Below are 57,671 nucleotides of genomic sequence, written 5' to 3'. Positions count from 1 at the left end.
CGGTTGCGGGCTTGGCGGGCGATTTGCTCTAGCAATGTGGGGTCGTTGACCCGCTCCGCTGCGGCCAGGCGCACATCCGCGTGCAGGTTGTGCGCGGCGATTTCAGCCAGTGTTGCTTCCGGTTCGATACAGTCCAGCGCGGCCAACCGCAGTTCAGATTCGACAGCCTGTTGGAGCAGATAATCGATCAGCTCACTATCGAGGTCGGCGCGCAGCAGTTCGAGCCGGTCAGCGAGTGATGGACTTCCAGCCGTTTTACCGGCTAACAGGGACCGATAGCGTTCCTGGGCGGTGGCTCGTACAGCCGCTTCGGTATCGGTTTTGCCGATAGTTTGCAGCGTATTCAAGTCAGTGAGCCGTTCCAGCGCCGCTTGTCGAACGCTCGAATCAGGATCTTGCCGGGCCATCTCGAGCAGAGTTGGAGCGGCGCTGTCCAACGTTTGCAACGCATTTTTGCGGGTGGCAGGGTCGTTACGCTGCCACTTGGGCTTGAGAAAGCGGCTTAGGATCATAGGACAATCGGTAAGGGTCTGTAAGAGGTAATGGACTGAACGGCGAGAGTTTGGCCGAACTTAAGAGAATTGCGAATTACTTTATCATAACCCTCTCATACGGGTGGGATACATCCGGCGTCCTTCGGGATCGTCAGGCAAGAAGATAGCCAAAAGAAGTTCTGCTTTCGCTGTCGATTGGCTGGGGAGGCCGGCGAAGAGTACTTTCAGGTAGAATCCGCGCGTTTTCTACTTTGCTTCCAAACCGAGCACCACTTTTTGATTGACTGATGACCACTTTTATCGACGAACTCAACCGGCGGCGGACCTTCGCCATCATTTCCCATCCCGATGCCGGCAAGACCACACTCACCGAAAAACTGCTGCTGTTTGGTGGCGCGATCCAATTGGCCGGTACGGTCAAAGGCCGCAAAGCCACTCGCCACGCCACCAGTGATTGGATGGAACTGGAACAGCAACGCGGGATTTCGGTCACCTCCTCGGTGATGCAGTTTCCCTACCGCGAGCGCATCATCAACCTGCTCGACACCCCCGGCCATGAGGATTTTTCCGAGGACACCTACCGCACCCTGACGGCGGTGGATTCGGCGCTGATGGTGATTGACTGTGCGCGCGGCGTCGAGGAACGCACGATTAAGTTGATGGAAGTCTGCCGATTGCGCGATACCCCGATTTTTACGTTCATCAATAAGCTGGACCGCGATGGTCGGGAACCCATTGAGTTGCTGGATGAAGTCGAGGACATTCTAAAAATCCGTTGCGCGCCGATCACTTGGCCCATCGGCATGGGTCGAGAGTTGAAGGGCGTCTATCATCTTGAGCAGGATTTTATTCACCTTTACGATCCATCACGCAATGGCCGTATCAACACCGGCCGCACCATCCAGGGCTTGGACAGTGCCGAAGCTGAACAGGCGTTGGGTGCCGAGCGGGTGGCGACGCTGCGCGAGGAAATCGAACTGGTGCGCGGTGCCAGCCATGCCTTTGATCTGGACGGCTATCTGGCTGGCCGCCTAACCCCAGTGTATTTTGGCTCAGCGCTGACCAATTTTGGGGTGCAGGAAATGCTCGATGGCTTCATCGAAAATGCACCGCCGCCACGCGCCTGCACCGCCGCCAGCCGGGACGTGGCACCAGAAGAAGAAGCCTTCAGCGGCTTCGTGTTCAAAATTCAGGCGAATATGGACCCACAGCACCGCGACCGCATCGCCTTTTTACGGATTTGTTCCGGGAGTTACCAACCCGGTATGAAAGCTCGGCACGTTCGGCTGGGTCGTGACATCAAAATCCCTGACGCATTGACCTTCATGGCCGCCGAGCGTGAGCACGCCGAGGCGGCTTATCCTGGCGACATCATCGGCCTGCACAATCACGGCACCATCCGCATCGGCGATACCTTCACGCAGGGCGAGGAACTGCGCTTCACTGGCGTGCCGGATTTTGCCCCGGAACTGTTCCGGCGTGCCCGACTGCGCGATCCCTTAAAAATGAAAGCCCTGCAAAAGGGTTTGGAGCAGTTGTGTGAGGAAGGCGCAACCCAACTGTTTCGGCCGCTCAATAGCAATGATTTGATTCTGGGCGCGGTTGGCATTTTGCAGTTTGACGTGGCGAGTTTCCGACTGCGTGGCGAATACGGTGTCGAGTGCGGTTTCGAGACTGTGAACGTCACCACGGCCCGTTGGGTGAGTTGCGCCGACGCCAAGCGGTTTGAGGAGTTCAAGACCAAGCTGCGCGACAATCTGGCGCTCGATCATCACGGCGAACTGGTTTACATCGCCTCCAGCCGGGTCAACCTGCAATTGACCCAGGAGCGCTGGCCTGAGGTGCGCTTTGCCGCCACCCGCGAACACGGGTTGCACTGACTTATGCACCGTCGGCTGCAATGGGGCGCTCGCTGGTTGTTTCGCTGGTTGTTTCGTTGGCTGTTCCGGGTGGAACTGCGTGGCTGGGAGCAGTATCCGCATAACGAACCCCGGCTGCTGATCGTCGCCAATCACGTCTCCTATCTGGATGGCGCGCTACTGGCCGCCTTCCTGCCGGAGATGCCGATTTTCGTAGTCAACACCCACATGGCCCGGCACTGGTGGATCAAGCCGTTCATCGCTATTACCCGCCATATCAGCATCGATCCGACCAACTCCCATTATCTGAAAACCTTGATCCAGCACCTCAAGGCTGGCGAACGGGTGGCGGTGTTTCCCGAAGGGCGGCTCAGCGTGACCGGCGCGCTGATGAAGATTTACGAAGGTCCGGCGCTGGCCGCTGACAAGGCTGATGCCGCCGTATTGCCGGTGTACATCGAAGGCGCGCAATACAGCCTGCTGTCGCGGCTGGGCGGCGTTGTCCGGCGGCGGTTGCTGCCCCGTATTTATCTGACCCTGCTGCCGCCGCGTCGGTTGATCGCTGATGCGGACAATCATCGGCTCCGCCGCCAGCAGCTTGCACGGCAATTGGATGAGTTGATGATCGAGCTGGCCTACGCCGGTATGAACATCGACCAGCCGTTGCCTTTAGCCATGCTGGAAGCGTGGGAGCGGCACGGTGGTCGCCGGGTAGTGCTCGAAGATGCCCAGGGCCAGCGAGCAGGCTGGCGAATGTTGTTTGTCCGCGCCTTTGCGCTCGCCGAATTGCTGGAAACCCGGATCGCCGGCCAGAACCCTGTGGGCGTATTACTGCCTAACGCCAATGCTGCCGTCATCGCTTTACTGGCCTTGCAATTGCGAAATCGGGTGCCGGTTTTTCTCAATTTCACCATGGGTAGTGATGGCTTGCTGGGTGCCTGTCGTACCGCACGGATTCGGACGATTTGCACCGCTCGCGCCTTTATTGCGACTGCCGGTCTGGATGCGTTGCTTGCCACCTTGAGTCAGCAGGTAACGATTTTATATCTGGAGGATTTGCAACCGCATGTGACGCTCATCCTTCGGCTGCGTGCATTGCGGCAATCCCTGTGGCCGGCCCGCAGTTACCGAAACCTGGCCGGCCCCGTTCGCGCCACCGATCCGGCGATCATTTTGTTTACCTCCGGTTCGGAACGAGCACCTAAGGGGGTTGTATTGACCCACCGTAACGTGTTGGCGAACGTTGCCCAAGCCCGCGCGGTATTTTCTCTGATCCCGCTGGATGTGGTTTTGAATGCCCTACCACTGTTTCATGCGTTTGGGCTGACCACCGCGACGTTGACCCCACTCTTATTGGGAGCGCGCGTCATTCTCTACCCCTCACCCCTGCATTACAGCGTCATCCCAGAGATTGCCTACGAGCGCCGTGCGACCATTCTGTTCGGCACGAATACATTTTTGTGGGGCTATGGCCGCAGTGCAAACCCTTACGATTTCTTCAGTGTCCGATCCGTCATTGCCGGCGCTGAAGCCTTGCGCGAGGAAACCCGTCGGCTATGGATGGAAAAATTCGGCGTTCGTATCCATGAGGGCTATGGCCTGACCGAAACCAGCCCGGTTTTGGCTGCCAACAGCAATCGCCATCATCGCAACGGCACGGTCGGTAAGCTGTTTCCGGGTATCGACTATGGCCTGGACCCGGTGGAAGGGATCACCGATGGCGGGCTGTTGCAGGTGCGCGGTGCCAACATCATGGCGGGCTATCTGCTGCCTGAACGTCCTGAGCGCTTGGCGCCGCCGCAGACCGAGCGTGGGTTGGGCTGGCACGATACCGGCGATATCGTTCGCTTCGACTCGGATGGATTTATCACGATCCTGGGCCGGGCCAAGCGCTTCGCCAAGCTCGGCGGTGAGATGATTTCGCTCGCGGCGATAGAGCAGTTGGCTGCCGCCTGTTGGCCAGATGATCACCATGCCTCGATCAGCTTGCCGGATGCACTCAAGGGCGAAAGCGTCATCCTGCTGACTACTCGCACAAACGCCGACCGCAGTGAGCTGGTTGTGGCTGCCGAGCGGGAAGGATTGAGTGCCCTTCACATCCCTCGGCAGGTGTTGGCGGTCAGTGAAATTCCGCTACTGGGTTCCGGCAAACCCAATTACCCTGCTATTCGTCAATTGGCTGAAGGGTTAATGCAGCGCCAGTAAACCCATGACTGTGTTTTCACAGGAGTGGGTTTTTTGGAAGAGAGGGAAGACGAGCAGTGGAAAGGAGCCAAAAGCGCTGACAGTGGCTTAGATCATAGTTCAGAGTTTCCCTGAGCCGCTGGCCAAACTCTTTATAAAACTGTCCGTCATCGGCGTTAGGGCGAATGACTCACGCTTAAGCCGGATTATGGGTAAAGTAGCGCGCTAGGATCGCTCTCAAGCCGCTTATAAAATTAGGAGTTACGCAGTTGGATCTCTAACACTCTGATTTTAAAAGAAATCGACTTGTGCGGTAGACAACCGAAATTTTCCATTAATCAATCACTTAGAATTTCAACTGCGTAACTCCTAAAAATAAAGAGGTTGCCCGAAATGGCGGTGCGGCCTTCGGCATAATTTGACATGCGCTTTCGGTGAGCGATGGAGAAAAACTGATGAATGACGCCCCGCACTCTGACCATCCGCTGTGGACTCCTGATCCTGCCTGGAGTGCAACCACGCGCATGGCGGCTTTCACCGCCCAGGCCCGAACCCTATCCGGCCAAACGCTGGCATCGTATGCGGATTTGCACGCCTGGTCGGTCGAGGTGCCCGAACAATTCTGGACAGCGGTTTGGGATTTCTGTGCTGTGATCGGCGAGCGCGGTGCAGGGCCGGTGCTGGTCGATGCCGAAAAAATGCCCGGTGCGCGCTGGTTTCCTGATGCACGGCTCAACTTCGCTGAAAATCTGCTGCGGGATTCCAGTAACCCGGATGCGCTGGTGTTTTGGGGTGAGAACAAGGTTAAGCGAACCCTTTCACGCGCTGAATTACGCCAACACGTCGCCCAGTTCGCCGCCGCGTTGCGCGATGTCGGCGTCGTTGCCGGTGATCGAGTGGCCGCTTACCTGCCCAATCTGCCGGAAACGCTGATTGCGATGCTGGCCGCCGCCAGCTTGGGGGCGGTATTTACCAGCGCTTCACCGGATTTTGGCGTTCAGGGCGTGCTGGATCGCTTCGGTCAGACTGAACCGAAGGTGCTGATTGCCTGCGACGGCTATTGGTACAACGGTAAAGCGGTCGATATGGCGGCGAAACTGGCCGAACTCATGGCCCAATTGCCCAGCGTACAGCGACTCGTGCTGATTCCTTATCTGCACGCAGAAGTCGATCCGCTGGCCAAAAGCCTCCCCAAAGCCATTTCCCTCGCCGATTTTGTCGCACCCCACGCGGCGGTCAGTCAAATGGAGTTTGTCCGGCTGCCCTTCGCTCATCCGCTCTACATCATGTATTCGTCCGGTACGACCGGCATTCCCAAATGTATCGTTCACGGCGCGGGCGGAACGCTATTACAGCATCTAAAAGAACAGCAACTGCATACCGATCTCCGCGCGGGCGACCGCCTGTTTTACTTCACCACCTGCGGCTGGATGATGTGGAACTGGTTGGTATCCGGTCTTGCTTCCGGTGCGACGCTGCTGCTGTATGACGGCAGCCCGTTCATCGACCGTGGCCGGATTCTTTGGGATTATGCCCAGACCGAGCGCATGACGCATTTCGGCACCTCGGCTAAATATCTGGATGCCTTGGTCAAGACCGGCCTCCAGCCGAAAGAGAGCTATGATCTGCGCGCACTGCGGGTGATGACCTCGACCGGCAGTCCGCTGGTGCCGGAGCGCTTTGACGATGTGTACGCCACCATCAAGGCTGATCTACAACTGGCCTCTATTTCCGGCGGCACCGACATTATCTCCTGTTTTGTGTTGGGCCATCCGACGTTACCGGTCTGGCGGGGCGAGATTCAGTGCAAAGGATTGGGCCTGGCGGTTGCTGTGTGGAGCGAGGCTGGCCAGCCTGTGCGCGGTGAAAAAGGCGAACTGGTTTGCACTCGGCCCTTTCCCTGTATGCCGGTTGGTTTCTGGAATGACCCCGACGGTAAAAAATATCGGGCCGCGTATTTCGAGCGGTTTCCCGGCGTTTGGCATCATGGCGATTTTTGCGAAATCACCGAGCACGATGGCCTGATCATCCATGGCCGCTCCGACGCCACCCTTAATCCGGGGGGGGTGCGGATTGGCACCGCCGAGATCTATCGCCAGGTCGAAAAACTACCCGAAGTGGTCGAATCCATCGTGATCGGTCAGGACTGGGAGGGCGATGTCCGGGTGATCCTATTCGTAAAGCTGGAGGGTGGCCACGAGCTGGATGATGCGCTGGTCGCCCGGATCAAGCGGTTGATCCGCGACAATGCCAGCCCACGTCATGTCCCCGCCAAGGTTTTACAGGTGAGCGATATTCCCCGTACCAAGAGCGGTAAGATCGTCGAACTGGCGGTGCGCAATATCGTCCATGGTCAACCGGTCAAGAACCTTGAAGCGCTGGCGAATCCGGAAGCCTTGGCGGCATTTGCTGATCGCTACGAACTGCGCGAGTGAGAAAAAGACCGGGTATGAGCTAAGGCGATGGCCTCCCACGGGATAGGCGATCTATTCGAGCCTGCGTCCATCGCGTTGATCGGCGCCAGCGAACGTCCCGGCTCGCTTGGCGAGGTACTGGCCCGTAACCTATTGGCCGGTGCTTGTAAGGGTGAGCTGTTTTTCATCAATCGCCGACATCAGCGGGTTCAAGACCGGCCCGCTTACCGCGCCATCGCTGATCTGCCGGTCGTGCCGGAGCTGGCGATGATCGTTACCCCTCCGCGTACTGTTCCTGAGCTGTTGCGGCAATTGGATCGGGCTGGCAGCAAAATCGCTGTGGTCGCGACGCCCGCCATCGCTCACCAGGGGGATCGTGATGCGGCGTTTTTTCCCAGGGACGCGCCGCGCCTGCCGCGTTTACGCCGCTTGCGCGTACTGGGGCCGGCGAGCGGTGGTCTGATGGTGCCGCGTTGGGGTCTCAACGGATCTTTAGCCGAGGTTTTACCAGGGCCGGGCCGATTAGCGCTAGTTTCCCAATCGGGTGCGGTGCTGTTGCCACTGATGGCATGGGCTAGAGCGCAGGGAATCGGATTTTCGCAAGTGATGGTGGTCGGTGGGGGTGGTGATATTGATGTTCCAGAATTATTGGATTGGCTAGCTGACGATCCTGACACCCAAGCGATTTTGCTGGATTTGGAGACGGTACAAAAGGGACGTTCGTTTCTGTCGGCAGCCCGTGCGGTGGCCCGGAGCAAACCGGTGATTGTCCTACGTGCTGGCCAACACAGGAATGACCCACTGTGGCCGACCGACGCCATTTATCAGGCGGCTTTCCGTCGGGTGGGATTACAGTGGGCCGCTTCGTTGCGGGAGCTGTTCTGGGCGGCGAAACTCTTGGCGTGCGATCTTCCGGTCGTTGGGGATCGGTTAGCGATAATCGCCAACAGTCGAGGACTTGGCTTGTTAGCAGTGGATGCCCTGCTGACAGTCGGTGGGCGCTTGGCCCACCTCAGCCAGGATGCAGCAGGTCAGTTGCGTCAGTCCCTTCCGGCGGATGTGACGCTGGGCTATCCGCTGGCTTTCGATATTGCAGTTGATATTGAGCGCTTCGCCACGATTTTGCAGATTGTGCTCCGTGAACGGGATCACAACGGCACCTTGGTATTGTATGCGCCCAATTCACTGGCCAATGCTGAGAAAGTCGCTACAACGCTGATCGACAGCGTTGAGCGCTGCCGCGTCGAGAGTGGCGAGCGCCCATGCGTGTTGGTCTGTTGGCTGGGGGAGGACAGCGACGGCACTAGCCGACAGCGACTGCATGAAAGGGGCATCCCGACATTTGATCTTCCCGAAGACGCAATTGGGGCGTTCATGCACCGCTGGCATCAAGTACAAAGTCGGATTGGGTTAATGGCGACGCCCCCACCCACGCCGGCTTTCTTCGCCCCAGATCCTACAGCGCCTCGCCGGCTGGTGGCGGATTGGTTAGCGCGGGGTTGTTCTGAGCCAGAAGCGGCGACCAGCAAGGCATTGCTGGCGCTGTACGGTATTGCAATCACTCTGCCGGAGATGGCCGAGCCGGCGCCGTTTGCCCTGAGTCTGCGTTTGCTCGTCGATCCAGTATTCGGCGCGGTGTTATTGCTGGAGCCGGCGAGTCGCGCCACTGATGCGATGTTCGCTGAAAGCGTCGTGGTGTTTCCTCCTCTCAATGGCGTATTGGCCAGGGAAGCGATCCGCCATACCCGGGTTTATCGATTCCTGCGTGATACCCATTCCGACTGGCTGGCCAGTCTCGTCAACGTATTGGAGAGCGTTGCCCGACTGGTGGTGGAGTTGGGCGAAGTGAGCGAACTGGAGCTTAAACCGATTCAACTGCATTCAAGCGGTGCTGCCGTGACGGTAGCCCGGCTGCGGATCGCGCCGATCACGGGGCCAGCCGAGCAGCGGTTAGCGATTCGACCCTATCCGCGTGAGTTGGAGGAAACCATATCGTTGCCCGATGGCTCAACGCTGCTGATCCGGCCGGTGCGACCCCAGGATGAACCGAACTTTGTCGCCAGCTTTGCACAGTTATCGACCGAAGAAGTACGGATGCGCTTTATGTATACCTTTAAGGAGCTGATTCATGAGGAAGCGGCTCGGCTCACCCAGATAGACTACGGTCGAGATATGGCCCTGGTGGTATTTCGGCAACGGCCTGGCCAACCGCTGGAAAGCTGTGGAGTGGCGCGGTTAATGCGGGCCGACGAGGAGCGGGTGGAATTCGCCATCATCCTGTTACGGGCAGCGACCGGTATCGGGCTAGGCAGCTTATTGGTACGCCGCTTGATTGGCTATGCGCGAACCCGTGATTTCCGCGAACTGTTCGGAGAAATCCTGCGGGAGAACGCGCCGATGTTGGCATTGTGTCGAGCCATGGGCTTTACGCTGAAACCTTGTGCCGATGATCCCGGCGTGATCATTGCTACATTAGCGCTCACTGTACCCTGATACCCATGAGCGGCATGATTCGCAGGCGGTTGCGATAGTGGAAAGCGCTTTAACCGCCCAGGCATTTTGGGTGACTGGCCCTGGTCGGGGCGAACTCCGTGTGGAATCGTTACCTGTACCCGGCCCCGGTGAGGTGCTGATCCGAACGCTGTATTCCGCGATCAGTCGTGGCACCGAGGCCTTGGTTTTTCGTGGCGAAGCCCCTCCTAGTCAATACTTGACTATGCGCGCTCCCTTTCAGCAGGGAGAGTTTCCGGCACCAGTCAAATACGGCTATTGCAGCGTCGGTCTGGTGGAGGCAGGCGCGATGGCTGGGGGTGGCCAGGCCGTGTTCTGTCTATATCCGCACCAAAATCGCTATGTGGTGCCGGCAGCGGCGGTGACCCCCGTGCCAGGGCATATTCCACCGGGTCGAGCGGTGTTGGCGGCTAATCTGGAAACTGCGCTGAACGCGCTTTGGGATGCTGCGCCTCGATTTGGGGATCGGATCACTGTGATTGGGGCAGGCGTCGTTGGTTGCCTCATCGCCTGGCTGGCCGGCCAGCTACCTGGTTGTTGCGTGCAGTTGGTGGATATCGATTCCACCAAATCCGCCGTTGCAAAACGATTGGGAGTACGATTCGCCGGGCCGACGGCGGCGGACGATGATCAGGATTTAGTGATCCATGCCAGTGGAGCGGCGGATGGATTAGCGATGGCTTTACGTTTGGCCGGATTTGAGGCGACGGTGGTGGAGGTGAGTTGGTTCGGCGCCCGTCCAGTCAGTTTGCCGTTGGGCGAGGCGTTTCATGCCAGACGATTGCGTATCCAAAGCTCGCAGGTCGGCGCCATCGCAGCCGCCCAACGCGCTCGCTGGAACCATCAGCGTCGGATGGCCACCGTGATGGCTTTATTGGCCGATCCGGTACTGGATTGCCTGATCAGCGGTGAGAGCCTGTTTGCCGAATTGCCGGGCGTAATGACGGAGTTGAGCAAAAATCCCCCAGGGGTTCTGTGTCATCGTATCCGCTATGCCGACTAGCACGGGCCAGAACACCCGCCGGTTCCACCCCATGTTGTTTATACTCATCCCGATAACCCACGACCCCGCCCTTCCGAAACTGAGGTAAGCCAGAATGATGTATGCCGTTTGCGTTCGCGATCATTTTATGATCGCCCACAGCTTCCGAGGACAAACCTTCGGCCCCGCCCAGCGTTTGCATGGCGCGACCTACGTGGTTGATCTCGAACTGCGGCGTCCTGATCTTGACCCCGACGGCGTGGTGGTTGATATCAGTAAGCTGAGCGATTGCCTACGGGCGGTATTGGCGGAATTGAACCACCGTAACCTGGATGAAATTCCAGAGTTCGCCGGTCGCAACACCACCACCGAGTTTTTGGCGCGGGAGATTTTCGACCGCATGGCTGCTCGGATTGATGAGGGGCAACTGGGGCCAAATGCGAACGGACTGAGCACTATGCGGGTTGTCCTACACGAATCGCATACTGCTTGGGCAGCTTACGAGGGGCCGTTAGCTTGAGAAGCGCCCATTTTCTGATTCCGGGCGAGATTGAGACCCGTACCGGTGGCTATCTTTACGACCGCCGGATCATGGCGGGGTTGTCGATGTTGGGCTGGCAGGTCGAACTGCACCGTCTGGATGCGTCTTTTCCTATGCCAACGCCAGCCGCGCTACGCGGCGCTGCTGAGACGTTGATGGCCTTACCCGCAGGCGCGCTCGTGATCATCGATGGACTCGCATTGGGCGCTTTGCCGGAAGCGGTTAGCTTGCACCGCAAGCGATTGCGACTGGTTGGGCTGGTTCACCATCCGTTGGCGCTGGAAACTGGGCTGGACACGGCTTTGCAAGACCGGCTGCGTGCCAGCGAACGGATGGCCCTGACCCATGTCCGGCAAATCATCGTGACCAGTCCTCACACGGTACGAGCACTGGCCGACTACGGTGTCTCGGCCCAGCGCTGTGCGGTGGTCGTACCCGGCACTGATTCTGCACCGCTCGCGGAGGGTTCGGGTCGTGCTGATCTGGTGTTGCTCTGCGCGGCTAGCTTGACGCCGCGCAAAGGTCATGCCGTGTTATTTCGGGCGTTGCAGCGACTTAAATCGCTGCCCTGGCACTTGCGTTGCGCGGGCAGCACGACTCTGGACCCCCAAACCGCCCTGACGCTGCGTACACTAGCCATGGAATTAGAATTGGCCGAGCGCATTGAGTGGTTGGGCGAGCTGGATGCAGTTGATCTGGTGGCTTGTTACCAGCGTGCAGACGTGTTCGTCCTGCCGTCCTGGTATGAGGGGTACGGGATGGTATTGGCCGAAGCCCTGGCCCATGGCTTACCAATTGTCAGCACGACGGCTGGTGCGATTCCCGATACGGTACCGGCTAGCGCGGGATTATTGGTTCCTCCCGGCGATGATATGGCCTTGGCTGAGGCGTTGACGCGCGTGCTGGCTCAACCGGAATTGCGTCAGCAGTTGGCGGACGGCGCGCGCCGAGTGCGGACGACATTGCCGGACTGGCCGAGCGCGTGTGCCCAATTCGCGGCCGTGCTGGAGACGGTATCAACCTGATGGCCGGTTTTGCGGCGGCTTGGCTTGCTCTTCGTGAACCGGTTGATGCCATCTCCCGTAGCTCGGCGCTAACCGCTGAGTTACGGGCTTGGCGCACATCGTTGGGGCCGCTGTCGGTGCTGGACGTTGCCAGTGGCACGGGTGCCAATCTGCGCTATTTGGCACCGCAGTTATCGGGCGAGCAGCGGTGGTGCTTGGTTGATCACGATGCCGCTTTAATGGCGTGTGGCCATAGAATGCTCCAACCCTGGCGGGTGGAACAGGACTTAGCGCTAAGTCTGGAATGGCGACCATTGGATCTCGTAAAGGAATGGGACAGCCTAGATCTACCGGCTTTCGATTTGGTCACTGCCTCAGCGTTTATGGATTTGGTGTCTTCGGCTTGGCTAACGCGATTCACTCACCGTTGCCGGTTATGGCAAGCGACCGTTTTGGTCGCGCTTAGCTACGATGGAACCATTCGCTGGCAACCCGCTCTGGCGGAGGATGCACGGGTATGTGAGTGGATCAACCGCCACCAGTGTACCGATAAGGGTTTTGGGCCGGCGCTTGGTCCGAATGCAGCGACCTCTTTGGCGTTTTCGCTACGGGAACTTGGCTATCGGGTGATATTACAGCCTAGCCCATGGCGCTTGGAGCCGACCCACGCGGCTTTGCAGACAGCGCTCCTGGAAGGCTGGATAGAGGCCGTCAAATTCATCGCTGACGATTCGCTGGACTGGTTGGACCCATGGGGTGCTCAGCGTCGGCGGTGGATCGAACAGGGAGAGTCATACCTGCAAGTCGGCCATCAGGATGTGTTCGGCCGACTTTAAGGGCGTAAGTGGCAATCGAATAGCACGTCTTCGCCCATCGGATAGCGACGATGGGGAGGACGCAAGCCGTCGGCTAAATCGTGGATCGGAGGTAAAGTCACGCTGCGCCGACCCGAACCCATGATGAACGGCGCCACCGTGATTTGTAACCGATCCAGCAGCTTTTCCTCCAAGAAAGCGGATACCGTCAAACCACCCCCTTCGACAAAAATTCCAAACAGGCCCCGCGCTCGCAGCCGCACAAACACGGCCTGTAAATCAAGCCGCTGGCCAACGCAAGGCACACCCAGGATATCGGCATGGCCCCATTTGGCCGAATCGACCCGCGTTTCGTCGCAAACCAGCAAAGTAGGTGCTGCTGGGTCTTGAAACAAAGCCCAACGGGCGTCTAAACGGCGACGGGGATCAAGAATTACACGCACGGGGTTTGGGCCGACCACCCGCCGGGTGGTCAGTTGAGGGTTATCGCACGCCACCGTGTGGGAGCCGACCACCACGGCATCGGACAAAGCCCGCATTCGATGCAGATGGGTCAGATTCTCCGGGCCGTTCACATAGCGGGAGGCACCAGTCAGTGTGGCGATGTAGCCATCCAGACTTTGCCCCAGATGCGCCACTGTTAATGGTTGGGTATGACTGGCAAGGGCAAGCGGCAAGTAGAGATCGAGTTGCTCGCTGGCTGCTGGAGTTACCGATGCTCTGGCGCTCCACCTGCCGCCCCCGCTGATCTCAAGCAGGGTAGAGTGGTCATTCGCCGGAACGAGGTGGATTTGGCCCTGGTTGTCCAAACTCAACCCGAAACGGTCGGGGAGGGGTTCGGATGCCTTTGCGCGGGTGCGTAGGGTCAGCAGCAACGACCAGGCTAGCTCTGGTTCAAGTACCGATGGAGAGGCTGGCGGGTCCTGATGGGGTGGGGCTATCATGCTTGGGTAGACTCAGGCAGGCCGATAGAGGTTACGTCCGGCCGAAGATAAACATTGATTAACAAGGCCTTGGTCGCAGTTGAGTATGCTGAAATCAGCCTAGTTGGCAACATCGCTGCCCACTGATAAGCTCTAACATGACGTGCGCGTATGGCATCCTCCAAGAAGGATCAAGATGACATTGACTTTGGTGGTTCGCCGACAGAAGTAATCCATTGATGCCGAGATATTGGTAGAGGCGAGTCAGTAAAGTATAGGAAATGCGCATTCTTTAGCGGTTATGCTGGCTTCGTGTATCTTCATAAATTGGTATCCGTTTGCGAAGTCATTTTGGCTGATGTTGTAAAATGAGATATACTATCTTTCTAAGATCAAGAGCCAATAGGAACGGAAGCGCTCCACTCTTCCTATAGTCATCTAACCCCTGCCCGAAACCCGCCGGGTCGTTGCGCCCCATGGCTTGAGCCGGCTGGCCTGAGAGACGACTGCGATGGATATTACTCCCTACCTCAAATTGATGGTTGACAAGAGCGCATCCGATCTGTTTTTCCATGTCGGTGCCCCGGTCAATATCAAAATCGGCGGTGTGGTGCGCCCAATCGGCAACAAGGTGCTTGGGCCAGGCCAGGTGCGCGAGATCGCCTATTCAGTTATGAAGGACGATCAGATCAAGGAATTCGAGCACGAATGGGAACTTAACTTCGCTATTCCGCTGCATGGAGTCGGCCGGTTCCGCTCTAACGTCTTTAAGCAGCGCGGTGAGGTCTCGATGGTGATTCGCTTCATTCGGGGCGATATCCCGCAAGTCGAGGAACTCGGTCTGCCGCCTATACTGCGGCAACTCGTCATGGAAAAGCGGGGGTTGCTCCTGCTGGTAGGCGCTACCGGCTCGGGCAAATCCACCACGCTGGCCGCGATGATCGATCACCGTAATTCCAGCGCACCGGGCCATATTCTCACCATTGAGGACCCCATCGAATTTACCCATCAACACAAGAAATCAGTCGTGGGTCAACGCGAAGTTGGCATTGACACGCACAGCTACGAAAATGCTTTGCGTAGCGCTATGCGCGAGGCCCCCGATGTGATCCTGGTCGGTGAGGTCCGCGAGCGCGATGTCATGAAGTTCGTCTTGACCTTCTCTGAGACTGGGCACTTGGTCATGTCCACTCTGCACGCCAACAACGCCAACGGTGCGTTGGAGCGCATCGTCAACTTTTTCCCTGAGGAAGCACGGCCGCAGTTGCTGATGGATTTGTCATTGAATCTGCGCGCCATCATCTCACAGCGGTTGATCCGTGGACTGAACGGCGGTTTGGTGCCGGCGGTGGAAATCCTACTGAATACACCCTACATCGCCGATCTGGTCCAGAAGGGCAAGATCGACTACGTGAAGGACGCCATGGAGCAGGCGACCGAATCGGGGATGATCACGTTCGATCAATCGCTGTTCAAGCTCTACAAGGAAGGCAAGATTTCGCGTGAGGAAGCGATCAAGAATGCCGACTCTAAGAACAATGTCGGCTTGCAGATCCGACTTTCTGAGGGAACCGGTGCCGGCGGCGGCAAATCGGCTGCTCCGATGGATCTCAGCATTCGTGATGAGGATACGAATCGCGGCCAGATGTTTTGATGTGGTCGGTTTTCGTTTTGCCGTCTGCCACTGCAAGGCTTAAATTTGCGCTTTCTTAAGCGCTCAAATTCTCAAAGATCGAACGGCGGCCTTCCGGTCGCCGTTTCTCGTTACGCTGCTTAATGCACCAATGATAGAATGTTTTGGTATTTAATAGAGCATTGCTTGTTGTTATTATGTATGCAATTTCTTTAGCTAAAATTTTTAAGAATTAGATATTTATCGTTTGTTTTTTAATAACGATGTTCATTTTACGATAATAACACTATGCATACCCTTGATTTATCCAAATTCAAACTGCATTTCTTGGCTTTATTAACTTATATCGTCACATTCGGTTTTCTATTTCAAGAGGTGGTGATTAAGCTCGTCCACGATTGGTCAACAGACGACAACTATTCACACGGTTTCCTGATCGTCCCCATCTCGTTATATCTCGCTTGGGAGCGCCGCGACCGGCTGATGCAGGCGGCCATTAGGCCCAGTTGGTTGGGTTTGCTGGTGGTACTTGGGGGAGTGGCTTTGCTCATCGCCGGTACTTTGGGAGCTGAGCTGTTTGTTACCCGTATTGGCTTGTTGGCGGTTTTGGCGGGCAGCATTCTGTTCATTTTGGGCTGGAACCACTTGCGGCTGTTAGTTTTTCCTCTGGCTCTCCTGGTACTAATGATTCCGATTCCAGCCATTCTCTTCAATCAAGTCGCATTTCCCTTGCAGCTCCTCGCCTCGCGATTCTCATCGGGCGTACTATCGATGGTGGGAATCCCCGTGTTGCGTGAGGGGAACGTCATTATCTTGGCGCACACGACTCTGGAGGTTGCCGAAGCGTGTAGCGGGATTCGATCTCTGGTGTCGTTAATCACTCTCGGTATTTTGCTGGGTTATTTTACAGAAAGTCGGCTATGGGTCCGGTGGTTGCTCGCAGTGGCGACCATCCCTACCGCTATCTTCGCTAATGGGTTGCGCGTTGCCGGTACCGGAATTCTTGCCCATTACTGGGGACCAGCGGCAGCAGAAGGGTTTTTCCATACCTTTTCCGGCTGGCTGGTGTTTGCATTTGCCTTTGGCATGGTGCTGTTGTTCCAATGGGTGATCCGGCGCATGGTACCACCCTCTCGTATCGTTACTGAATCTTAAAAGGAGCAATCAGCGATGCTGGCCCGAATGGTCACCACAATCATTTTAATGCTGCTTGGAGCGTTGTATTTGGCACGGGCCGATCACTTCGAGCAAGTGCCAACTCGGCAATCACTGGTCACGATGCCTTTGTTGATAGGGACTTGGCGCGGAGAAAATCTGCCGAATTTCGATCAGAAAATAGAGTCGGTTCTCGGCGTCGATGAATATGTCAATCGGTTTTACCATAAAGAGCCCCTACCACCTGTCTCACTCTACGTCGGCTACTATCGGTCCCAACGCCAGGGCGATACCATGCACTCACCGTTAAATTGCCTGCCTGGTGCAGGATGGGAGCCTGTGCGCCGTGACCGCATTCAGCTTCCGCTGGTGAGGGATGGCGGCACCGAAGAAATGGTCGAAATCAATCGACTCACGATCCAGAAAGGGCTTGAACGGCAGGTTGTTCTCTACTGGTATCAAAGCCACAACCGGATTATCGCCAGTGAGTACCTGGGCAAAATCTATACGGTCCTCGATGCGATTCGCTATAACCGAACCGACGCTGCCTTAGTCCGTATCATCTCGCCGGTTATCTCCTCTGGCACCGAAGCAGACAGCGAGCGGGCGGCAACAGATTTCGCGCAGGCGATTCTACCAATCTTGGGATGGTACTTGCCTGCGGCTAGTACGACGTAAGTCTACTAGGGTGACGGATCGTATTCGTTGATTAACGACAGTACTATCAACCGGTCGGTCGCGGTTGAGCCGCGAACGTTTTTGTTGGCCTCTGAAGGAATAGAATGATCATGAGCACAAAGGTATCAATTGTTTTGCTTACCACTCTCAGCTTATTCGCCGTAGGCTGCTCTAAAGATCCCCAAGTAGCCAAGAAAGAGTATTTTGATAAAGGCAATACTTATTTCGAACAAAAAAAATATCCCGAAGCGATCATTGAATACCGCAATGCGATCCAGCAAGACCCACAGTATGGTGAAGCCCGCCTGAAGCTGGCGGAAGCTTACACCTATACACGCGATGCCAGGAATGCGCTGTTCGAATATACGCGCGCAGCGGCTTTATTGCCGAAAGATAACGAGGCACAGCTTAAAGCCGGTGCATTGCTTCTGCTGGCTCAGAAATTCGAAGATGCCAAGGCAAGAGCTGATCAGGTGTTGGCTAATGATCCAAAACATATTGACGCGCAGATCCTCAAGGCCAATGCGTTGGCCGGCCTCAAGGATATGGATGGTGCGATCAAAGAGATGGAGGAGGCCATTCAGCTTGATCCCGACGAAAGCCGGGCCTATGGGGTATTGGGTGCACTCCAGATGGCCCGTGGCAACCGGGAAGAGGCTCGGGCTGGTTTCGAAAAAGCCGTCGCGCTCGACCCGAAATCAGTCAATGCGCGCTTGGCCTTAGCGAATTATCTGTGGGCTACCAATCAGCCCGCCGCAGCGGAAAAATCCTTACAAGACGCGATTACTTTAGAGCCTAACGATGTGCGCGCTAATCGCGCGCTAGCCGCGTTTTATTTGGCGTCCGGTCGCGCCGCCGAGGCCGAAAAGCCGCTCAAGACCGTTGTTGAGGCTGATAAAACCGGTGTTGCCTCTCGCTTGGCCTTGGCTGACTATTACATTTTGCATAAACGGGAGCAGGAAGCGCGCCCGTTGCTGACGGCCTTGGTTCAAGACAAGCAAGGCTTTGCTGAAGCACAGCGGCGCTTGGCGGCGCTTGATTTCGCAGGAGGGCAGCGTGAATCCGGGCATCGCCTGATTGATGAGGTCTTGGGCCGCGAATCGAAAAATCCTGAAGCTCTCTTGTTGAAAGGCCGCTTTTTGCTGGCCGATAAGAAAACTGATGAGGCGCTCACTAAAATCCAAGCGGCTATTGACGCTGATCCAAAATTTGCCGCCGGTCATTATCTGTTGGGGACGGTGTATGCATCGCGCCAACAAAACGACCAATCGATTGATGCGTTCAAGCGGGTTCTGGAGATCAATCCCGGTGCCGTAGGTGCACAGATGCAACTTGCTCAGCTCACTTTGGCCGCTGGAGATGGGAAAGGAGCCTTAAGTTACGCTGAAGCTGCTGCCAAGAGTCAGCCGGGCAATCCTGGCCCACAACTGCTTCTGGCGAAGATCCTGGTTTCACAAAACCAGCCTGAAAAAGCGGAAGCGATCCTGAATGATCTGGCACAGAAGTTTCCAAAGGCAGCTATCCCCCATATTCAGTTGGGTGCCCTGCACTTTCAGAAAAAAGATAGCGTGGGTGCCCGGCGTGCATTTGAGCGTGCTCTAGCGTTGGAACCCGATTCGGGTGAAGCCTTGGCCGGGGTGGCCGCCTTAGATTTAAGCGAGAAAAAACCACAAGATGCCCTGGCTCGCATTGAGAAAAAGCTCCAGGCAACACCGGATAACCCAAATCTGCTGATATTGGCGGCGCAGATTCATGCAGCGACAGGCGATACGTCCAAAGCCGAACAGATTCTCCGCAAAGTATTAGAGGTCGCTCCGGACCGTCTAGAACCCTTCGGATTGTTGGCTCAGATCTATCTCAGACAGGGAAAGCTTGATCAAGCCCGCCAAGAGTTCGAGCAGCTAGCCCAGAAGAATCCTACCAATGCGGGCGCACCCACCATGGTTGCGACCATTTTTCAGGCCCAAAATAAAGTCGCCGATGCACGCCAATGGTATGAGAAAGCATTACAGATCAACCCGCGTGCCGCCGTGGCAGCCAACAATTTGGCCTGGTTGCTAGCGGAAAACGGCCAGGATTTAGCCGCCGCACTTCAGTACGCGAAACAGGCGCAAGCGGTGCTTCCCGAACAGCCGGATATCAGTGATACGGTCGGCTGGATTTACTACAAGCAGGATAATGCGCCGCTCGCTATCCGTGAATTCCGTCAAAGTATCGCTAAAAACGCGCAAAACCCTATCTATCACTACCATCTGGGGATGGCTTATCTCAAGGCGGGTGAGAAAGATCGCGCCAAACAATCGCTGCAAGAAGCCTTGCGTTTAAGCCCAGATTTTCCTCAGGCAGCGGATGCTAAATCGCAGCTTAGCACATTGTAAAGCCGTAACACCCAGCTTAAGCCAATGTGATTGGGGAGTGGTTTGCCTAAAGCGAATCGTTTGCAGTGACGGTGAAGCCCTAACTTTTTTCATCGGGTAGGGCGGAAGGTTGACTCGGCGGAGTATCGGTGAGCGAAGTAGCGTTTATCAGTCATGGACTGGCGGCTGTTGCTTGGCTGTTGTTACTGTTATTGCTATTGAGCGGTTGGCGAGGTCGGCTGCAAGGCGGCTTGCTGGTCATCGCCACCCTCATCAGTGTTCCGTGGGCGCTGCGGGCTGCTTTGCATTCTCACGGTGCCGTCACCAGTTCCGACTGGTGGTATCAAAGCTTGGAAGTGGCCCGCAGCGTAGCTTGGCTGGTTTTCCTAGCCCATCTGCTTGAACCGGCGATACAGGAGGCGTGGGTTAAGCGCGGTTGGCTTTGGAAGTGGGCACTGCCCATCGGGTCTGGGGTACTCCTGTTAGGGATTGAATTGGGTGAGTGGGGGGATCTTGCGGTGTATCTGCCACCCGATGTGGCTATTCTCGGTCATATCGGTTTCGCCGTCGGTGGCTTGTTTTTTATTGAACAGTTATTCCGCCGTACCCGTCCGCAGCAGCGTTGGGCAACCAAATTTCTATACCTAGGACTAGGGTTGCTATTCGGCTACGATTTTTTCCTTTATGCCGATGCCTTGCTGTTTAAGCAGATGGACCCAGGAATTTGGCAAGCGCGCGGGTTCGTCAATACCATGGCCGTGCCGCTATTGGCGGTAGCGGCCGCCCGCAATCCCAAATGGTCGGTCGAAGTGTTTGTATCCCGTCAGATCACGCAATATTCCACGGCTATCTTTGGGGCGGGGATCTATCTGCTGTTCATGGCAGGAGTCGGCTATTACATTCGAGAGTTCGGCGGAACCTGGGGCACCGCTTTACATGCAACTTTTTTGGCTGGCGCCGGTGTGCTGTTGGCGACTTTATTGTTTTCCGGCCAATTGCGGGCGAAGTTGCGTGTCTTTCTTAGTAAACATTTTTACCATGCCAAATACGATTATCGCCAGGAATGGTTGCGTTTCACGCGAACTCTGTCCATTGGGGAAGCGAACGAGCCACCGCGTACCCGATCCATTCGGGCGGTGGCCGAAATCGTTGATAGCATGGGGGGACTATTATGGGTTCGCAGTGGGCCGAAATACTTTAGTGTGCGGGCGAGCTGGAACATGGTCGAACCCATGATCCGCCGCGAGCCGGTCGATGGTTCACTGATAACGTTCCTCGATCAGCGCCGTTGGGTGATTGATTTAAAACAGTATGCGGCGACCCCTGAAATCTATTCAGAGTTAATTTTGCCGGACTGGTTGGGTCAGATGCGGCAGGCTTGGCTGGTAGTACCCTTATCACAAGGGCAGGAATTGAATGGTTTTCTCGTGCTTGCCCAAGGCAACGCTCATCGAGCGCTTAACTGGGAGGATCACGACTTACTCAAAACCGCCGCCGGTCAAGTTGCTGGCTACGTGGCGTTGCTCGAATCCAGCGAAGCGCTGTCGGAGGCTCGTCAGTTTGAGGCTTTTCATCGTTTATCAGCTTATGTAGTGCATGACCTCAAAAATATTGCGGCACAACTGGCGCTTGTCGTCGCTAACGCGGGTCGGCACAAAGCAAATCCAGCCTTTGTCGAAGATGCATTCAGCACGGTCGCCAACGCTACCGGGCGAATGAACCGGCTGTTGACACAGTTACGCACCGAGCGGGCGTCGGGCCGAATCACTTCATTGGCACTCGCTGAAGCCGCGCAGCAAGCGATTGCGGTTCGCATCGGCCAGCTACCCAAACCCATCCTGCACCTAACACCTGGCCATGATCCGTGGGTGCGGGTGGATCGAGACCGCTTGGTCGCCATCCTGGAGCATTTGATTCAGAATGCTCAGGAGGCTACAGGACCCAAAGGTAAAGTCGAAGTCCGAGTTCGATCTCAGGAGCATACCGCAGTCGTTGAGATTCGCGACGATGGCTGCGGGATGGATGAGCGCTTTATCCGTGAGCGACTGTTTCGCCCGTTCACTACCACCAAGGGGAACGCCGGCATGGGGATTGGCGTTTACGAGAGCCGCGAGTTTGCTTTGGGGGCGGGTGGTGAATTGACCGTGGACAGTAGACCGCAAAAGGGCACTCTATTCTCCCTGTATCTGCCTCGCGTCGAAAATCCTGTGATACCGGTACCCGGTTAGGGAGTCATGCAATGGAAGCAATCGGCCAGAAGTTACTGATCGTCGAGGACGATCCAGGATTGCGTAACCAACTGCGCTGGTGTTTCGACGGGTACGAGGTGCTTGAAGCGGGAGACGTGGAGAGTGCCATGAAACGGGTGCGTGCTGATGGCCCGGCTATCGTGTTGTTGGATTTGGGCTTGCCCCCAGACCCAGCCAACGCCTCGGAAGGGCTTAAGGCACTGGGGCAGATCCGAACGGTAGCTCCCCATAGCAAGATCATCGTCGTTACCGGCAACGATGATCGCCAAAACGCCTTACGTGCCGTTGCGATGGGTGCGTACGATTTCTACCAGAAACCGGTCGATGCCGACGTGCTGCGGCTTCTGGTTGATCGGGCCTATAACCTTTATTTACTCGAACAAGAAAATCGGGAATTGCTGGCTCGCCAGACTAGCGCCCCGTTACACGGCATCATTGCCGCTAGCCCAGCCATGCTCGCCATCTGTCGTACGATCCAAAAGGTGGCTCCCACCAGCGCCAGCGTACTGCTTTTGGGTGAGAGCGGCACCGGCAAGGAACTGCTGGCGCGCGCACTGCATGATATGAGTCAGGCCAAGGGTGCTTTTATCGCGATCAATTGCGCTGCGATTCCCGATACGTTGCTGGAAAGTGAACTCTTTGGTTACGAAAAAGGCGCCTTTACCGGAGCGGCTAAGCAAACGCGGGGCAAGATTGAGTACGCAGAGGGTGGCACGCTGATGTTGGATGAGATTGGCGATCTGCCGCTACCGTTGCAAGCCAAGCTGTTGCGGTTTTTGCAAGAGCGGGTCATCGAACGGATTGGGGGGCGCCAGTCGATCACCGTGGACACGCGGGTGATCTGCGCTACCCATCGTGATTTACTGGCATTGATTGCCGAAGGTCAGTTTCGCCAGGATCTTTATTACCGGGTCAGCCCTGTGACGGTACGAATTCCACCGTTGCGCAAGCGGGAAGGGGATACGGTTCTGATCGCTCGGGCGCTGCTAAATACGCTCAGTCGGGAATTAGGTAAAGCCCAATTGAGCTGCACCCCCGGTGCGCTGCAAGCTTTGCAAACCCATTCCTGGCCGGGGAATGTTCGGGAATTAGAGAATCGACTCAGGCGCGCGGCGATTATGTGTGAATCCGGCCAAATTACCGCACAGGATTTGGAACTGGACTCGATAGAGGTGGCTGATTCGCCGTTAGATCTACGTGAGGCCCGCGAACGGGCTGAGCGTCAGACTATCCATCAGGCAATGGTTTATGCCGATGGCAATGTTTCGCGCGCTGCTGAATTGCTCGGCGTTACCCGGCCTACCCTATATGGGCTGCTCAACCGCTACGAGATCAAGGTTTGAGGGCTAAGGCTGTGCTGTGAGGCCGGCATTGATCCAAATCCTCGGCGCTGCGGTACCGGTTCAGGCTTGGAGTACGGCCGTGTCTTATCCCACCGCCGCTAGCCGTAAAGCCTCTTCGACATCGACGGCGACCAGTCGCGATACCCCGGGTTCTTGCATCGTCACGCCTGCCAAATGCTGGGCGATTTCCATGGTCGCTTTATTGTGGGTCACAAAGATGAATTGTACCCGCGCCGCCATCTCCCCGACCAAAGCACCAAACCGGCCGACATTGGCTTCATCCAACGGTGCATCCACCTCATCCAACAGGCAGAACGGCGCAGGATTGAGCTGAAAGATCGCAAATACCAGGGCGATGGCGGTCAGGGCTTTTTCGCCTCCAGACAACAAGCTGATTGAACCGATCCGTTTACCGGGCGGTTTCGCCATGATCGTTACCCCTGCGTCGAGGGTATCTTCACCTGTCAAAGCCAAATACCCTTGACCACCGCCAAACAGGCGGGGAAACAAATCCTGTAAGCTGATGTTCACTTGGTCAAATGTTTCGCGAAAGCGGGCGCGAGTTTCTCGGTCAATCTTGCGGATGGCGTTGTCCAGGACACTGAGCGCCTCGCACAAGTCTTCATTTTGTGTGTCAAGATATTTTTTACGCTCAGAGAGTTGAGCACATTCTTCCATGGCGGCCAAATTGATTGGCCCCAAGCGTTGGATACGCCGTGCCACTTGATCCAACCGTGCTAGCCAAGCCGATTCAGTGATCTCTGCTGGTAAGTTTGCGAGCACCGTTTCCGGGTCAGCGGCGAGTTGACGCAATTGCTCGCGCAAATTCTGCTGATGAATGCGTGCTTCGGTGGTGGCGAGCCGCCGTTCCTCAATGAGCCGCCGTTGGGCGGTGGCCTGCCGTTCGTGCTCACCCCGCGCCTTCTCGCCAGCTTCCAGGGCGGCATCATGAATTTCCAACTCCCTGCGGGCTGCTTGCAACGCGGTTTCGGCTGCGATCTGGGTTTCAAGCCAGCCGGCTAGCTCTTCCTCAGCAGCGGCCAGAGTGCCATCCGTCTCGCCGGCCAGTTCTTCCTGTAAATGGCTGTGGCGGGCGATTAGTTGTTGCCGCTGCGTATCTAGGCGTTCAATAGCTAGATCGGCACCCGCTAGACGGGCGCGCAGCGTTTCGATAGTCACCGTCTGGTGGGTCACTTCGCGGTGAGCCGCTTCGATCTGTACCCGCTGTTGTTGGATCTCGCTGCTTGAGCGGTGGCGCGCTGCCGCCAACTCGGTTTGCATCATGCGTAAACTGACTTGCGTCGCAAGCGCTTCTTCTAGCCGTAAGCGAGCTATTTGCAGATCCTCGTGAGCTTGCTGATATTGCTCCTCGTTTGCAGCCTGCTCTGCCAGCAACGCCGCGTTGCGCTCGCGGGCTTGTGCCCAGCGCGCATGAGCGGCCTGCAATTGACCTTGTAGGCTGGCCAATTCACGCTGTTGTTGGTTCACGGCATCTCGCACAGCCCGCCGCCGCGTTTCCAGCGCTGCAAGCCGCGCTCGAAGCGTTTCAGCATGTGACGATTGCTCAGTCAGGGTGGCTTCCGTAGCCTGCAACTCGGTTTCAAGCTGACGGATTTCTCGCTCGCGCCGCAAGATTCCCGTGTCCTCACCCGGTGGCATTCGTAGCCAATGCCGCCCGCACAATAAGCCGTCGGGTGTCACCACGCTTTCATTGCCGTTCAAGCGAGAACGCTGTGCCAAGGCTTCCGCCAAGTCAGTTGCGGTCATCACGCCATCAAGAAAATCGGTAAGTGACCATGGCGCGTGAATTTTACCGGCTAATCCAGCGAGCGATGTATCGATAGCCTGCGGGCCGGTTGGCTCAAACAGCGTCAGATGGCCGTGGGGAACATCAGCCGGCATTGCGATGATGCCAGCCAAGTCGGTGACGCAAATCGCATCCAACCAATCGGCTAGTACCGATTCCGCTGCCGCTTCCCAACCTGGCTCTACCTCAAGGCACTCCGCCAAACGCAGGGCTTTCTCCAAGCCGTGCTCCCGCAGCCAGTCGTTACATTCTCCCGCATTTCGGCTAAGCGCGGCTTCTTGTAAAGTTTGCAAAGAGATCAAGCGAGCGCGTCCGGTCTGCGCGTGTTCCCGCGCCAAGCCAATGCCGAGTTCGGCTTCGGTAAGGCTATCCCGAAGCACGCTCAATGCGGCGATGATTTCGCCTAAACTGGTTTCATCGCGCTGCAATCGTTCGGTGCAGTCGCCTTCGCGCGCTTGTAGATCAGCCTGTTCGCCATCAAGATCAGTGGCTGACCAGCGTCCCTGCTCGTGCCGCAATCGCGCCAAACGCTGCTCATCTTGCAGTAACTGCCGTTCAAGGTGCTGAATCCGGGTGCGTTCGACCTCGATTTGACGTTCGGCTGCACCGGTACGTTGACTATGCTCGTGCCAAGCCATGTCGGCGGCACGCACTGTGGGTTCAGTGGTGGCGAGCATTTCCGCGAGTGCTACTTCAGCGGCTAAAGCATGTTCCAGAGCCAGTTCAGCGGCAGACAATGCTTGTGCCCATTGATCTTTCTGTGTCTGATCTTGCCGCAGTTGCGCAGCGATTTGCTCTAAGGCCAACGCGGTTTGGGCACGCTCATCTTCACGGCGCCGCTGTCGTTCACGCTGATGTTCGAGGTAATTCTCCAGCCGACTGATTTCGGCACCAACACGATAGTAGCGGCCTTGGGCTTCGTGATAGGTTTCGTTGAGTGTGGCTCGCTCAATCCGCCCTTTTTCCAGGGTTACCTCTCGGTGGCGCTGCGCCGCCAAAATGGCTTCTAGCTGCGTTTCTTGCTGGCGTAGCGCTTGTTCGTCCGCTTGGCAAATGACGTGCAATTGCTGCCAGCGCAGGGCGGCCAGTTCCGCCTGTAAACGTCGCTCCTCGGCCCGATGCTCCCGATAGTGGGTGGCAGCCCGCGCTTGGCGCTCGACATGTTGTAGTTGACGATTAAGCTCCTCACGGACATCGTTCAACCGATCCAGATTCTCTCGGGTGTGGCGAATGCGGGTTTCCGTCTCGCGGCGACGTTCCTTGTATTTGGAAATGCCCGCCGCCTCTTCCAGAAAGACTCGTAAGTCCTCCGGTCTGGCTTCGATGACCCGTGAGATCATCCCTTGCTCGGCAATGGCATAGCTACGCGGGCCTAACCCGGTACCCAGAAAAAGATCGGCAATGTCGCGGCGCCGACAGCGGGTGCCGTTAAGGAAGTAGTTCGATTGCCCGTCACGACCAACCGAGCGTTTGACGGCGATTTCTGCGTAACTGGCCCAGGAACCACCCAAGCGGCCTTGTTCATTGTCGAACACTAGTTCGACAGTCGCTAACCCGACCGGTTTGCGGGTGGCTGCGCCGTTGAAGATCACATCGGACATCGTTTCGCCGCGCAGGCTGCGCGCCGAGCTTTCACCCATCACCCAACGCACCGCGTCGATGATGTTGGATTTGCCGCAACCGTTTGGGCCGACCACCGCAACCAGATTACTGGGCAGATGCAGCACCGTGGGGTCTACAAACGACTTAAACCCCGCCAGCTTAATTTTACTCAGCCGCATGGGCGGGACGACCAACCCCTTAATATGCGGTTCAAACCCGGCGGACCAGAGGCTGCAACACCGCTTCGATGGTTTCGATGTCGGGGATAATGGCCGGCTCGTCCTGGTAGCGCGCCCAGCTTAAAACCGGCAGGTGCAGGTCAGCGTCTTCCACGGCTGGGTTGCTTTGGAGATCGCCACGTTGCAGGTTAATCGGCCGTGGTGCGGCCGTGGCCAGAATACCGAAATGGGGCAAACGGGAATCGGCGTTGAGCGTATTGACAATGATAATGCGGGAGTGCAGATCGTCTTCGGGCGGCACCCGAAAAATCAGCCGCCCTAAACTGACCAGGGGCGTGGTGAGGTTGCGCCATAAGATCGCGCCGATCACCCAATGGGGAGCCGTTTCGATACTGAGTGGGGTTGCGAAGGGCAATACTTCGACGACAAGGCTACTCGGCAGGATGGCTTGGCCACCCTGAACAGTCGCTAAGAGACAGCGCAGGTTAGATAAAGGTTCCATAACAGTATCCGTAACGGGCAGGGCGCGAGCCGCCGAAAGTGAAGCTTGATCCAACGCACATTAGCTGATCAACGCCAGGGCGCGCTCGCCGAGAATCGTGCGGATCGCATGCATGAGTTGGTCTTCCTGGTAAGGCTTGGTCAGATAGTCGTTGACGCCCAGATTCATTGCTCGCTCGCGGTGCTTATCGCCGCCGCGAGAGGTCACCATAATGATCGGCATGTGGCGCAAATTGGGCTGGTTACGGACATGGGCGATGACTTCGAACCCGTCCATGCGCGGCATCTCGATATCCAGGATGGCCAGGTCGGGGACCTGAGTTTGCAGCATGGCCACGGCATCCAGACCATCTTTGGCGGTCGTTACCTGAATGTTGTGGCGCTCCAGAATGCGTGCCGTCACCTTGCGCATGGTGATGGAGTCGTCGATGACCATGATGGTAATTTTCTCCTGGCGCGTTTCCTGTCTGGCATTTCGGAGCGCTCGGCTTTCGAGTTGCTTCTGCGCTTGAGAGCCGATATTACGGACCAAGGCCGCCAGTTCCAGCACGACCACCACCCGGCCATCGGCCAGCACCGTGGCGCCCGAAATACCGGGCACGCCATGAAATTGTGGTCCGACCGGCTTGACAATGATTTCTCGGTTACCCAGAACAGCCTCGACTTGCAAAGCGGCGCTCGCCTCGGCGCTGCGGAACAGCAGAGTCGGGGGGCGCCGGTCGGTTACTTCCTCAAAGGACCGAATCTGACCGCTGCCCGTCAGCAGACCCAAATTGTGGATCGGGTAGTGACGCTCACCGTATTGATGTTGGACATTCTCGCCGGAGAGATAGGCTTGAAATTCGCTTTCCTGGAGCCGGATGACCAATTCGATGCTGAGCAGGGGAATCGCATAGAGCGATTCGCCGACCTGTGCCAGCAATGCCTGTGTGACCGCCAGCGAAAACGGCAGACGAATGATAAAGCGGGTGCCTTGGCCGGGGTCGGTCTGAATCAGTAAAGCGCCCCGCATCGCACGAATCGCTTCGTTGACCACATCCATGCCGACCCCACGCCCAGCAATTTGGGTGACGGAGCTGGCGGTGGAAAATCCCGGGCGTAGCAACAACGCGATCAGATCTTCAGGACTGGCAGGCTCCTCCGGCTGCAATAAACCTTTCTCTTCGCCCTTGGCACGGATCGCGGCGAAATTGAGGCCAGCGCCATCGTCGCTCAGTTCCAGCACCAGTTCCGCCCCTTCCCGGCGCAGACCCAGGGTAATGGTCCCCATCTCTGGTTTGTCATGCTGGCGGCGGATTTCCGGGGATTCGATACCATGAGCGAGCGAATTACGCAGCATGTGTTCCAATGGGGCAATCATGCTTTCCAGCACGACTCGATCCACTTCCGCGTCTTCGCCGCTGACCAGCAATTCCGCTCGCTTTCCCAACTCCTGGGCGGATTGGCGAACAACACGGCGTAACCGAGAGACGACGCTACCGAACCGGACCATGCCGGTTCGCATCAAGCTTTGTTGGATATCCTTGTTGACCTTGCCTTGTTGGTCCAACAGCGAGGTCACTTCCCGCGCATGATCGCCGAGTGAGGTACCGATATTGCCCAAGTCGTCAGCGATCTCCATCAGCGACCGGCTGACCTGTTGTAATTCGGTGAAGCGATCCAGTTCCAGTGGATCGAATTCTTGCTGATGCGATCTGGCGTCCTGGTCTTGGCGCGACTGAATGCGTGCCTCGGCTTGCGTAGCTAAATTGCCGACCTGCCGACGCAACCGAGCAATGGTTTGCTCCAGTTCACCGAGATTGAAACTCATGGCGCCGACGCCCTGATCAACTCGGGCGCGGAAGATGCTGCTTTCGCCCATCTGGTTGACCAGGTTATTCAGCAAGACGGAGCTAACGCGGATATTGTCGGCAGCCGCAGCGGCCGCCGCTGCCGCCACCGCTTTCTCGGCGGGTCGGGCGGCAGTCGCTGCCGGGGTTACGGTGGTCCTGATCGATGGCAGCAGTGGTTTGGAGCGCTCAGCCGGTTTCGAGACCAAAACGCTTTGCAACTCTTCGATCAATTCTCGTTGTGGTAGCGGTTGCTCGCCGCTGAGAACGCCGGCCAACATCTGCTGTAAACGGTCAAGCGCCCGTTGCAGTAGGTCAATTAAGTGTGACGAGCTTTTTAGCGTGCCTTTTCCCAGTCCGTCCAGAATCGATTCGGCCGCGTGCGCCAGTTCGCCGACCGTCATGAAGCCCGCCATCCGCGAACTGCCCTTGAGGGTGTGCATTTCCCGACGCAGGTTGTTCAAAAGCTCGGTACTGCTGGGGTCAATGCGCAGGCGTTGCAGAATTACGTCACTGGAATCAAGGATCTCGCTGGCCTCGACCTGGAACACCTGTACCAGTTCCTGATCCAGTTCGGTCATCGTCTGGAACGCAGCCCGTTCAGCGGACGGGGCTGCGGCTTGCCGTTGGCTGGTCGGTTCCTGCGCCAGCGCCAGCGCTTCTACCGCTGGGGAGGCAATCATGAACTCGGTCAGCGGTTTCCCTGCTACGATGCTATCGGCTAGATGGTGTAAACCACCGATAATATCGGTGGCTGGTCGCGGCTTGGTACCACCCGCCGCCTCGGCCACCATCCGATTTAACCGATCCAAGGTCTGCTGAATGGCGTCGAGCACCACAGGTGTAGCATGACCGGCGCCTTTACCGAGCGAATCCAACACCGATTCAGCCGCGTGCGCCAAGTCACCGATAGCAAGCAGATCGGACATGCGCGAGCCACCCTTTAAGGTGTGCATGTTCCGCCGTAGATCGTTGAGCAGGGCCGTATGCTCGGTTTCGCTTGCTAAGCGTTGCAGGATGAGATCGCTGGCATCAAGAATTTCGGCCGCTTCGTACTGGAAAACCTCTGCCAGCTCCAAATCAACCCCGACTGGCGTAGGCGGCGGCGCCATCCCAGTGACTGGTGTGGGAGGCACAAGTCGAGGGGCAGGAACAATGACGACAGGTCGGATGGACGGCTCTGCCACAGGAGGAGGTGCGCGATCCGTGATCGGAGCCGACGGCTCTTCTTCTGGGAGAGCGGCTATCTCCGCTGCCGGTGCTGCTTGCAGGAACGCGCGGACCCGCCCGACCAACTCAGTCATCGTTGACCGAGTTTCATGGGTGACAGGTTGATTATCGGCCAGCGGAGTTAGGATAGTCACTGCTTCGCTGATCAGATCAATCATGGCGCCGGAAGGCGCCGCTGTACCACTTAAGACTTGATTTAACAGGTTTTCGAATTCCCAAGCAAAATCACCGATCTCGGTGGCACCCACCACACGACCACTCCCCTTGAGGGTGTGGAAAGCCCGGCGAATGTTGGTTTGAGCCTGACGGTCGGTCAAATGCTGTTGCCAGATCGCGCTCTGTTGGTGAATGGTCGCCAATTCTTCACGGGCTTCTTCCAGAAAGACTTCGAGAAATTCTGGATCAATCTCCGTGGCTGGCGTGCTGGGGAATGGGATGACGGGAACCGGTGGTAATGCAGGGGTATCCACCGGCCGCTGCGAGGGCCGAGTTGTGGTGGGTTCGGTACGCGACGGCCGCATTGTCGCTGGCTCGACTTTGCCGATAGCGATCAATTCCTTCGCCCGTGCGGCTAATGCCGGCAAAGCGGCCAAATCATTTCCCCGCAGCGGGGTTTCACCCACCAACGGCGACAACGCTATCACCGATTCGCCGATAGCATCGCAAATGGCAGTGCTGGGATGCAGAGTGCCGCTCATCATCTGGTTGAGCAGATCTTCGAATTCCCAGGCAAAATCGCCGATCACAGTGGCACCGACCATACGGCCGCTACCCTTTAGGGTATGAAAGGCTCGCCGAATGGTTGTTAAAGCTTCCCGGCTGTCGAGATGCTGCTGCCAGGTGACGAGTTGTTCACGAATAGAGCCTAATTCGCTGCGGGCTTCTTCCATAAAAACCTCAACGAATTCCTGATCAGCCTCCGTTAAACCGAGCACATCAAGCAAATTGCGCTGTTCCGGTTCATCGGATGGTTCAGCGTCCAAACTGGAACTCACAGGTTCATCAGCAGCAGGCTTTGCCTCCGACCATTCGATAGACAGATCATCTTCAGATAGCGCAGGTATTGCCGTTGATTCCGAGCCAGCGGTTTGCAACTCTGAATCGACATTTGTCAGAGTTGGCGTATCTACCGCGTTATGTTTTTCCGGTTCGTCTGGCGGTTCAGCGCCTAAATTGGAAATCGCTGGGCCACCGAGATCAAAGTTTGGCTCCGGCCAATGGACAGAGAGAATCTCGTCTGACGTGGCCGGTGTTTCTGCGGATTCCGTAATACCTGCCGGTAATCTATCGTCTCCCTTATCGGAGATGGTTAAGGTCATATCCGGCGCGATAAGAGAATCTTCATCTGGACGAGCATTGTCGGTAGAGACCTTGGAAGTGGTCTCAAACGCCAATTCGGGTAGCTCCAGCAAGGTTAGTGAGTCTGCTAGATGTGCTATATCGCTTTCCACGTTTGAGAAATCCGCTACCGAAGACGGATCATCAGTCGCAGTAGGCGCTTTTGCAAGGCGTGCCTGTTGCAGTGTATTGGTCAGCGCAACCAGCGGCCCAGCCGGTAACGGCTGGTTACCAACCAGAACGGACGCCAAAAAATTAGCCAGACATTCAGTCGCTTGCCGCAACAGCGGCACATCTAGCGCTGGTAAACGACCTGCAACCACCGCCGCGACTGAAAAACGCATCTCATTGAGCAAGCCAGCGGCACTATGCTGTTTGAGAGCTTCCAATGGGCTGCGGATCTGATCAATGGCCTCAATCATCACCTCAATCGCAGCAGGATCTTTTGGGTCCTGAACATAGGCATCAAGGCTGAATTGAATCCGCTGTAGAGCCAGCGCTAAATCGTCATTGAGTGGGCCTAGCGAGCTATCGGCGAGACGATGCGAAATCATTGCGCTACCTCCATGCCGAGAACCGAGTCAACGGGCATTGGTCGCAAGAAGCGGCTCTTGGCGGGATGGCACCAACCTGCCCCATGTCCCGGTTCCGTTCGGGCGGCTTAAGCGGGAAGCCGGAAATCGGCGACGGCTTGGCGCAATTCACGCGCCAACTGGTTCAATTTGCCGATAGCGGAGGCAGTTGCTACGCTGCTCTCGGCGGTCTGGCCGGTAATCTCGTTAATTGAAACCATAGCACCCGATACCCGTGAAGCCATTTCCGACACCCGGCCGGCAGATTTGGAAATTTCATCAATCAGCTCGGCCAGATTAGCGGAAACCTTCTCAATCTCGTCCAAGGCTTCACCCGCCTTCTCCGCCAGCTTGGCGCCGCCGACCACTTCCGAGGTGCTTTTCTCCATCGAAATGACCGCTTCGTTGGTATCAGCCTGAATGGTCTTGACCAGGGTTTCGATGCGTTTGGTAGCGTTACTGGACCGTTCCGCCAGCCGTTGCACTTCATCGGCGACTACCGCGAAGCCTCGACCGGCATCACCGGCAGCCGATGCTTGAATCGCGGCGTTCAGTGCCAGGATGTTGGTCTGATCGGCGATGTCGTTGATCAGCGCCACGATGTCGCCGATTTCCTGCGAAGACTCGCCCAAGCGCTTGATCCGCTTCGAGGTATCCTGGATGTGCTCGCGGATCGCATTCATGCCGTTGATAGTGCGCCGTACCCGGTCACCGCCTTCGTGAGCAATACCGACCGACTTTTCAGCCACTTCAGCCGAGGCGGCGGTTTTTGACGATACATCATCCATGGACTGCGCCATCTGGACGACCGTTGCGCTGGCATTGTCGATCTGTCGCGCTTGAACTTCGCTGGATTTGGCCAGCCGGTCGGCGATAGCGCTGGTTTCTTGTACCGCACTCGCCACCAATCCCGAGGTATTGTTGATGGTGGAAACCAAATCGCGCAATGCTTCGATGGCATAGTTGATCGAGTCGGCGATAGCACCGGTGATGTCCTCGGTCACGCTTGCCTGAACGGTCAAATCACCCTCGGCGAGATTGCCAAGTTCATCAAGCAAACGCAGGATCGCGTCCTGGTTGCGGCGGCTTTGATCCTCGGTTTCCTGCTTGCGCAGTTCAGTTTCGCGCAGCCGTTGCTGGCTTTCGCGGTTTTGCAGGTAGACCAGGACTAACAGTGCGAGGAGGGCGAGAACCCCGAAGCCGTAAGCGATCTGGTAGTTGAAAGGGATACCGAACAAATGAAATTGGCGGCTGTTCTGATAGTAGGCGTCAAGGAGTTGACTGCTCGCTTCCAATAAGCCGTCGCCGTTTTCGGCGACACCTTGAGCCGCGTTTTGGGCTTTCACCAGGGCTGGTGCAGAATCGGCGATGCGCGACGCTTCGGTTTCCAGCGACTTGAATCGCTCGGCTAGATCCGCCACCTTGGTCGCGTTCTCTGGAAGGCTAACGCGCTCAATACCCGCCCCTCCATCCCGCATTCCTCTAAGCACTTGACCGAACAGCTTGACGTTGCGGCCAAACCGGTCGGCGGCGGCGGCAACACCAGCGCCCCCTTCGCTTAGCATACGTTTTAGATCCGTCTCAATGCGCTGCCCCAAGAGCAGTTGATTCGTCGCCTGATACACTTGGCGGGCATCGACGCGGTTATTGGCCAAATTCTTGGCGATTTCGTCGGATACCGTGATGATCGGAGTGAGAGAACTTTCCAGCAGCGGCATAAAATTGCTGGCTGCCATAACAGGCTCGCGCTCGGCCAAGAGTGTGTCGATGTTGGCTTCAATCGGCTTCCAAAGGCTTTCAAGCCGTTCCAGTTTCGGCTGAATCGACGCTGGGGCAGCGGATAACCCCAAGGAGCCACCGCCGTTTTTCTGGGCGTCAAGCAATTCCCGGAAACGCTCGCGCCCTTCCTTGAGCTTGATGAAAGCCGATTCCTTGCCGCGCGCGGCCTGAAGAGCTTCCGCCGGCAGCGAGCGGGATAGAAACCGCTGTTCGCCGACCAGTTTGACGGAAAGCTCATTTTGCCCACCCTGTCTTTCCAGGGTAGTGAAGATGATGCCCATCAGCACGATGAAGAGTAACAGCGCCCCCAACAGTGCCAAGTAGGTGAACGATAGTCCTTTTTGCGCCGACTGATCTCGCGAATCACGCATTTCTATTTCTCATTGAGATGAACCCTGAACTACCCCGACTCGCTGGCGCGGCGGGGAAATCCCAAAAAATAGCGCTAACTGGCTGCATTCAAGAACTGCGGCTCCACCAGCAGGGCGCGGGTATTGAAGACTATCCAGCACTGATTGTCGCTCCAGAACGCTTCCCCGACAAAGGGATGCAGGCTCTCCTCAACATTCTCTAGCGACGGTAGCCGGTGCTGGGGGCCGAAGTGCCGCATTCCGACGATCTCTTCTACCAGGAGGCCATAATCCCACTCGCCCGCGCGCACGACGACGATCTGGCAGCCCGGCAATTGTGGCGTGGGTCGTTCAGTCAGGAAATCCCGCAAGTCGGAGACTGAAATCACCCGCCCTCGCAGATTGGCAATCCCCAGCAGCCAACGTTTTACGCCGGGAACCTGCGTGATGCCGCGGGGAAACGGGATAATTTCGGCTACGTCATCCATGGAGAATAGCAGGTTCCAAGAACCAAGGCGTGCGGCTAACTGTCCCTTAATCTCTGAAAGCTGCGCATTGGAAGCCGAAGCCGGGGCGCGTTCGCGGATACGCCGATCCAGCTCCAACAAGATATCGAATGGGTCCAGCGCGGATGACGCTGTTGGAGAACCTAGTACCGCCTCTGCCACAGGATAATCCTCAAAAATCGGGCATTTTAGGGTCGGATGGTCATTTTCCCGACCCGACCGGCCATGGCTGCCTCCCTCAATCTGGAGCGGGCTGTCGGACCATAATTATATTGATAATCTTTTGGTGCATTTTTAGCATACTAAATGTCAGGATGCCATGGAAGAAACGGTATCCGCGCTCTTTTCGAGCGCTACGCGCGCGCCGGTACCCTGTTGATCGGCTCTGGGTATCACCAGTCTCACTAACCTAACGGACTGTTCTGTCATGACCATCAAACTCGGCGTGGTGATGGACCCCATCGCTACGATCACCATAAAAAAGGATACCACCTTCGCGATGTTACTCGCGGCCCAGGCGCGAGGTTGGCAACTACACTACTTTGAACAGGCTGATCTTTACGCCCGTGGTAATCAGTCCTTTGGTCGGACCCGCTTGCTGAGTGTTGACGATAATAAATCAGGCTGGTTCGTGTTTCGGGAGGAGCGGGAAATTCCGCTGGCGGAACTGGATGTTATTTTGATGCGCAAGGACCCGCCCTTCGACATGGAATATATCTACACCACATACCTTCTGGAGTTGGCCGAAGGGGCCGGGACGCTGGTGGTCAACAAACCGCGCAGCCTGCGCGATGCTAACGAAAAATTTTTTGCCTTGCACTTTCTCTCCTGCTGCCCACCGACGCTAGTCAGCCGGGAGCCGTCCCGCCTGAAAGCATTTCTCGGCGAACATGGGGACATTGTGGTGAAGCCGCTGGATGGCATGGGCGGTGCGTCGGTATTCCGTTTGCGCCCGCACGATCCGAATGTGAGCGTGATCCTGGAAACCCTCACCGCCCACGGCCGGCGTTCAGCCATGGCCCAGCGTTATATTCCAGAAGTAGTTGCCGGCGACAAGCGCATCCTGTTAATTGATGGTGAACCGGTGCCTTACGCGCTGGCCCGCATTCCTCAAGCGGGCGAAACGCGGGCCAATCTGGCGGCCGGTGGGCGCGGTGAAGGGGTTCCCCTGAATGAGCGGGACCGTTGGATCTGCGCACAGGTAGCGCCGACATTGCGCGCCATGGGTTTGCTGTTTGTTGGCCTGGATGTGATCGGCGATTATCTGACCGAAATCAACGTGACCAGCCCCACCTGCGCTCGTGAATTGGATGCACAGTTCGGGTTAGATATCGGTGGCGAGCTGATGGCTGCGATTGAACGACGATTGGCGAGTAGCCAATCCCGGCTGACGGATGAAGCCTATCCTCCACGATCTGGGTGAAACCAGCCGGCTGACCCTGGCGTCGTTGCTGGCGCTGGCTTTGCATGGGACCCTGCTTTTCGGAGTTCCCACTGAGCGATGGTGGCAGCATCCTTTTGAGCGACCGCCTTTTGAAGTGATTTTGCTGCCGTCGCTACAGCGACCAAGCGCTTTGGCTAATGACAAGCCTGAAAAGCCCACGGAGCCGACAGCGAATTCAGCCGAGCACGCGGTTACGCCGATTGAACCGGATGTGTTGCCAAGCCCGCTGCTACCTACGGCTCCCGTTCCGTTGCCTGCACCTGAGTTCGTAGTGCCATCACAACCCGTCGCGCCAACTCAATCGCCCCTTCCCGCGCAAACTCGCCCAGCAGCCGCGAGCCGCTTGGCTTTGAGACCGACTCCAAAGATCGAGCCGATGGATACCAGTAAAGCCAGGCCGACGGTGCGGTTGCCGAAGAAGCCGGCACTACCGCCCGAACCCATCAGACCGGTCAGCGCAAAACGCTTAGATGTCGCAACCAAACCCCCTTTAAGGCGACCGGCTGAAGCGCGTGCCTCCGGCAAATCTGTTGAGCCGGAGCGGAATGAACTCACCCCGGCGACTGTCATTCCAGCAGCGCCTCGCCCTGAACGTGAGACGCAAGCTGCTGCGACCGCCCGTTCCGCAGAGCCAAAGAAGGGTCGGCGACCGCTTGACAGCAGCGCTCTGTTGGGTCAGATCGCCAGCCTGGAAACCCAATCCCAGCGCCAAGCGCACGCGGGAGTCCGCGCCAAACGAGTCAGCCCGAACGACTCTCAATCCCTGGAAGGCTTTTATATCGGTTCCTGGGTACGCAAGGTAGAGCAGATCGGCGCCATGAATTTTCCCGATATCGCTCGCCAGTTGAACTTGAGCGCCGGCCCAACGCTGGAGGTCGCCATCCGGGCCGACGGTTCCTTGCAAGATGTTCGGGTCGTCCGCTCGTCCGGCAACTCTGAATTGGATCGAGCGGCTCAGCGAATCGTCAGACTGGGCGCTCCATACGCGACGTTTCCGCCCCAATTACGCCAGCAATACGATGTGCTCTATATCTCGCGCCCCTGGCGCTTTGAATCTAGTGGCCGGTTACGGATGCGCTGAAATCGCGTCTAAACTTGTGTTGAAACCATCGTTTAGGAGCGACAGTCATGAGCGAGATGCTACCCGATTTCATCCGTTTCGGCCGCGCGATCTGTGGTGATCTAGCCCAGGCTGAACGGCGCGAGTGGTGGCTGGGTAACGGTTTGGGCGCTTATGCCGCCGGTACCATTGCCGGCACGCTGACCCGTCGCTACCACGGCTTGCTGATAGCGCCTGTCGAGCCGCCCCTGGGCCGCTGGCTGGTCTTTTCAAAAGCGGAGGCGACCCTGATCGATGGGGAGCGGGAGATTCCGTTATTCAGCAACCGCTGGGGGAGTGGCGCGCTTGATCCGGTGGGTCATCTTTATCTGGAATCGTTTCACTTGGACGGGCGAATGCCGGTGTGGCGTTACGCCGTTGGCCGGTGGATTATCGAACAACGGATTTGGTTAGAGCCAGGCGCCAATACTGTCTATGTCGCCTGGCGGCTGGATGCGGGTGCAGCCACTCAGGCCCTGGAGTTACGAGTGCGCTTGCTAGTCAACGCGCGCGATCACCACGGCAACATGGCGCCCGGCGGGTTTACTCCACGAGTTGGAATGGTGGGGGACCGCTTGGAAGTGGTCTGCCACGACCGCTTTACCCTTCGTTTGCAAACGGCCGATGGGCGCCTGCAAGCCGCCTGGGACTGGATAGAGAACTTTGATTTGCCGCTGGAGCGGGAACGTGGCCTACCTGATCGTGATGCCCATTTGTGGGTCGGTGACGCCCTGCTGACCCTGCGCCCCGGTCAGTGGAGTGGTATTACCGCCAGCCTGCACGAAACGGCCTCCGCTGATATGGAGGCCGCATTGTGCCGCTTTCTTGATAGGGAGCGCGGTTTGCTGGCTGGCGCCCGTCCGGCGCTGGGCGGCTCCCCACCTGCGTGGATTGAGCAGTTGAGTTTGGCTGCTGACAGTTTTCTGTTCGCTCGACCGTTGCCGGATTTACCTGATGGCGAATCGGTCATCGCTGGTTATCCATGGTTTGGCGATTGGGGCCGCGACACGATGATTGCGTTGCCGGGCCTGACGCTGGCTACTGGCCGGCTGGATAGCGCCAGGCGCATCCTGTTGACGTTCGCCCGCTTTGTAGATCAAGGAATGCTGCCCAACGTTTTTCCCGGCGCAGGTGAAACGCCGGCCTACAACACCGTCGATGCCGGTCTGTGGTATTTCGAGGCGTGGCGAGCCTACCTAGAGACCAGTCATGATAAAGCGGCACTGGCGGAAGTGTTCCCTGTTCTAGCCGAGATGATCGACTGGCATGTTCGCGGCACTCGCTATCGGATCGGCCGGGATAGCGCCGATGGCTTGTTGTACGCCGGTGAGCCTGGTGTGCAATTGACCTGGATGGATGCCAAAGCCGGCGATTGGGTGGTGACGCCGCGCATCGGTAAGCCGGTCGAGATCAACGCGCTGTGGTATAACGCACTGATGATTATGGCAGAATTCGCCGAGCGGTTGGGGCGTTCGCCGCAAATCTACAGCGCGCTTGCCGCTCAGGCGCGCCAAGGCTTTCAGCGGTTTATCCGGCCGGACGGTGCCGGTTTATACGATGTGCTGGATGGCCCCACCGGTGACGATCCTAGCACCCGCCCGAATCAACTGTTCGCGGTTAGCTTGCCCCACAGTCCTTTAGATGCCGATAGGCAACGCACCCTCGTTGAGGTCTGTGGGCGTGAGCTGTTGACTTCCTATGGCGTGCGCTCGCTGACAGCGGATCATCCGCATTACCATCCTACCTATTTAGGTGGAGTTTGGGAGCGCGATGGTGGCTATCACCAGGGAGCGGTCTGGGGCTGGCTGCTTGGCCATTACGCACTGGCGGAATATCGGGTCTACGGTGACGCGGAAGCTGCCCAGAACCGTTTACAACCGATCCGCGATCACTTATTGGATGCGGGTCTGGGTACCGTCAGCGAGATTTTCGATGGTGTATCACCCCATCTGCCGCGTGGTACACCCGCCCAAGCATGGTCGGTCGCCTGTGCCCTGGAAGCTTGGCAGCGGTTGGAACAGCTCAAATAGGGGTTCGATTGACCGCAGGCGGCGTGGCAACGGTGAAATTCATCGCCCGATAGAGTCATCCATCGAGGGAACTGCAAAAATGTTCTCAGTCACATTCGGTTGTATCCCTCAAAGAAAGAATTCAATGCTGGAGATGTTATGAGTGATCTTTATGCCGTGATCGGCAATCCCATTGGCCACACGAAATCGCCCTTGATTCATACAGCGTTCGCTGAGCAAACCGGCCAACCGATTCATTACACGGCTATTGAAGGGTCACTTGGCGGATTTGCCGGTGCAGTTGATGCTTTTCGGGCTGCGGGGGGGCGTGGTTTGAATATCACCGCGCCGTTCAAGCTGGATGCCTTTGCCTATGCCACTGATCTCACCGCAGCGGCGCAAGTGGCCGGGGCGGTCAATGCCATGAAATTCGACGGTGATCGAGTGCTGGCGGACAATTTTGACGGTGTTGGGTTGGTGCGCGACATTATCCATAATTTGGCTTGCCCCATCGCAGGCCGTTGCGTGCTATTGCTGGGCGCCGGTGGAGCGGCGCGCGGCGCGTTGCCGCCTATCCTGGCTGAGAAGCCGAGTCATGTGGTGATCGTCAACCGCACTTTTGCAAAAGCACGGCAACTGGCAGAGGCGTTCGCTCACACCGGACCCGTGGATGCCGAGGCTTATAGCGCATTGCGTGATCAACCGTTCGATATCATCTTAAATGCGACCTCGGCGAGCCAATGTGGCGAATTTTTGCCGGTGCATGGTGATATTTTTGCGCCGGATTGCTTAGCCTACGAGCTAGTGTACGGCAAGGGATTGACGCCTTTTTTGAAAATGGCCCGTGACAATGGCGTTCGGCGCTTGGTGGACGGGGTGGGCATGTTGGTTGAGCAAGCGGCCGAGGCTTTTGTTTGGTGGCGTGGCGTGCGTCCAGACACGCGACCTGTCATCGAAAAGCTGACCGTGCCGCTGCTTGAAGCTTAATTTCTTCAGGACCAATTGCCACAGGAGTGTGTCTGGAATTAGGCTATCAACATACGTCAGCTATACTGGACTTAGCCGAACAGGACGTTGCGGTCATCCCGTCTCGCGTTTTTCCAAACCTGCTTGGAGCCTCACGATGTCGCCCCAGATCAAGACCATTCTGTATACCACGGCGCTAAGCCCCTATACCCGGCCAGTCCTACGCTTTGCGGTTGGGTTGGCCAACCAATACAACGCTAAGATTATCTTGCTGCATGTAGTGGAGCCGTTGAGCAGTTCAGTGCGCTTTTTGATGGATAACTATCTTCCCGCCGAAAAGGCTGATGAGTTGCACCGCGAAGCGACCAGCGGCATTTTGCAGAAATTCCACACCCGCCTGGAAAATTTCTGTGCGGAAGAACTGGGTTCAACTCTGGAACAAACACAAGTCATCTCGGAGATTCGTGTTGTCAGCGGAATGATACATGATGTGATCTTGCAGGAGGCTGACCGTTGCAATGCCGATTTGATTGTCATGGGCACGCACGCCGGTAATGAAACCCTGCGGGGCGCGCTTTTGGGGTCAACGACCCGGCGAATTACCCTGCTGTCTAAGCGTCCGGTTTTGATTGTGCCCTTTGTGCCGGCCCCAGACAATGAGTGGCCTTCCCAACGGCGTGTTTGATGAGCCTAACTTGCGATTAAGCCTGAGTCTCATGCTTGCACAGACATGCCTGGCCGCGCGCTCCAGTTGGCGTACAAGCGCACTGGCGACCGGGTTGCTGCTGATGCAGACGGGTGCTTTGGTCTGGGCCGAGGAGGGCGTTTATAGCTGGAAAGATGCCACCGGCCGTGTCCATTACAGTAATCGCCCGCCTATCGATCAGCCGGCTACACTGGTGCCCCTCAACGCCAAGCCGGTCACCGTACAACCCACCGAACGCATATATACGTGGACTGATTCTGCGGGGAAGACCCATTATGCTGCCAAGCCGCCGGCTGGTGTCGAAGCCAAGCAACTAAAAGAAGACGACAGCTCGCTTTCTACGATCCACTCCGGTCAGTTGCGCCCCGGTGAGGAAACCTTGCTGCAAGAAGTGCGCTAGCAGACACGCGCCAACTGCTCTTGACCGGGTGAAGGGTCCAAGCGGCCGGCCGGTTCATACGTTCCGCCAAGCGTCTGGCCAGCGCCGCTGCAACTCGGCTAACCATCGCTGGCGAAACCGTCGGCAGGTAGCGTCGGGCGCTCCTCGCAACAAGACGCGGTAGTACAGATAAGACGCACGGGTAATAGCCTGTTCGTTGGGTGGCAACTTGCTGATATCGCGGATGGTCATCATGGTAAACCTCGCTCACCTAAGCCATGCTAACGGGTACTTGCCAAATAACAAAGCAAATAACATGCCTATTCTTGATTGGCCTTGCTGGGTGCAGCGCAATGAGTTGGTGTGGAGTAATAACTGGCTGAGCGGGTGGTGATCCGATGTCACCAGAAGACTACTGTTACAATTTTGCAGCACCGCCTGGTTCCGACTTTCGCTACAGCTTGCTCGGATTGCCGCTCAAGCGCCGACAAGCATTGCTCGCACTGAAAGCTTTTTGTCTCGAAACCGCGCAAATCGTCTCAGAATGCCAGGATGCGGGTGTGGCCCGAGTCAAATTGGACTGGTGGCAGGCTGAAGTGGGTCGCCTGTTTGCTGGCGAGCCGCAACATCCGGTGACCCGTGCGTTGCGAGGGCCTCTAGCAGATTTCAATTTGCCAGAAGAGTATTTTCGAGAGATTCTGGATGGGATCACGATGGATTTGGATTATGACGCCTATCCCAACTTTAGTGGGTTGATGGTTTATCTGCATAGGCGAGGCAGTGTTCCGGCCCTGTTAGCGGCGGAAATTTTGGGTTATCAGGATCGACGCGCCACACCTCGCTTTGCTCATGAGGCAGGGATTGCTTTGATATTATTTGATTTCTTGTACGATGCGCGCCGCCATGCGCAATGCGGGCGACTGTATTGGCCCGAAGAGGAAATGGAGCGTTACGGGATCAAAGCGAGCGATCTGTTGGCACCGCAAACCACTGAACGCTTGCGCCAACTGTTTGCCTTTCAGGCTGAACGGATTCGTCACCACTACGCTCAGTCACTGACCCACTTGCCGACGATGGATCGTTATACGCAGTATCATCTGCTGATTCGTCTCGATCTGGCGAAGGCGCTTTTGGAGGAAATCGCCGAGGATGGCTATCGTCTTTTGGAGCAGCGCACGTCGCTGCCGCCTTTGCGCAAGCTATGGCTGGCATGGCGCTTGCGAAGGAGAGAAAAACTCCATCGTCGGCGCTTGCCGGTGGTAGCGTGAGCCACCTCTTGATCTAAGTCCGATTTGGAAGAGATACCATGAAAGATTACCATCCCACCGCTAATCTGCTAAACGACAGAGTGATTCTGGTCACCGGCGCGGGTGATGGCATCGGTCGCGTGGTGGCGCGCCGGCTCGCTGCGTATGGCGCGACGGTGATTTTGCTGGGGCGCACCATCCGTAAATTGGAACAGGTGTACGATGAGATTGAGCAGACAGGGGGACCGAAACCGGCGATCTACCCGATGAACCTGGAGGGAGCGAGTCCGAAAGATTATGCGGATTTGGCGACGATCATCGGAACGGAATTTGGCCGGTTAAATGGCTTGCTGCATAATGCAGCCCTGTTTGCAGGATTGACTCCGCTGGCCAATTACGACACGGCATTGTGGTATCGGATCGTGCAGGTCAATGTCCATGCCCCGTTTTTATTGACACAAGCCCTGTTGGGCTTATTGAACCGTGCGCCCGATGCCTCGGTGATCTTTACTGCGGACCAGGCTAGCGAGACAGGCCGAGCCTATTGGGGAGCCTACGCGGTGGCCAAGGGCAGCGCCGAAACGTTGATGAAACTCTGGGCCAATGAGTTGGAGACCAATACATCGATTCGGGTCAATAGCATTGATCCCGGCCAGGTCGGCGCTGGTCTGACTTTACGCGCCTATCCAGGACGTACCCCCGACGAATGGGTCGATCCCGAGGCGATCATACCGACTTACTTGTATCTGTTGGGGCCGGATAGCAAGGGCGTTACCGGCCAGCTTTTGCGCGCCCAGGATTGAGGGGGCGCCGAGGTGGCGAGGTTGTCTGCGTCCCACCACCATCAGGGCGGCCCAGCCGTGTAGTCCAGGGATTCGCGGCATCGCGGGATCGAGATCCGGCTCGCGGTTCGGTGCGTTGCGGTGTATTGGAGCGGCTTTGCCTTGTTTCGGGTGTATTTCGCTGACTGCCGTGTGCTGGCTCAACAGCCTCCCGCCGATTTGGTGAACGGATCGGGGCCGAAGCGGTCGGGCGTGGGTCGCCGTGAAACCTATTGGATTTTGGCGTGCCTGGCCGCTTGAAGGTGGGCCGTTGTAGTGGCGTCGCCGCAGCCGGAGGTTCTTCGAGCGGGCAGCCGGCCGCCATGAGCAGCTCGCGGATCTGCGTCAGGTTCAACTCATCCCAGCGACCGGGATGCAAACCCCGGCGAAGGACTACAGGGCCGTAACGAACCCGGATCAAGCGGCTTACCGTCACCCCCTGTGATTCCCATAGTCGGCGTACTTCGCGGTTGCGGCCTTCGCGTAAGATGACATGATACCAGCGGTTGGCGCCTTCGCCGCCCGCCTCTCGGATATCATCAAACCGCGCTGGTCCATCTTCTAGCGGTACGCCCTCGGCTAAGCGCAATAACACTTCCGGCGCGACTCCGCCCAGCACCCGCACCGCATACTCGCGCTCGATTTGCGCCGAGGGGTGCATGAGCCGATTAGCCAGTTCCCCATCCGTCGTCAACAGCAACAAGCCTTGCGTGTTGAGATCGAGCCGTCCTACCGCGATCCAGCGACCAGCGCGCAACGGTGGCAGGCGGTCAAACACCGTGGGCCGCCCTTCGGGATCACGGCGGGCCGTTATCTCGCCGACCGGCTTGTAATAGGCCAGCACCCGCCGATTTTGCCGGTCGGTATGTGACCGCACCGGTTTGCCGTCGATCTGAATTTTGTCAACCTCACTGACCTGTACGCCCAGATGGGCGAGGGCACCGTTCACGGTAATCCGCCCTTGACGAACCCATTCTTCGATCTGGCGCCGTGAACCAAAGCCAGCGCTCGCCAGAAATTTTTGTAAGCGTTCAGTCATGACGAAGATTCCATGCGCGTGTCGCCGCTTAGAGCGGGTGGGTTAGCCTGAGCGTGAAGATCTACTTCAGCTCCAATGATTTCAGGTTCGCGCGCGGCCACCAAGGGTGGCAGGTCGCTCAAACTCTTGAGATTGAAATAATCCAGAAAGGTATGGGTGGTCGCGTACAAGGCCGGACGCCCCGGCACCTCACGGTGGCCGACCACCTTGATCCAGTCGCGCTCCTGTAAGGTTTTCATGATACTACTGCTAAGACTAACTCCGCGCACCGCTTCAATTTCACCGCGCGTGATGGGTTGACGGTATGCGATCAGGGCTAGAGTTTCCAGCAAAGCGCGCGAATAGTGAGCCGCCCGCTCTTCCCAGAGACGGGAGACCCAGGGAGAAAATGCCTGGGGCACTTGCAGACGAAAGCCGCCAGCGACTTCGACCAGTTCCACCCCGCGCCCAGCGCACGCAATGGCCAGTTCACTTAATGCAGTCCGCAGCACCTCGCGCTCCGGCCGTTCCGCTTCCGGGAACACGCCTGACAGGCGCTCCAACGACAGCGGCTCACCGGCGGCGAGCAATACGGCTTCGATGATGGCGATCAATTCTGGCATAGCCAACCCTCAAAGCCGCTTGCGGAGATAGATAGGGGCGAATGGCTCAGCCTGGGCCAATTCCAATAAGGTTTCGCGCAAGAGTTCCAGCACGGCCAGAAACGTGACCACCGTGCCCATTCGGCCTTCCTCCGGGCGGAACAACGCGGTAAACGGGGTAAACCGCAGCGCATCCAACCGTTCCAGAACCTGGCTCATCCGTTCACGCACCGAGAGCGTTTCTCGCCGGACATGGTGACGGCCAAACAGTTCAGCCCGAGCGAGCACATCGCGCAAGGCACCCAGCAGATCCGCTAATCCCACTGGGGGTGGTATCCGGGCGGGCGGCCCTTCGACCGTTTCGACGTTGGCGACGAAGAGATCGCGTTCAAGTCGCGGTAGGCTATCCAGGGCCTTGGCCGCTTGCTGGAAGCGCTCGTATTCTTGAAGCCGGCGTACCAGTTCGGCGCGTGGGTCTTCCTCTTCAGCTTCGGCCGGGGTAGGGTCGGGCAATAACAACCGCGATTTGATCTCGGCCAGCCAGGCCGCCATCACCAAATATTCTGCTGCTAGATCCAGCTGTAAATCCTGCATCAGCGACAGATAGTCCATGTATTGTCGGGTGATCTCGGCAATCGGAATATCGAGGATATTGAGATTGTGGCGTCGAATCAGGTACAGCAATAAATCCAGCGGGCCCTCGAATGCTTCCAGAAAAACTTCCAGTGCGTCCGGGGGGATATAGAGATCGGGTGGCCATTGCAGATAAGGTTCACCGCTGACCTTGGCAAGCGGTGATTTTTCAGCGACGGTGGTCACCCGTTAGCTGCTTATCGTTGCGGTAGTGTCAGCATGGCCCAAGAAAGCCATCCTAAGTACCCAGCGGGCGGATGCCGACCGCGTGCCGCAATTCGGCGAGAAACGGCGCGCTGTATTCGCGTGCCCGCGCTGCGCCGCGTTGCAGGATTTGCTGGATATGGTCCGGCCGGGCCAGCAAATCATGATAGTGCGTGCGCGGTTCACGCAAGCGGTCGTTCAGGTACTCAAACAAAATCTGCTTCATTTCGCCCCATCCGATGCCTTGGGCGTAGCGCGCGCGCATCGCCGTTGTTTCTTCAGTGCTGGCAAAGGCCCGATAAAGCTCGAACAGGGTGCAAGTATCGGGATCTTTAGGCGCTTCCGGCGGCAGCGAATTGGTTTTAATGCGCATGATGAGCTTGCGCAGCGCCTTTTCCGGCTCAAACAGGGGAATGGTATTGCCGTAGCTTTTGCTCATCTTGCGGCCGTCCAGACCCACCAGCACCGCCGTTTTTTCATCCACCACCGCTTCCGGCAGGACGAAATGCTCGCCGTATAAATGATTGAAGCGAGCGGCGATATCGCGTGCCATTTCCAGGTGTTGGATCTGGTCCTTGCCGACCGGCACCTTGCTGGCCTTAAACATCAGAATGTCTGCCGCCATCAGAATCGGATAGCAGAATAATCCCATGGTCACGCCCTTGTCCGGGTCTTTATCCAGATCAGCCACATTGTCGGCAACCGCTGCTTTGTAGGCGTGGGCGCGGTTCATCAGGCCCTTGGCAGTGACGCAAGTCAGCATCCAGGTCAGTTCCAGGATTTCCGGGATGTCGGTTTGGGCGTAGAAAATGACATTCTCGACATCCAACCCCAACGCCAACCAAGTGGCGGCGACTTCGAGCCGCGAGCGGTGAACCAGGGCAGGATCATGGCATTTGACCAGGGCATGATAATCGGCCAAAAAATAGAACGACCGCACGTCTTTACGGCGGCTTGCTTCAATAGCGGGCAGGATAGCGCCGACGTAGTTGCCCAGATGCGGCGTACCGGTCGTGGTGATGCCGGTGAGGGTGATTTCCATGATGAAAACAGCGCTTTAAGTTGGAATCAGGAGAAAAATAGCGTCAGGATCAGATGGCGGACGCCATTCACCAGAGGCATGAGATTGAGGATACCACTGGCCAAGAGCACGACCAGAATGATCAGCCCATAACGCTCCATCCGCAGCATCGCCAAGCCAAACCGATTCGGCAAAACGCCCGCCAGCACTCGTGAACCATCCAGCGGTGGAATCGGTAGCAGGTTGAGCACGCCCAGCATCACATTGACATCGATACCCGCAATGCCCATCAATAGCATCGGTTCACCCAGTCCTGCCCAGGTATTTCGCAGACCATGGCCGATGAGCGCAATCAATCCCCAGCCCAGCGCCATAACCAGGTTAGAGCCGGGTCCGGCCAGCGCGACCAGCGCCATATCCCGCTTGGGATGACGTAGCCGGCTGTAGTTAACCGGCACTGGCTTGGCCCAACCGAAGATAAAGCCGCCGAACGCGGCCAGTAGGCCGGGAACCAGCACCGTGCCAATCGGATCGATGTGGCGCAAGGGATTCAGACTAAGCCGGCCCTGGGATTTGGCGGTGGGATCGCCAAAACGCCATGCCATCCAGCCGTGCGCGACTTCATGCAGGGTGATCGCCAGTAGCAGAGGCGGCGCCAGTACGACTAACAGTTGAACTGTATTGAGTTGTTCTTGCATGGTGGGATTATACGCAGCGCTGCTCGGAGCGGACTAGAGAAAGGGGCTGGCATCGCCCAAACCCTGGCGGAGTAATTCCGGGGCGTCGCCGGTCAGATCAAGCACGGTGGTCGGTTCCCGCTGGCAGGGGCCACCATCAATGATCAGATCGACGGCTCCGCTTAAGCGCTCAACGATCTGGTCAGGGTCGGCCATCGGCCAATCGTCGCCTGGCAGGATCAGCGTACAACTCATGATCGGTTCGCCCATCTCCGCGAGCAGAGCACGGGCGATGGGATGATCCGGTACCCGGATGCCGATGGTTTTGCGGCGGGGGTGCTGCAACCGGCGCGGTACTTCGTGGGTCGCTTGCAGGATAAAGGTAAATGGCCCCGGCGTCGCTGCCTTAAGCAGGCGATAGCGGCGATTATCCACCTTGGCATAGGTGGCGATTTCGGCTAGATCTCGGCACACCAAGGTGAAATTGTGGTGCCGATCCGTTTGGCGAAGATGGCGGATACGCTCGGCCGCCGCTTTATCACCGAGCTGGCAACCCAGGGCGTAACTGGAATCGGTCGGGTAGACGATAACCCCGCCGGTGCTTAGGCGCTCGACCGCTTGTCGCAGGAGGCGTGTTTGTGGGTTGAGCGAATGGATTTGTAAAACGGAACTCATAGCCTGTAATATTAATCGGTTGTGCGAATCGTGATCGAGTGGGCAACTTGCCAGTTTGGCGTTGCCCGGTCAAGACGTTAACCATGGAGCCGTTCCCTTACCCTATCAGCATGGCCAGCGGATCGGTAGCATTGGTAGACCTTCGCCTACTTCCTCATTGACGCCAATAACCATCTATTATCGGCATGAAACTGCTGTTTGACTTTTTGCCCATCGTTTTGTTCTTTGTCGCCTACAAACTGGCAGATATCTATGTGGCGACTGGAGTGCTCATTGTCGCTACCTTAGGACAAGTCGCTTGGAGCTGGTTGCGGCATCGTCGGGTCGAGAAAATGCCACTGATCACTGCTGTCCTGGTGGCGGTGTTCGGGGGGGCGACGCTGATTTTCCATGATCCGATTTTCGTTAAATGGAAGCCGACCGTTGTCAACTGGCTGTTCGCTATCCTGTTTATCGGCAGTTGTTTTGTGGGTCGAAAAACGGTGCTGGAGCGGTTGATGGGTAACCAGATGGAACTTCCCGCCCCGATCTGGGTCAAGCTCACAGTCGCTTGGTCCCTATTTTTCGTGGCGATGGGATTGATCAACCTCTATGTCGCCTTTACCTTTGATGAAAATACCTGGGTTAATTTCAAGCTGTTCGGCATCTTGGGGTTGACCTTGGTTTTCGTGATGGGGCAGGCTGTCTACATGAGCCGTCATCTGAAAACCGATGATGCACCCTCTAAGGAATCCTGACCATGTTGTACGCTATCCTGGGCCGTGATGCCCCCGACAGCTTAGCGCAGCGGCTAGCTGCGCGTCCCGCTCACCTTGGGCGGTTGAACGCCCTGCTGGCGGAAGGTCGCTTGGTACTGGCCGGCCCGCTCCCTGCCATCGACAGCCCTGACCCCGGCCCCGCTGGCTTTCAAGGTAGCCTCGTGGTCGGCGAATTTGCCTCGCTGGAAGCTGCCAAAAACTGGGCGGACGCCGATCCTTATGTCGCGGCGGGTGTTTATGTTGCAGTCGAGATCTATCCGTTTCGCAAAGTGCTGCCGGCATGACGGCGGCGCGAATCGCGTTGCTCGAAACGCGGCTGCGGGCCGCGCTGGCACCTGAACGGCTGGAAATCATTGATGATAGCGCCGCTCACGCCGGCCATGCTGGAGCACGCGAGGGTGGTCATTTCACTGTCCGTCTCGTCTCTGCCGCTTTTGTCGGCAAAACCCTGATTCAACGTCACCGCCTGATCCATGCGGCGGTGGCCGACCTCATGCGCCGGGAAATCCATGCGTTGAGTATTGCGCAAGCGCACACCCCGGACGAAGCTTCACCTTCAACCCCTGCAACTTAGCTCACCGATGGAAACCACTCGTATGCATAAAATGCCTAAATTGATCGTTCCGCTGCTGGCGCTGTCCTCCACTCTCCTGTTGTCGGGAGGTGTGCTGGCTGCCGAAGATAAGAAGCCTGAAGCCGCTACCCCACCGGCCGCGCAACCGGTCCCAGCGCCGTTTACCATCCCTGACCCGGTAGCCGTGGTCAATGGTAAGACCATCTCTAAAGCGGCTTTCGACCAATATGTTCAGCAGTTACGCGGCCGCACGAAAGTGGACTCGGCGGAAGCCAGCAAGTCGTTGGTCGATCAACTGGTCTTGGAAGAATTGCTGGTGCAGGAAGCGGACAAGCAGAAGCTGGCCGATGATGCCCAAATCAAGCAGCAGTTGGCCATGGTTCAGCGCAGCCTCCTAGCGAGCAGTGTGATCCGTCGGATGCTGAGCGAAAGCGCACCCAGCGAAGACGCCGTTAAGAAAGAGTACGAAACCGCCATCGCGGCTATGAAGGGCAAGGAATACAAAGCGAGCCACATCTTGGTCGATTCCGAGGATAAAGCGAAAGAAATCATCGCCGAACTGAAAAAGGGCGGTAATTTCGCTGAGCTGGCTAAAGCCAAATCCAGTGACAGTTCGAAAGATAATGGCGGCGATCTGGGCTGGTTCACTCCCAGCATGATGGTGCCCCCCTTCGCCCAAGCCGTTGCCAAGATGGAAAAAGGTAAATACACCGAACAGCCAGTGCAGACGTCATTCGGCTGGCACGTCATCCTGTTGGAAGATAGCCGTGATGCGACGCCGCCTTCTCTGGATGAGTTGAAGCCACAGATTCAGCAAATGCTGCAAAGTCGGATGGTGAACGATTATCTGGAAAAACTGAAATCCGGCGCCAAGATCGAGGTCAAGGAAATTCAGGTCAGCGAAGCGCCTAAACCGGCACCAGCACCAGCGGCCGTTGTCGAGCCGAAAAAAGAAGAGAAGAAGTAATACCGCTTGCTTCACCTCTCTCCCGCTGTTGGGAGAGAGGTTCGCATGACCTATGCGGACAGCAGCGCCAGCAAGCCCGCCTCATCCAAGACCTTGATGCCTAGAGACCGTGCTTTTTCGAGCTTAGAACCGGCATCGCGACCGGCGATCAGGTAATCGGTCTTTTTCGATACGCTGCCAGCGACTTTAGCACCCGCCGCCCGTAACCGATCAGCAGCCTGATCGCGGCTCATTGATTCTAATGTCCCGGTTAACACAACGCTCTTGCCGACGAGCAATCCGCCGTCCGTTGGGGATTTGACGGCTGTTTCCACCCAGTGGATGCCCGCCGCCTGCAAGCGGGCGATCACCGCTTGATTGTGGGGTTCTTGCAGGAATGCCTGAACTGTGGTGGCGACCACCGGACCAATGTCCGGCACCTGTCGCAAGCGCTCCGCATCCGCCGCCGCCAGCGCGGTTAAGGTGCCGAAGTGATGGGCAAGCGCCAGAGCGGTGGCTTCGCCGACTTCACGAATGCCCAGTGCGTACAGAAAACGGGCCAGGGTCGTGGTTTTGGCGTGTTCCAGCGCCGCAATGAGCTTGTCGGCCGATTTCGTCCCCATCCGCTCCAAATTCGCAAGCGTCGTGCTATCCAGCGAGAATAAGTCGGCCAAGTCGCGTACCAAGTCGCGCTCGACCAATTGGTCAATCAATTTATCGCCCAGCCCTTCGATATCCAGTGCCCGCCGCGAGGCAAAATGCCGGATGGCCTCTTTGCGCTGGGCGCGACAGTGCAGCCCTCCCATGCAGCGGGCGACCGCTTCACCGTCCGGGCGAACCACCGGTGAGCCACAAATCGGGCAGTGGGTAGGGATGGTGAAAGGCAGCGCCTCGGCGGGGCGTCGCTCCAGCACCACGCCGATTACTTCGGGAATCACGTCGCCGGCCCGTCGCACCCGCACGGTGTCGCCGACCCGCACGTCCTTGCGGGCCACTTCGTCGGCGTTGTGCAGCGTGGCGTTGGTGACGGTGACTCCGGCCACGAATACCGGCTTGAGCCGCGCAACCGGTGTCACGGCCCCCGTGCGCCCGACTTGCACCTCGATGGCTTCGACCACCGTCAATTCTTCTTGTGCCGGGAATTTGTGCGCCACCGCCCAACGTGGCTCGCGAGTCCGAAAGCCCAATTCCCGTTGCCAATCCAACCGATTGACCTTGTACACCACCCCATCGATATCAAACGGTAAAGCGGTGCGTCGCTCTGCGATAGCGCCATGGAAGGCGATCAGACCCTCTGCACCTTGTGCGATGGCTCGCTCCGCGCTCACTGGCAAGCCAAACGCCAGTAGGGCATCCAGCATTTCACTGTGCGCGCTGGGTAGCTCCCAGCCGCGCGTTTCGCCCAGGCCATAAGCGAAAAAGGACAGCGGCCGTTTGGCAGCGACACTGGGGTCAAGTTGGCGGATACTGCCCGCCGCCGCATTACGTGGATTGAGCAAGGTGGGCAGGCCCGCTGCCCGTTGGCGGTTATTGTAGCGTTCGAAATCCGGCCGACTCATGTAGACCTCGCCACGCACTTCGAGCACGGCCGGTGCTGTTCCTGCTAAGCGTAGAGGGATCGCTTTAATGGTGCGGATATTTTGGGTGACGTCTTCACCCGTCTGGCCATCACCCCGGGTGACTGCATGTATCAGCAGGCCGTCCTCGTAGCGCAGACTGATCGCCAAACCGTCAAATTTCAGCTCGCAGGCGTAGTCGATGGGGTCATCGGTAGCTTGTAAACCCAGCTCACGACGTATCTGCGTATCGAAAGCGCGGGCACCACCCGGCCCGATATCCGTCTCGGTACGGATCGAGAGCATAGGCACCTGATGGCGGACTGCGACGAAGGCTTGCAAGGCTTTGCCGCCGACGCGCTGGGTCGGTGAATCGGGGCGGCACAATTCGGGGTAGGCTGCTTCAAGCGCCTGCAATTCCCGGAATAGTCGATCATATTCGGCGTCGGGGATCTCCGGTTCGTCCAGAACGTAATAACGGTGATCGTGGCGGCTGATCTCGGCGCGCAGCTCGGCGGCGCGGTCAGCGGTGGTGTGGGGTGCCATGAAGGGGGTGCCAACAAGCGAGGATGTGGGTTAGTGCGCGGTTCCGCCGAGCTTGGCGACTTTATCGCGTAGCGCGAGCAGCCCTTGGTTGGTCATTCGGTGGCCCTGCTCGTCGCAAATGACGCCGTTGAGTTTTCGGGCCACTCGGTCAGCGGCGAGCACCAGCAGGTCCAAAGCCTTCGTTCCGTCCAAAGGACCGGGGAGACTCATGAAGATTAATAAGCCGGGTGTGCTCAGTTGCGCCAGGGTTTGTGCTTCGAATGAGCCGGGTTTGCGCAGGTGCGCTAAGCTGAATACGGGATTATCGGCACCGCTTTCCTTGGTTGGGTAGCGCTCAAACAGGCCGGAGGCAGTCAGTTGTAGCCCGGCTTCCTCGGCGGCGGCTTGGATATCGGCTCCCTTAAAGGTTTGGTGGCGGGATGCCATGACGGTCAAAGCCACCATGGTCTTGGCTTCAGGTGACGGTACCGGGTTTGGATCAGCTTCCGGCAGGGGTTGGTTTAACCCCAGATCCATGGGTGGGTTTTTTGCAGCGCTGGTTGATTTCTGGCTAGCCGGGGGTTGAACGGCTTCGGATGATTTCTCGGTGCTGCTCCGTTGAAGAGCGGACGGTGTTGACTCGGATTCAGTGGTCGGCGGATGGTGCGGTACCGGTGGCTTGAGCAGTTTCTCCAAAGGCGATTTGGTCGGCGGTGGGGCTTGTTCAGGGTCAAGCTCGCGATTGACCGGATGAATTTCCACATCCACCAGGATTTTATCAGCCAGATGATGATCGGGCGTCACTCGGCCTAAGTCGCCGAATTCGTGTACTTCCGTACCGTCGTCTTCCGGCAAATCGGGGGGAGCGTCGCCCCACTTCGGCTCGTTGGCCTGAGAGGGTCGGCGACGGCGATTGCGGATCTCTTCCTTGAGGCGACTTCGGATGCCCCACAGATAGATCAGGACCACGACGGCGGCTCCGACAACCGCCAACAGCCACTGTAATTGCGTTTTGTCCATTTCTATCAATCCACGACTTTAGGTTACGCCTGCCACGGTCAAATTGTGTGACGATTGGGATAACGGAACAGCCTATCCTGGTCTCACTGAAAAGGAGGCGAGGCTACGTTGCTTAAGTAAAATCTATTTGCTTTAACAAATGCCATCGACGACCGCATTACTCCATCACGATCATCCGTTTTAGCGTCAAAATTAGCATTCCGGCCTCCTAATTTCAGTTGGCACTGTAGCAGCGATAGTCGAGAGAACATTTGCTTTAACAAATGCCATCGACGACCGCATTACTCCATCACGATCATCCGTTTTAGCGTCAAAATTAGCATTCCGGCCTCCTAATTTCAGTTGGCACTGTAGCAGCGATAGTCGAGAGAACGCGTCTGTGAGCGATACACCGATGGCTAAACGATCAATGGTTATCCGAAGGGTGCCGTTTTAGCTCTTACGGCTAGTACCCGTTCCACCTCTACCGCATTCGCCCGCAGATGGGCAGGATTTAGTGTTCCGATGACTACGCTGCTAATCCCCGGTTCACTGTAGACGAAGTTCAGGGTATCTAATAGTGGATCTCTGCCGAGTGTTTGTTTGAACCAACCACTTTGTAGCGCTTTCTTAATCAAGATGCCCTTGTTAGCGGTGCAAGCGGCGCGGATCGCCGTTAATTCGGACGGTTCGTGCTGATTGTAAGTCAGCATCACCAAATCGCAGCATTCAACCGCCCGCACGCTTCCCATTAAGGTTTTTGTAGACATCCCTACCGCTCGTACCAGCCCTGCCTGTTTTAGATCAAGCAACGTCGGCAGGACGGCCGCCTGTTCCAGAATCGCCAGGTCGTCACCGTTCGAGTGAATCAGCACGGCATCCAGCACTTCAACTCCCAACCGGCGCAGGCTGCGTTCCACGCTGGTGCGGGTCGCAGCCGCAGAGAAATCGAAACGTGAAACCCCGTCGGTGAATTCCTCGCCGACCTTGGTCACGATCACCCAATCCCGCCGACAATGCTGCAATAGCCGACCGAGCCGTTCCTCACTAACCCCATAGGCCGGGGCGGTATCGAGCAAATTAATGCCCAGATCCCAGGCGGTTGCTAGCAGGGTCAGAGCCTCCTGATCAGAGGGTAAATCGAAAGGTTGAGGGTATTTCACCCCCACATTGCGACCAAATTTAACCGTTCCCAAGCCAAGAGGGCTGACCGATAAACTGGTTGCACCCAAGGGTCTTAACTCCACACCAAATCCTCGCGGTTCCAGGGATAGACAGCGATCTTGGGCCGTGGCCAATCCTCCAGCAGCCGTAAATCCGCCGGCCGGGGCCGCAAATCGAGTTTCCGCAACATTTCTTCGACCTGATCGGCCAGCAGCGGGGCCAAAGCCAGCTTGGTCGGCCATACCACGAGGGTTCGCCCATCGCGCATCACGCTTGGGCCTATCGGTCGGCTGCCATCGCTTTGCAGGGCTTCAGCCCGCTTCACGGAGAAAGTAGCGAATTGGGTTGGCGACCAATCAACCCACGGCAACAAGCTCGCTAATTCCCGGCGAGCCATGCGAATCTGTTCCTGGCGGTCGCGTTTGACACCTGTTTCGGCCAGTTCTCCCCCCAAATACCACACCAAATGGCCAGCCGTATCGCAATGAGTGGTCACCGTTAAGCGGGGGATATCGCGGGTACCGACAAAATGCCCATACATCGGCCCCGGCAGACTGGGGCCTCTGACCAATACCATATGCAGGGGCCGCTGTTGCAACGAGGCCCACAGTACCGCTGAGTTACCCCCTCCAGCAGCAAAGATCGTGCAAGATGGGCGAATGGCCAGCATGGGCCGATCCAGATAACGCAAGGTAATTGCGCCATCACCAGAGGGCACCGCCGGCCCTTCGCACAAGACAATGGCTTCATGATGCTGGTCGGCGAACGCATTCAACACCGAGGCAACATCAACAATCGGCTCATCCAGACGATAGACAGTGCCGCGAAAGGCGGCCTGACGCAATGCGGGGGGATAACTATCGGCGCCGATTCCGACCAGCTTTTCCGCACGTCCGTTGACCACCTTACTCGCCAGCAAACCTGCGAACCAAGAGCGCGGCGAACGGGTTGCCAATAAGTATTGATGTTCCACCAGCAACGAACCGCGCAGATCAATGTCACCCTCGCCTTTCAAACAGCGCCGCCAAACAGCCGGCATCTCCGAAATCAACTTGGCGGCTTCAGTCACCTTGCCCTGCAATGAATACTTGACGCCACCGTGAATGATCCCTTGGGAACAAATCGTCTGACCGGTGCCCAAGGCTTCGCTTTCGATCAGCAAGGCGCTGAAGCCGAGCCGTCGCAAGCGGGCCAATAACCATAAGCCGGCGATGCCACCGCCGATGATCGCTACATCGACCTTGATAGTGGTTCCGGTGATTTTCATGGGTGATGCAAGATCCTGGCAATGGTACTGGTGGTGGAACAGCCGTCGATATAATCCATCACGACCACTTGACCACCGTTCTCCCAGACACATTGATTGCCGGGAATCCGTGCCGGATCGTTATCGCCGCCTTTGACCAGATAATCCGGCCGAACCGCGCAAATCAGCCGTTCTGGGGTATCCTCGGAAAACGGCACCACCCAATCGACTGCCGAGAGAGCAGCCAAGACCCGCATTCGTTCCCACAGTGGATTGACTGGGCGTTGTTCACCTTTCAGTCGGCGTACCGAGGCATCGTCGTTCACCGCAACGATCAGCCGATTCCCCAGACGCTTGGCCTGCTCCAGATAGGCGACGTGGCCCGCGTGGAGGATATCGAAACAGCCGTTGGTCATGACGATGGTTTCGCCATGTGCCTTAGCGTCGGCAACGGCGTGCAGCAGCGGGGTTTCTTCCAATAAGCCGCGTGGCGGTTCATCGTGTTCATACACGGCTCGCCGCAATTCGGAGACGGTCACACCGGCAGCACCCAGCTTGCCGACCACGATACCAGCCGCGAGATTGGCCAGCAGGGTGGCGCCCGGCAGGCGTAGCCCAGCGGCCAGCCCGGCAGCGAGGGTGGCGATCACGGTATCGCCGGCGCCGGTCACGTCGTAAACCTCACGAGCGCGGGCAGCGAATTGCAAGGGTTCGGTATCCTGCTGCAACAAGGTCATGCCCTGTTCGCCGCGAGTGATCAACAGGGCTTCCAGAGCCAGATCGCGCCGTAGTGCCTCACCTTTGCCGACCAGTTCGATCTCATTGCGGCATTTCCCGACAATCGCTTCAAACTCTGTCAAATTGGGAGTGAGCAACGTCGCGCCACGATAGCGCCGGAAATCCTGACCCTTGGGATCAACCAGTACCGGCCGGTCGGCGGCCCGGGCGCTGTCGATATAGTTTGCAACCTCACGCAGCGCCCCTTTCCGATAGTCGGACAACACCACAGCATCGGCTTGAGTCACGTATTCGGTGAATCGGGCATGGAGTTCGGCTGGCTCAAATCCGGGAAAGCCATCTTCGAAATCCAGGCGCAACAGTTGCTGATTGCGGCTTAGAACCCGTAGTTTGGTGATCGTGGCTTGGCCGGGCTGGCGCAGCAGGTCGCAGGCCACCCCCAGCCGCTGCAATTTAGTCTCCAACACGGTTGCGGCTGCGTCGGCACCCACCACGCCCAGGACGCGAACCTGACAGCCCAGGGTAGCCGCATTGACCGCCACATTGGCCGCACCGCCGGGCCGCTCTTCAACGTCTTCCACCTTAACAACCGGCACCGGTGCTTCCGGCGAGATTCGGGCGGTGGCGCCGTGCCAATAACGATCCAGCATCACGTCACCGACGATCAATAAGCGGGCATGTTCGAAACGGGGAATAGCCGGTCTCATGTTTCTTTGTTGATGTGTTTGTTTATTTTAGGAGTTACGCAGTTGCCGGTAGCCTGTAAAGTGGATTAGTCAGATAGGTGCGGATGGCGGGGCGGATGATAGCGAGTTTCGCCTCAAACCAG

Annotated in this window: 44 protein-coding genes and 1 pseudogene (1 of these 45 running past the window's edge); 26 read left to right on the top strand and 19 right to left on the bottom strand. The window is 57.3% G+C overall.

Features of this window, described 5'->3' with window-relative positions; genetic code table 11:
• Positions 1–512, bottom strand: partial view of a DUF349 domain-containing protein gene (locus tag BN873_RS07950; RefSeq protein WP_048672616.1) — the beginning only. 2,356 nt of this gene lie to the left of the window's left edge; only the first 512 of its 2,868 coding nucleotides appear in the window; it begins with the start codon at positions 510–512; its stop codon lies off the left edge, out of view.
• A 269-nt stretch (positions 513–781) separates the two neighbouring features.
• Between BN873_RS07950 and BN873_RS07945 the strand changes: the two genes are divergently transcribed.
• The 8 genes from BN873_RS07945 (at position 782) to BN873_RS07910 (ending at position 12,825) form a co-directional block, all read left to right on the top strand.
• Positions 782–2,374: a peptide chain release factor 3 gene (locus tag BN873_RS07945; protein WP_048672614.1), complete on the top strand. Its 1,593-nt coding sequence runs from the start codon at positions 782–784 to the stop codon at positions 2,372–2,374.
• Between the two features lie 3 nt (positions 2,375–2,377).
• Positions 2,378–4,558, top strand: a complete 2,181-nt coding sequence (locus tag BN873_RS07940; protein ID WP_048672611.1) for an AMP-binding protein — start codon at positions 2,378–2,380, stop codon at positions 4,556–4,558.
• 434 nt (positions 4,559–4,992) lie between these two features.
• Positions 4,993–6,972: an acetoacetate--CoA ligase gene (locus tag BN873_RS07935; protein WP_048672608.1), complete on the top strand. Its 1,980-nt coding sequence runs from the start codon at positions 4,993–4,995 to the stop codon at positions 6,970–6,972.
• A gap of 27 nt (positions 6,973–6,999) precedes the next feature.
• Positions 7,000–9,444, top strand: a complete 2,445-nt coding sequence (locus BN873_RS07930; RefSeq protein WP_048672607.1) for a bifunctional acetate--CoA ligase family protein/GNAT family N-acetyltransferase — start codon at positions 7,000–7,002, stop codon at positions 9,442–9,444.
• A 37-nt stretch (positions 9,445–9,481) separates the two neighbouring features.
• Positions 9,482–10,465, top strand: a complete 984-nt coding sequence (locus tag BN873_RS07925; RefSeq protein ID WP_048672604.1) for a zinc-dependent alcohol dehydrogenase — start codon at positions 9,482–9,484, stop codon at positions 10,463–10,465.
• A 97-nt stretch (positions 10,466–10,562) separates the two neighbouring features.
• Positions 10,563–10,964 carry a 6-pyruvoyl trahydropterin synthase family protein gene (locus BN873_RS07920; protein ID WP_048672735.1) on the top strand — a complete coding sequence of 134 codons (402 nt, stop codon included), beginning with the start codon at positions 10,563–10,565 and terminating at the stop codon, positions 10,962–10,964.
• On the top strand, positions 10,961–12,010 hold the full coding sequence (locus BN873_RS07915) for a glycosyltransferase family 4 protein (RefSeq protein WP_048672602.1): 1,050 nt from the start codon (positions 10,961–10,963) through the stop codon (positions 12,008–12,010). The genes BN873_RS07920 and BN873_RS07915 overlap by 4 nt, the downstream gene beginning before the upstream one ends.
• Positions 12,010–12,825 (top strand): small ribosomal subunit Rsm22 family protein, encoded by an 816-nt coding sequence (locus BN873_RS07910; RefSeq protein WP_048672599.1) that lies wholly within the window; start codon positions 12,010–12,012, stop codon positions 12,823–12,825. Before BN873_RS07915 ends, BN873_RS07910 begins: the two co-directional genes overlap by 1 nt.
• On the opposite strand, the gene BN873_RS07905 is transcribed toward BN873_RS07910, so the two are convergent.
• Complete coding sequence (locus tag BN873_RS07905) at positions 12,822–13,748, bottom strand: RibD family protein (RefSeq protein WP_071244074.1); 927 nt, start codon at positions 13,746–13,748, stop codon at positions 12,822–12,824. The genes BN873_RS07910 and BN873_RS07905 overlap by 4 nt on opposite strands.
• A 490-nt stretch (positions 13,749–14,238) precedes the next feature.
• Here BN873_RS07905 and BN873_RS07900 point away from each other — a divergent pair, with 490 nt between their 5' ends.
• From BN873_RS07900 to prsR, 6 genes are all read left to right on the top strand, one after another.
• The gene (locus BN873_RS07900; RefSeq protein ID WP_048672597.1) at positions 14,239–15,381 is read left to right on the top strand and encodes a PilT/PilU family type 4a pilus ATPase; all 1,143 of its coding nucleotides are present in this window, start codon (positions 14,239–14,241) and stop codon (positions 15,379–15,381) included.
• A 267-nt stretch (positions 15,382–15,648) separates the two neighbouring features.
• Complete coding sequence (gene xrtA, locus BN873_RS07895) at positions 15,649–16,515, top strand: exosortase A (RefSeq protein ID WP_048672595.1); 867 nt, start codon at positions 15,649–15,651, stop codon at positions 16,513–16,515.
• A gap of 15 nt (positions 16,516–16,530) precedes the next feature.
• Positions 16,531–17,193, top strand: a complete 663-nt coding sequence (locus tag BN873_RS07890; protein WP_048672593.1) for an exosortase C-terminal domain/associated protein EpsI — start codon at positions 16,531–16,533, stop codon at positions 17,191–17,193.
• Positions 17,194–17,303: 110 nt separating this feature from the next.
• Entirely contained in the window at positions 17,304–19,571 is a 2,268-nt protein-coding gene (locus BN873_RS07885; protein ID WP_171820434.1) for a tetratricopeptide repeat protein, read from the top strand.
• A gap of 128 nt (positions 19,572–19,699) precedes the next feature.
• A complete protein-coding gene (prsK, locus tag BN873_RS07880) occupies positions 19,700–21,778 on the top strand; it encodes an XrtA/PEP-CTERM system histidine kinase PrsK (protein WP_048672590.1) in 2,079 nt (692 codons plus the stop codon).
• Between the two features lie 11 nt (positions 21,779–21,789).
• Complete coding sequence (prsR, locus tag BN873_RS07875) at positions 21,790–23,142, top strand: PEP-CTERM-box response regulator transcription factor (RefSeq protein ID WP_048672588.1); 1,353 nt, start codon at positions 21,790–21,792, stop codon at positions 23,140–23,142.
• Between the two features lie 84 nt (positions 23,143–23,226).
• Here the strand turns inward: prsR and smc are convergent, their stop codons facing one another.
• The 5 genes from smc to BN873_RS07850 all read right to left on the bottom strand — a co-directional run bounded on the left by smc (position 23,227) and on the right by BN873_RS07850 (position 34,997).
• Positions 23,227–26,730 carry a chromosome segregation protein SMC gene (smc, locus tag BN873_RS07870; protein ID WP_048672586.1) on the bottom strand — a complete coding sequence of 1,168 codons (3,504 nt, stop codon included), beginning with the start codon at positions 26,728–26,730 and terminating at the stop codon, positions 23,227–23,229.
• 31 nt (positions 26,731–26,761) lie between these two features.
• Positions 26,762–27,232: a chemotaxis protein CheW gene (locus tag BN873_RS07865; RefSeq protein ID WP_048672585.1), complete on the bottom strand. Its 471-nt coding sequence runs from the start codon at positions 27,230–27,232 to the stop codon at positions 26,762–26,764.
• Between the two features lie 60 nt (positions 27,233–27,292).
• Entirely contained in the window at positions 27,293–32,182 is a 4,890-nt protein-coding gene (locus tag BN873_RS07860) for an Hpt domain-containing protein (RefSeq protein WP_048672584.1), read from the bottom strand.
• 107 nt (positions 32,183–32,289) lie between these two features.
• Positions 32,290–34,350, bottom strand: a complete 2,061-nt coding sequence (locus tag BN873_RS07855; protein WP_048672582.1) for a methyl-accepting chemotaxis protein — start codon at positions 34,348–34,350, stop codon at positions 32,290–32,292.
• A 74-nt stretch (positions 34,351–34,424) separates the two neighbouring features.
• Positions 34,425–34,997 (bottom strand): chemotaxis protein CheW, encoded by a 573-nt coding sequence (locus BN873_RS07850; protein ID WP_048672579.1) that lies wholly within the window; start codon positions 34,995–34,997, stop codon positions 34,425–34,427.
• 265 nt (positions 34,998–35,262) lie between these two features.
• On the opposite strand from BN873_RS07850, the gene gshB reads away from it, so the two are divergent.
• The 6 genes from gshB to BN873_RS07820 all read left to right on the top strand — a co-directional run bounded on the left by gshB (position 35,263) and on the right by BN873_RS07820 (position 41,459).
• The gene (gshB, locus tag BN873_RS07845; protein ID WP_048672577.1) at positions 35,263–36,258 is read left to right on the top strand and encodes a glutathione synthase; all 996 of its coding nucleotides are present in this window, start codon (positions 35,263–35,265) and stop codon (positions 36,256–36,258) included.
• The gene (locus BN873_RS07840) at positions 36,230–37,360 is read left to right on the top strand and encodes an energy transducer TonB (RefSeq protein WP_048672575.1); all 1,131 of its coding nucleotides are present in this window, start codon (positions 36,230–36,232) and stop codon (positions 37,358–37,360) included. The genes gshB and BN873_RS07840 overlap by 29 nt, the downstream gene beginning before the upstream one ends.
• Positions 37,361–37,407: 47 nt before the next feature.
• Positions 37,408–39,408 carry an amylo-alpha-1,6-glucosidase gene (locus BN873_RS07835; protein WP_048672572.1) on the top strand — a complete coding sequence of 667 codons (2,001 nt, stop codon included), beginning with the start codon at positions 37,408–37,410 and terminating at the stop codon, positions 39,406–39,408.
• 138 nt (positions 39,409–39,546) lie between these two features.
• Complete coding sequence (gene aroE, locus BN873_RS07830; RefSeq protein ID WP_048672569.1) at positions 39,547–40,374, top strand: shikimate dehydrogenase; 828 nt, start codon at positions 39,547–39,549, stop codon at positions 40,372–40,374.
• A 136-nt stretch (positions 40,375–40,510) separates the two neighbouring features.
• Positions 40,511–41,038: a universal stress protein gene (locus BN873_RS07825; protein WP_048672567.1), complete on the top strand. Its 528-nt coding sequence runs from the start codon at positions 40,511–40,513 to the stop codon at positions 41,036–41,038.
• Positions 41,039–41,069: 31 nt separating this feature from the next.
• Positions 41,070–41,459 carry a DUF4124 domain-containing protein gene (locus BN873_RS07820; RefSeq protein ID WP_048672564.1) on the top strand — a complete coding sequence of 130 codons (390 nt, stop codon included), beginning with the start codon at positions 41,070–41,072 and terminating at the stop codon, positions 41,457–41,459.
• A gap of 54 nt (positions 41,460–41,513) precedes the next feature.
• On the opposite strand, the gene BN873_RS07815 is transcribed toward BN873_RS07820, so the two are convergent.
• Positions 41,514–41,693 carry a hypothetical protein gene (locus BN873_RS07815; protein ID WP_048672562.1) on the bottom strand — a complete coding sequence of 60 codons (180 nt, stop codon included), beginning with the start codon at positions 41,691–41,693 and terminating at the stop codon, positions 41,514–41,516.
• A 143-nt stretch (positions 41,694–41,836) separates the two neighbouring features.
• On the opposite strand from BN873_RS07815, the gene BN873_RS07810 reads away from it, so the two are divergent.
• On the top strand, positions 41,837–42,706 hold the full coding sequence (locus BN873_RS07810) for a squalene/phytoene synthase family protein (RefSeq protein WP_048672560.1): 870 nt from the start codon (positions 41,837–41,839) through the stop codon (positions 42,704–42,706).
• Between the two features lie 38 nt (positions 42,707–42,744).
• The gene (locus tag BN873_RS07805) at positions 42,745–43,488 is read left to right on the top strand and encodes a YciK family oxidoreductase (protein ID WP_048672558.1); all 744 of its coding nucleotides are present in this window, start codon (positions 42,745–42,747) and stop codon (positions 43,486–43,488) included.
• Here the strand turns inward: BN873_RS07805 and rluB are convergent.
• The 6 genes and pseudogenes from rluB to BN873_RS07775 form a co-directional block, all read right to left on the bottom strand.
• On the bottom strand, positions 43,457–44,545 hold the full coding sequence (rluB, locus tag BN873_RS07800) for a 23S rRNA pseudouridine(2605) synthase RluB (protein ID WP_053085267.1): 1,089 nt from the start codon (positions 44,543–44,545) through the stop codon (positions 43,457–43,459). The two genes, BN873_RS07805 and rluB, sit on opposite strands and share 32 nt — an antisense overlap.
• A gap of 80 nt (positions 44,546–44,625) precedes the next feature.
• Positions 44,626–45,147, bottom strand: a pseudogene (scpB, locus tag BN873_RS07795) (SMC-Scp complex subunit ScpB); the annotation flags it as partial.
• 9 nt (positions 45,148–45,156) lie between these two features.
• On the bottom strand, positions 45,157–45,945 hold the full coding sequence (locus BN873_RS07790; RefSeq protein WP_048672557.1) for a segregation and condensation protein A: 789 nt from the start codon (positions 45,943–45,945) through the stop codon (positions 45,157–45,159).
• 52 nt (positions 45,946–45,997) lie between these two features.
• A complete protein-coding gene (locus tag BN873_RS07785; RefSeq protein WP_048672555.1) occupies positions 45,998–47,005 on the bottom strand; it encodes a tryptophan--tRNA ligase in 1,008 nt (335 codons plus the stop codon).
• 26 nt (positions 47,006–47,031) lie between these two features.
• Complete coding sequence (locus BN873_RS07780) at positions 47,032–47,682, bottom strand: site-2 protease family protein (protein ID WP_048672553.1); 651 nt, start codon at positions 47,680–47,682, stop codon at positions 47,032–47,034.
• Positions 47,683–47,715: 33 nt separating this feature from the next.
• On the bottom strand, positions 47,716–48,336 hold the full coding sequence (locus BN873_RS07775) for an L-threonylcarbamoyladenylate synthase (protein WP_048672551.1): 621 nt from the start codon (positions 48,334–48,336) through the stop codon (positions 47,716–47,718).
• 185 nt (positions 48,337–48,521) lie between these two features.
• Here BN873_RS07775 and BN873_RS07770 point away from each other — a divergent pair, with 185 nt between their 5' ends.
• The 4 genes from BN873_RS07770 to BN873_RS07755 are packed head-to-tail and all read left to right on the top strand — an operon-like array spanning position 48,522 to position 50,635.
• The gene (locus BN873_RS07770; RefSeq protein ID WP_048672548.1) at positions 48,522–49,073 is read left to right on the top strand and encodes a septation protein A; all 552 of its coding nucleotides are present in this window, start codon (positions 48,522–48,524) and stop codon (positions 49,071–49,073) included.
• A 2-nt stretch (positions 49,074–49,075) separates the two neighbouring features.
• Positions 49,076–49,378 carry a YciI family protein gene (locus BN873_RS07765; protein ID WP_048672545.1) on the top strand — a complete coding sequence of 101 codons (303 nt, stop codon included), beginning with the start codon at positions 49,076–49,078 and terminating at the stop codon, positions 49,376–49,378.
• A complete protein-coding gene (locus BN873_RS07760; RefSeq protein ID WP_048672543.1) occupies positions 49,375–49,668 on the top strand; it encodes a BolA family protein in 294 nt (97 codons plus the stop codon). Before BN873_RS07765 ends, BN873_RS07760 begins: the two co-directional genes overlap by 4 nt.
• 22 nt (positions 49,669–49,690) lie before the next feature.
• Positions 49,691–50,635, top strand: coding sequence for a peptidylprolyl isomerase (locus BN873_RS07755; protein ID WP_048672540.1), 945 nt, complete (start codon positions 49,691–49,693; stop codon positions 50,633–50,635).
• A gap of 50 nt (positions 50,636–50,685) precedes the next feature.
• On the opposite strand, the gene ligA is transcribed toward BN873_RS07755, so the two are convergent.
• From ligA to hldE, 5 genes are all read right to left on the bottom strand, one after another.
• Positions 50,686–52,716 (bottom strand): NAD-dependent DNA ligase LigA, encoded by a 2,031-nt coding sequence (gene ligA / locus BN873_RS07750; protein WP_048672537.1) that lies wholly within the window; start codon positions 52,714–52,716, stop codon positions 50,686–50,688.
• Positions 52,717–52,746: 30 nt separating this feature from the next.
• Positions 52,747–53,715, bottom strand: coding sequence for a cell division protein ZipA (locus tag BN873_RS07745; RefSeq protein WP_048672535.1), 969 nt, complete (start codon positions 53,713–53,715; stop codon positions 52,747–52,749).
• Between the two features lie 413 nt (positions 53,716–54,128).
• A complete protein-coding gene (locus BN873_RS07740) occupies positions 54,129–54,941 on the bottom strand; it encodes an aldo/keto reductase (RefSeq protein ID WP_374727156.1) in 813 nt (270 codons plus the stop codon).
• Positions 54,932–56,125, bottom strand: coding sequence for an FAD-dependent oxidoreductase (locus BN873_RS20835; RefSeq protein ID WP_048672533.1), 1,194 nt, complete (start codon positions 56,123–56,125; stop codon positions 54,932–54,934). The genes BN873_RS07740 and BN873_RS20835 overlap by 10 nt, the downstream gene beginning before the upstream one ends.
• On the bottom strand, positions 56,122–57,549 hold the full coding sequence (hldE, locus tag BN873_RS07730; RefSeq protein WP_048672531.1) for a bifunctional D-glycero-beta-D-manno-heptose-7-phosphate kinase/D-glycero-beta-D-manno-heptose 1-phosphate adenylyltransferase HldE: 1,428 nt from the start codon (positions 57,547–57,549) through the stop codon (positions 56,122–56,124). Before hldE ends, BN873_RS20835 begins: the two co-directional genes overlap by 4 nt.
• Between the last annotated feature and the right edge of the window lie 122 nt (positions 57,550–57,671).

The organism is Candidatus Competibacter denitrificans Run_A_D11, assembly GCF_001051235.1.
Taxonomy (GTDB): Bacteria; Pseudomonadota; Gammaproteobacteria; order Competibacterales; family Competibacteraceae; genus Competibacter_A; species Competibacter_A denitrificans.
The sequence above is the reverse complement of the archived record's forward strand: the minus strand, read 5'-3'. Positions and strand labels throughout refer to the sequence as shown.

Coding starts and splice junctions, on each gene's coding strand:
- BN873_RS07945 (WP_048672614.1), top strand. CDS start 782: ATGACCACTTTTATCGACGAACTCAACCGGCGGCGGACCTTCGCCATC.
- BN873_RS07940 (WP_048672611.1), top strand. CDS start 2,378: ATGCACCGTCGGCTGCAATGGGGCGCTCGCTGGTTGTTTCGCTGGTTG.
- BN873_RS07935 (WP_048672608.1), top strand. CDS start 4,993: ATGAATGACGCCCCGCACTCTGACCATCCGCTGTGGACTCCTGATCCT.
- BN873_RS07930 (WP_048672607.1), top strand. CDS start 7,000: ATGGCCTCCCACGGGATAGGCGATCTATTCGAGCCTGCGTCCATCGCG.
- BN873_RS07920 (WP_048672735.1), top strand. CDS start 10,563: ATGTATGCCGTTTGCGTTCGCGATCATTTTATGATCGCCCACAGCTTC.
- BN873_RS07910 (WP_048672599.1), top strand. CDS start 12,010: ATGGCCGGTTTTGCGGCGGCTTGGCTTGCTCTTCGTGAACCGGTTGAT.
- BN873_RS07905 (WP_071244074.1), bottom strand. CDS start 13,748: ATGATAGCCCCACCCCATCAGGACCCGCCAGCCTCTCCATCGGTACTT.
- BN873_RS07900 (WP_048672597.1), top strand. CDS start 14,239: ATGGATATTACTCCCTACCTCAAATTGATGGTTGACAAGAGCGCATCC.
- xrtA (WP_048672595.1), top strand. CDS start 15,649: ATGCATACCCTTGATTTATCCAAATTCAAACTGCATTTCTTGGCTTTA.
- BN873_RS07890 (WP_048672593.1), top strand. CDS start 16,531: ATGCTGGCCCGAATGGTCACCACAATCATTTTAATGCTGCTTGGAGCG.
- BN873_RS07885 (WP_171820434.1), top strand. CDS start 17,304: ATGAGCACAAAGGTATCAATTGTTTTGCTTACCACTCTCAGCTTATTC.
- prsR (WP_048672588.1), top strand. CDS start 21,790: ATGGAAGCAATCGGCCAGAAGTTACTGATCGTCGAGGACGATCCAGGA.
- smc (WP_048672586.1), bottom strand. CDS start 26,730: ATGCGGCTGAGTAAAATTAAGCTGGCGGGGTTTAAGTCGTTTGTAGAC.
- BN873_RS07865 (WP_048672585.1), bottom strand. CDS start 27,232: ATGGAACCTTTATCTAACCTGCGCTGTCTCTTAGCGACTGTTCAGGGT.
- BN873_RS07860 (WP_048672584.1), bottom strand. CDS start 32,182: ATGATTTCGCATCGTCTCGCCGATAGCTCGCTAGGCCCACTCAATGAC.
- BN873_RS07855 (WP_048672582.1), bottom strand. CDS start 34,350: ATGCGTGATTCGCGAGATCAGTCGGCGCAAAAAGGACTATCGTTCACC.
- gshB (WP_048672577.1), top strand. CDS start 35,263: ATGACCATCAAACTCGGCGTGGTGATGGACCCCATCGCTACGATCACC.
- BN873_RS07840 (WP_048672575.1), top strand. CDS start 36,230: ATGAAGCCTATCCTCCACGATCTGGGTGAAACCAGCCGGCTGACCCTG.
- BN873_RS07835 (WP_048672572.1), top strand. CDS start 37,408: ATGAGCGAGATGCTACCCGATTTCATCCGTTTCGGCCGCGCGATCTGT.
- aroE (WP_048672569.1), top strand. CDS start 39,547: ATGAGTGATCTTTATGCCGTGATCGGCAATCCCATTGGCCACACGAAA.
- BN873_RS07825 (WP_048672567.1), top strand. CDS start 40,511: ATGTCGCCCCAGATCAAGACCATTCTGTATACCACGGCGCTAAGCCCC.
- BN873_RS07820 (WP_048672564.1), top strand. CDS start 41,070: ATGCTTGCACAGACATGCCTGGCCGCGCGCTCCAGTTGGCGTACAAGC.
- BN873_RS07815 (WP_048672562.1), bottom strand. CDS start 41,693: ATGATGACCATCCGCGATATCAGCAAGTTGCCACCCAACGAACAGGCT.
- BN873_RS07810 (WP_048672560.1), top strand. CDS start 41,837: ATGTCACCAGAAGACTACTGTTACAATTTTGCAGCACCGCCTGGTTCC.
- BN873_RS07805 (WP_048672558.1), top strand. CDS start 42,745: ATGAAAGATTACCATCCCACCGCTAATCTGCTAAACGACAGAGTGATT.
- rluB (WP_053085267.1), bottom strand. CDS start 44,545: ATGACTGAACGCTTACAAAAATTTCTGGCGAGCGCTGGCTTTGGTTCA.
- BN873_RS07785 (WP_048672555.1), bottom strand. CDS start 47,005: ATGGAAATCACCCTCACCGGCATCACCACGACCGGTACGCCGCATCTG.
- BN873_RS07780 (WP_048672553.1), bottom strand. CDS start 47,682: ATGCAAGAACAACTCAATACAGTTCAACTGTTAGTCGTACTGGCGCCG.
- BN873_RS07775 (WP_048672551.1), bottom strand. CDS start 48,336: ATGAGTTCCGTTTTACAAATCCATTCGCTCAACCCACAAACACGCCTC.
- BN873_RS07770 (WP_048672548.1), top strand. CDS start 48,522: ATGAAACTGCTGTTTGACTTTTTGCCCATCGTTTTGTTCTTTGTCGCC.
- BN873_RS07765 (WP_048672545.1), top strand. CDS start 49,076: ATGTTGTACGCTATCCTGGGCCGTGATGCCCCCGACAGCTTAGCGCAG.
- BN873_RS07760 (WP_048672543.1), top strand. CDS start 49,375: ATGACGGCGGCGCGAATCGCGTTGCTCGAAACGCGGCTGCGGGCCGCG.
- BN873_RS07755 (WP_048672540.1), top strand. CDS start 49,691: ATGCATAAAATGCCTAAATTGATCGTTCCGCTGCTGGCGCTGTCCTCC.
- ligA (WP_048672537.1), bottom strand. CDS start 52,716: ATGGCACCCCACACCACCGCTGACCGCGCCGCCGAGCTGCGCGCCGAG.
- BN873_RS07745 (WP_048672535.1), bottom strand. CDS start 53,715: ATGGACAAAACGCAATTACAGTGGCTGTTGGCGGTTGTCGGAGCCGCC.
- BN873_RS20835 (WP_048672533.1), bottom strand. CDS start 56,125: ATGAAAATCACCGGAACCACTATCAAGGTCGATGTAGCGATCATCGGC.
- hldE (WP_048672531.1), bottom strand. CDS start 57,549: ATGAGACCGGCTATTCCCCGTTTCGAACATGCCCGCTTATTGATCGTC.